We start from the raw sequence: 56,247 nt of genomic DNA, 5'->3' as shown, positions 1-56,247 counted from the left end.
TCCAGGACGACCTGGCCCGCCGTCACCCGGCGGCCCGGGTGGCCCGCGACGTGCTGTACGTGGTCGACGACCGGGTGGTCACCTCGGCCGGCATCGCCAGTGGCATCGACGTGGCGCTGCACCTGGTGGCCACCCGGCACGGGCCCGGGGCCGCCGCGAAGATCGCCCGTACGCTCGTCGTCTACGCCCGCCGCCACGGGCACGAGCAGCAGGCCAGCGCGATGATGCGGCACCGCTCCCACCTGTCCGATGCGGTGCACCGGGTGCAGGACCTGATCGACAGCCGGTACGCCGAGACACTGCCACTGGCCGACCTGGCCGCCGCCGGGGGTCTGGCGGAACGGACGCTGACCCGGTTGTTCCGGGCGGCCACCGGCCTCACCCCGCTCGGCTACCAGCAACTGCTCCGGGTCGAGCGCGCCGAGCACCTGATCGGGCACGGCGCGACGGTGGAGGCCGCCGCGCGGACCGTCGGCTTCAGCGATGCCCGGATGCTGCGCCGCCTGCGAGCCCGCTCCACGAGGTCGGCTCCGGCCCCGAGCGGTAGTAGTCGTCGCGGGAGTGGAACTCCACCGGCAGCGAACCGGGCAGCGTGACCCGGGTTTCCCCGGCGAGGAGGGCGGGGCCGGCCCGCAGCAGGAGCACGTCGCGTTCCTGCGCCGAGAGGTCGACCAGTTGGGGATGGGTGAGCCGGAACATGGCCACCGCCCGGCGGATCTGCTGAGCCAGCGCCGCGACCTCGGCGGCCGGCCCGCCGAGGGCCAACGCCGGCTGTTGGATGGTGCGCAACGCGTCGCAGACGATCAGCAGCTGCGACGGTGCGTCCTGCTCGGCTGCCGGCAACTCCAACCGGGACGGCCACTGCCAGCGGATCTGGCCGCTCATCAGGCCGTTGAGTCGGGCGGGCGGCCGGGCCCGGGTCGTGTCCGCGACGACGAGCGACAGGTGCGAGCCGCTGCCCACCCAGCAGATCCGCTGGTCGGTGATGGTCACCGCGACCGGCTCGGGTAGCTGCCACCGGCGCCGAGCCTCGCTCGGCCCGAGCAGGTAACCCGACACCAGCAGGCGGTGGCGGCCGAGGACCCGCTCGCCGGGGACCGGGCGCAGGCTGTGGCGGCGATCCAGGACCGGCCCCACATCGTCGTCGGGCGCGTCGAACCGGTGGGGGCCGATGAAGAAGGGGGACGCGTCGGCATGCATCGTCACGACCTCCCGGTCAGCTGGCTGTGATGAGAAGCCTGGCGGACCGCAGGGCCGCTGTCATGACGCCTGTTAGGGGGTCGGCCGGTCGTGTGCCGCCTGTGACCGGTAGATGCCGATCTCCTCCGGGCGGACGAGGCCGTCCTCGATCGCGCGGGCGAGCAGTGCCGCCTTTGTGGCGGCCGGACGCCCCGCCCGGGTGTACTTGATCCGCGCACGGTCGACGTACTGCTTCACCGTGTGCTCGCTGATCTGCATCCGGCGGGCCACCGACGCCTTGGACATCGACTGGAACCAGAGCAGCAGCGCCTCGCGTTCCTTGTCGGACAGCATCGGCCGGTCCGGCCGTGGGTCGCCGACCATCGCCCCGGCCAGCGCCGGTGGCACGTACGGGCGGTCGCTCGCGGCGGCCAGCACGGTCGCCACGCAGTGCTCCCGCCCCTCGTGTTTGGCCAGGAACGCCGCCGCGCCGGCGTCCAGCGCGGCGAGCATGGTCTGCGGGTCGGTGTGTTCCGAGTAGACCACCACCCGCCGGCCGGCGGCGCTCAACTCGGCCAACTTGTCCAGTGCCATCCGCCCGTGCAGTCGCAGGTCGAGCAGGACGACGTCGGCGTCCGGCGCGGCCCGCAGCACCTCGTCCGGGTCGTCGCCGGTGGCCAGCACGGTCAGCCGGGGCTCGGTGGCGAGCCAGGCGCGGACACCCTCGACCACCACCGGGTGGTCGTCGACGATCGCCACCCCGATCGGCCGCTCGCCGGTCATCGCCGCCACCGGGTCTGCGCCCATCTGATGTCCCCGTCCCGTTCGTAGAGGTGCTCCACCTGCCCGTCGTCGTGTCGGGCGAGTGGCGGGCCGGTCGCCTCCGGTCCCTCCCGGTCCGGGGTGACCAGGCTGACCACCACCTCGTTCGGGCCGGACACCACCGTCAACCGGGCCCAGCCGCGGGCGTCGGCGAGCGTGGCGGTGAGCGGATCGGCCAGCCGACGTCGGATCTCCACCGGCAGTGGCGGCGGGTTCCCGATGGTGACCAGGTCGATCGGTAGGCCGTTGCGTTCGGCCAGGTCGGCGGCGGCTCGCAGCTCGTGCAGCAGCGGATCGGGCACGTCGTCGGACTCGGCGATCAGGCGACGCAGCCGGGCGGCGGCGAGCACGCTGCGGCGCTGCACCTCCGGGTCGGCCGGGTCGGCCTGACCGGAGGCCAGCTCCCCGAGGACCCGCCCGGCGGCCGAACTGACCAGCGCGAGCCGGTCCCGGCGGTCCCGGCGGCCCCGTTCCGCGGCGTCGCGCTCGGCGGCCAGCGCATGGCCGGCAGCCGACATGGCGGCCCGTTCCCGGGCCAGGGCGACGATCGCGGTGCTGCCCACGAACACCGCCACCGGAAGGGAGAACGTGCCGTAGACGTACATCACGTAGCGGGCCACATCGACCGGGTCGGCCCCGTGCCCGAGCACGGCGACCAGCGCGATCACCGCGTGCGTGCTCAGCAACGCGATCAGGCCGACGACCCGCTGCCCCCACACGGCCAGCACGAAGAACCAGCCGAGCGTGCCCCACACCCAGTTGGCGGCGGTGAACAACTGCCCCTCGCCGGCGGCGGCGAAGACCGCCGCGTCGACGACGAGGAAGAGCCCGGCCAACGGCCACGGCGGCAGCGGCGAGCCGCGCAGGAGGCGTACCCCGGCCACCGCGCCGACCACCGCGACCAGCGCCCAGGCGCCGAGCACCACGACCGGCGCGGCGAACTCCGCGCGGGCGCCCAACACCGCCGGCAGCCCGATCGCGACGTGCCAGACCAGCGCGATGGCGACGGCGGCGATCCGGGCACCCCGGTCGGACGCGTGCGCGACGGCCGCCGGCGCGGCGAGCCCTTCGGCGACGACCGGCTCCCGAGGTGCCGGCACACTTGTCCGGTCCGGCGCCTCCGCATCGCCGGTGGTCTGCGTCGGCGCGCCGAGGTCAGCCGACACCGGGCCACTCCAGTCGGATCCGGGTGCCCGCGCCGGGTGCCGAATGCACGTCGGCCCGCCCGCCGACCGCCGCCATCCGGCCGCGGATCGACTCGCGTAGCCCGTACCGGTGCGAGGGGACGGCGGCCGGGTCGAAGCCGGGGCCGTCGTCGGCGACCTCGACCACGACGCCCACCGCGTCCCGGCTCATCCGCAGCGTGACCTGCGCGCCCGGCGCGTGGCGGACCACATTGGACAGCGCGGCGTAGGTGCTCTCGCTGATCGCGTCGGCAACCCCCGCCGGGACCGCGTACGACTCCAGGGCCAGGTGCACCGGCAGCTCGGGCAGGCGACCGACCACCGCCCGCAACCGCCCGTCCAGCGGCACCGGGCCGTCGCCGGCCACCGGGCCGACGTCGGTGAGTGCGACGAGGGTACGCAGGTCGGCGGCACACCGTTCACGGAAGGCGGCCGAGGGCCCGGGCACCGCGCCGAGCCCCACCATGGTCAACGTGCCGAGCACCGTGTCGTGCAGGTCGCGGTTCTGTTGGCGTTCGGCGTCGCGGGCGGCCCGGGCGACAACCGACTCCCGGGTCAACAGCTGGTGCTCGACGAAGGCGCGGTCCGCTCGGCCGATCCGTCGGCGCATCACCCCCGCCATCATGGCGGTGCAGAGGGTCTGCGCCAGCAGGGTGGCCGCGTGCGCCCGGGCTTCGGTCGGATTGCCGGCCGCCTGCGCACCCGTCACGTAGGTGGCGATCACGAGCAGCCCGGCCGGGATGGACCAGCGCGCCGGGGCGGTGGCCTGCGTGTTGATCACTGTGGTGCTGGCCAGCACGGCGATCCAACTGCCCTCGCCGGGTAGCACACCGGGCGCCACCAGGACGGGGATGAGGAGGCAGGCCAGCGCGGTGACGGCGACGTCGCCGGCGACCAGGCTCGGGCCGATGCCGTGGCGTAGCGCGCGGTGCGCGTACCAGATCGACCAGCCGGTCAGCGCTGCCACACCGGGCAGCAACACGGCCGGCTCGACCGGTGGGGTCCGCACCGACAGGGCCACGGCCGCGCCGACCAGACCGCAGGTCAGTCGCAGGATGGCCGGCAACGTGGTGAAGATGAGGCCGAGCGCCCCGCCGGCCGGATTGTCCAGCGTGGGCGGCGGCACGACAGGAGTGGCCGTGGCCGGCATCGGGAGGTGTCCTTCCGACAACGACCCATCCGGGTCCGCGCGGGCGGAGATCGACATCGGACAATAGCATGCTTTACTGCGAGCGCCGACCACTTGAGTGCATAGTGTCGCTAATGTGTCACTCTGTGCTGCGAGGTTGGAGCAGGTCCCACCGGTTGCCGTAGAGATCGACGAAGACCGCTACCGACCCGTACGCCTCGTGGCGCGGCTCCTCCAGGAAGCGCACCCCGGCGGCCACCATCCGGGCGTGGTCCCGGGCGAAGTCCTCGGTGTACAGGAACAGCCCGACCTGGCCGCCGGTCTGGTCGCCGATCCGGGCCTGCTGCTCGGCGGTGCTCGCCCGGGCCAACAGCAACGCCGTCTCCCGGGCGCCGGTCGGCCGGACCACCACCCACCGCGAACCGTCCGGCCGGGGGGTGTCCTCCACCAACTCGAAACCGAGGCCGCCGACGTAGAAGTCGATCGCCTCGTCGTACTCGGTGACCAGCAGCGCGACAAGTCCCAGATGTGCCATTCGGCCATCATGACGGCGGGCGTCGCGGGCCCGATCGGTGGCCTGCCCGCCGGTCGCCCGCGTCACGCCGCCCGGGTTCGCGTCGGTCAGGCGAACCCGATCGGGGTGGACCGGATGAACCAGTTGACGTACCGCTGACGCTCGTCCACGGCGTTGCCGTAGTCGATGGCCGCGTACCGACGCCCGGTCTCCGGCATCGTGAAGCTCTCCTGCTTCTCGACCCCGGTGCCCGCGACGATGCGCACCTCGTGCTGACCCGGGGGAACCCGCACCGGGAACAGGACCCAGTTGTGCTGGTTCTCGACCGCGAAGAGCCGATCGACCACCTCGGTGCCGTCGATGCTGACCGTGAGGGCGACCAGGTCGTCCTTGAACGACTGGTTGCTCACCCAGAGGTGCAGGTCCGCCTGGTCCTCCTCGACAAGACGCACGGCCGGGGCGTCCGGGCTCAGCGACACGGCCGGGCTCGGCGGCGGCGGGGAAACGTCGTCCTTGGTGCACCCCGCCGTGGTGAGGAGCGCCGTCACGGTGAGGATCGCGGCACGCAGTCGGTCCATTCCGCTGAGACGCCCGACGGTTGCCGTCGGTTCCGTTGGTCGTCGGCGGAACCGAGCGTGCCCGTCAGCCGTCCCATCATCGGGTGGAGAGGTGGTGAGCCGGATGCGCTCGTCCCGGACGGCACTGGCGGTCGCGCTGCTCGGCGTGGCGCTGGCGGGCTGCGTTGACACGACAAAGGGACCGGGGGTGGACGTGGAGCTCGGCCCGGCCGAGATCGTCGACGGCTGGACCTCCTGCGCCGAGGCGGCACCCCGTGCCGGTGAGGTGATCAGCGTGCCGACCACGCAGACGCCGGCGCCGACCGGGCCCGAGCCGAAGATCGGGCGCATCGACCCGGCTTTCACCCCGGTCGCCGTCGTGCTCTGCGGGCGGGAGATCCGACCGCGTACCAACGGGGGGCAGGAGCAGGCCGCCACCGAGCGGCGCGCCGAGGACATCGCCGCGCTGCTCGCCGCGCTCCGGCTGCCCGACCAGCGGGCCGACGGGGAGATCGCCTGCACCCTCGACATGGTCATCCCGCCCTGGTTGGCGCTGGTCGACGAGCAGGGCCGCTGGATGCGGCCGTACCTGCCGACCGACTCCTGCCGTAAACCCCGCGCCGAGGTGAGCGCCGCACTGGCCGGGCTGCAGTGGAAGACGGTGGACACCCGTACCGTCGGGCAGGTCGAATCCGCGGCGGCCGAGGCCGCCGGATGCGCGCAGCGATGGTCGGACATGGTGTGGGTGGAGACCCGGCACGGCCGCCCGGGGCCGCCCGTCCCGGCCGTGCCGCCGGCCGCCGGGCCGCTGCGCCTCTGCGTCTACCAGGTCCCCCCGTCCCAACAGGGCGGCGACAAACCGGCGGGAGATTTCGTGTACGGCGGGCCGCTGCCGACCGAGCGTCAGGCGGGCGTGCTCCGGGGGCTGTCCAACCGTCGAGCGGTGATCGACTGCGCCACCCCGGCGTCCCGCTTCGCGGTGCTGCGTCCGCTGGACGGAACCGCCGGAGCCGAGCGGTACGTGGAACTCGACGGGTGCCTTCGGTTCCTGGTCACGTCACCGACCGGTGCGGCGCAGCTCGGCCAGGGCGACGACGCGCTGGCGAAGCTGCTGGGGCCGGTCTGAGAGTCGGGGGGTCGCGCTAGCGTCCCGTTCATGGCAGCTCGAATCTCCCTGACCCTCGACTCGACCGACGCCCGGGTGCTCGCCGCGTTCTGGAAGACCGCCCTGGGTTACATCGACGAGCCACCACCACCGCCCTTCGCCACCCGCGAGGAGTGGCTGGCGCAGTACGACCTACCGGAGGACGACAGCCCCGAGGACGGCGCGTGGCTGTGCGACCCGGACGGTGTCGGCCCCTACCTCTCCATCCTCAACGTCCCCGAGCCCAAGACCGCGAAGAACCGACTCCACATCGACATCCGGGTGCCGGGCCACGGCAGCCCCGACGATCGGTGGGCGCGGATCAGGGCCGAGGCCGATCGTCTCGTGCAGGCCGGCGGGACGGTCCTGGTCGAGGTCGACCACCAGCACGTCGTGATGGCCGACCCGGAGGGCAACGAGTTCTGCGTGGCGGCAACCTCGGCCTGATGGCGGTGTCACCAGGTGGCCGGGCGGTCGAGGTCGCCGCCCGGCCGGTAACCGCCGAGGATCGCCAGGCCCTCCGCCTCGGTGTAGCCGCTGCCCCGACCCTTGCGGAACGCCTCCACGAAACAGGGCTTGACCACCATCTCCAGTACGTCGCTGCCCTGCCGCCGGGCCCGGTAGGGGCCCGCGACCAGGTCCCCGCGCCCGGCCTCGTAGCCGTCCGGCGCGTGCTGCGCCCGCACTGTCAACCAGCGACCGGCGTCGTCACCGACCACGAGTGAGCCGTCCACGAAACGGCTGTCCCCCGAGCGGCCGAGCGTGACCGAGCATTCGAGCAGCCGTCCACCGGGCGGCAACGACTCCAGGCGGAACGGCACGACACAGCGGTGTGCGCCGTCGAACCGGACCCGGGCGGCGGTGGCGGTCGCCTCGTCCTGGGTGGTCGCGTACATGTCCACCTGGGCCCAGAGCCCGTCGGCGGGCTGCCACCGTACGAACCACAGCTGCCGGTCACCGGACGGGTCGTACCAGGCGACCCCCGGTCGGTCGCCGACCCGCGCCTCGCTGCGTGGCTGCGGTCGTCCGGCCGACGACAACGTCTGTTGCAGCCCGTCCAGCGCCGCCACACTGCGCGCCAACGCGAAACGGGCCTGCCCTCTCGGGCCCCGGAACTCGACGCTCTCGACGCCCCGACCGGCGTGCCACGTGGCGTACTCAGCACCGTCGAGCAGGGCGTCGGGCGAGAAGTGCACGGTTGCGGGGTCGGCACCGACCTCCTCGGGGCGGGCGATGGCACCGCTCTGCGCCGACGCCTCCGGCAGCATGAGCGCCGCCGCCGGCATGATCGGATCGTCGGCGCTCCGGCCGATCGGGACCGCCAGGACGACCGAGGTGACAGCCACACAGACCGCCGCCACGCCCCCGGCGATCAACCCACGACGGCGCAGCCTGAGCCGGCGACCACGTTGACGGGCCTGCGCGACGATCGGAGTGGGGTCGACGTCACCGCCCGCGCGGTGCCGGAGAGTCGCGGTGAGCCGCTGATCGAGATCGCTGAACATCAGAACTCTCCTGCCCGTGCGGGGGTCGGTGCTTCCTGCCGCTTGCGCAGCGTCGCCAGGGCACGCTTCGCGTGGGTGCGTACGGTGCCGGTCGAACAGGCGAGGATCTCCGCGATCGACGTGTCGTCGAGATCCTCGTAGTAGCGCAGCACGATCACGGTGCGCTGGCTCCTCGGCAGCTCACGGACGAGCCGCCACAACGCGTCGCGCTCGGCCACCGTGGCCGCCTCGTCCGCGGCACCCGCCCGGTCGGTCACCGCCGCGACCGACACCTCCTGACTGCTCCGCCGCCGCCACCACGAGTGGTGGGCGTTGACGAGCATCCGCCGGACGTACGCGTCCGGCCGGTCCGTGCGGGAGATGCGCCCCCAGCGGGCGTACGCCCGCGCGAGGACCTCCTGGACCAGGTCCTCGGCTCGATGCTCGTCATCGGTCAGCAGTCGGGCGAGCCGCACCAGCGCCGAAGTGCGAGCGAACGCGTACTCCTCGAACGTCACGCCCTATTAACGCCGTAGGTCGGGCGACCCGTAGACACCGGCCGGGCGGTTCTTGCCTCGGTTAGGGCTGTCACCACTCCACCTCGCACCTGTAGAGCTGCCCCCTTTGTGGGCGGCACTTCGTGCGAGATGTGCTCAATTCCCCGCTACGTTCGGCGCTCGTCGCTGCGAGCGGTCATGGCCATGCCGAACAGATTGCCCAGGCGGTACCGCAACACCCGTGCCTGTCCCATGGAGAGCAGGAGGCCGGCTGCGGCGTCAACACCCACGCTCGTCAGGCTCACCATCGGATCGGTGGCCGGCTGAAGTGCTCGCACCAGTGCCACACCGACGATGGACGCCTCCGGTCGATTGGTGTCCAGGTGCAGCGTCGGAGAGCGGTGCCTGCCCCGACGGTCGCAGCCGCCCCGATCGCACCAGCGGGGGTGGCTCAGGTCAGCGGATTCGGTGGCAAGGGTGCCGGTCGGGAACACGTGTACGTAGCCGCAGGGCCGCTCAATGTCGGGCGCCAGGCCGACCGGGTAGGCGTTCATCCCGGCCTTGGTCGCCACGGCCGTCACGTGGATGGTGTGGGCAGGACAGGTGTACGCGCAGGCGTCGAGAGAGTCTGCCGTGTACAGCTCGATGCGTACCGTCGCAGGCTCTCCGCAGGCGGGCGGGGTAGGCAAGGTTCGCACGGGTCGCCTCCTAGCTAGGCGATCACGGCCCTCGGTCAGCGGCGCAATCGCTGATCGGGGGCCGTTTGTTCTGACCACGCCAAACGTACAGGCTCTGTACGTCTAGTGACTAGACGTACAGATGCTGTACAACCCTGAACACGTACAGATCATGTGCGTGTCTACGCTCCGGCCATGACGAGCCCGCTGTCCAATGTGCCGATCTACCGGCAGTTGGCGGACCTGCTCGCGAAGCAGATCGAGGAAGGCAAGCTGCGCCCGGGGCAGCCGTTGCCGAGCGAACTCCACCTACAGCAGACCTACGGCGTAGCGCGGGGCACGGTACGGATGGCCATGCGCGAACTACGTGAGCGAGGCCTGGTCGTCACCGTGCACGCACGGGGCACCTTCGTCGCCGAACAGGGCTGACGACGGCTGACGCGGCGTGTTCCCCGCTCAGCGCCTGGCGGCGTCAGAGCTGCTGGACGATTTGGATCGGGTTGCCATCCGGGTCGGCCACCCAGGCGATCAGCAGGCGATCGAGCCACCGGTGCGGTGCGGTGCGGTGCGGCCAGGGCCGGGACGCCATTCGCCGTGAGGTCGGCGTACGCGGCGGCGGTGTCGTCGGTCCAGAGGATCACCGCGGCCCGCTGGCCCTGCGGTACGGGGTCGAGCCCGTGGTCGTCGCGGGTGGAGGACACCGAGGCTATGCCGATCTTGTAGCCGTCGAGCGCGAGATCGACGTGAATGGGCTCGCCCTCGGTCGGCACCCGAAAGGTCTCGGTGAAGCCGAGGCCCGTGTAGAACTCGGCGGTGTGCGAGACGTCCTTGCTGAAGAGGATCACTTGAGGAGTGCGAAACGTCGACACGGCCCGACGCTAACAGCGGAGCGGCTGCCTGCCTGCTCGCGCTGGCAGCGAGAAGGGAGGACAACGGGTGGCGCTCGGTGCTGCCCTCGGCGGTCGCCAGCGCCATACGACAAGCGCTTGACTGTGGCTGGCAGCCGGATCATCCGGGATCGCCGTTCATGCTGGGTTTCGGTGATGAGGACCAGAGCCCGTGGCCGGATTCGCATCAACCTGCGGCCCGGCGAGAGTCGGTCAAGGACGGCGGCGCTGGCTAGAGGCAGATCCAGCAGTAGATGCGTTCCCCGCTCGTGCGTGCTCTCCGGGCCAGTCCCACGAACTCCCGTAGGCGCGACAGCATGACCTCAGGCTCGGCGTCGCTGTAGTGGGATAACTCCTCAATGTGAGACCACTGTTCGGCCAGATCCGGCAAACGGTCATCGGGCATGTCGGCGAGCGCATCGCGAGCGGGTTCGCTCAATACGACGACCCAGGGCCCTTCGTACTCAAGGTCCTCACGAGCACCCTCCGGCCAGATGAGTCGATCCCCGATTACGTCGGCACTCCATGGCACGCCGAGGGCGAACGAGACCACCTTGCCGAGGACGACGGTCGGATCGATCCCCTTGCCGTCCACGGCGTCCTCGACGGGAGAATCCTCTGCTCTTACTACCGGGCCGCCATCAGTGGCGGCCATCAGCTTTGCGACAGCCTCGTCGTCAACGGCGCGGAAGTAGTCGTACAGAACACCCACAGGAGCCTCCCGATCGGCTGGTGGTGCGCCCGGCAGGATTCGAACCTGCGGCCTTGGGATTAGAAGTCCCCTGCTCTATCCGCTGAGCTACGGGCGCGTGTGGCGTGGGTGTCGCGCCCAGAGGGTACCGCCGTCCGGCTGCCCAGCGGCGTAAAGGGTGCCCGCGTCCACGTTGCCGAGCAGGGTCTCACGTCGGCCGTGCGGCGGGCATCCGGGTTACCCGGAAGCGGGGTGACCGTGGACCGTACCGTTGCCTGGTGTTGCTGGATTCCGACGCCGAGAGCGCCGTCGCCTACGAGCTGTGCCAGGTCGTCGGTCGCGCCATCCTCCCGTACCGGTCGGGCGACGCCTTCGGCACCGCCTTCTTCTTCCGTGACGGCGACGACCCGGTGGGGGAGTCGCTGCTGACGGCGGCCGACCTGGTGGGCGCGTCGGGCGGGGAGCTGGGGTTGCGGGCGAGCGTCACCGAACCGGCCGGGGTCGCCCCGGCGGTCGTCGCCGAGGCCGAGATCGTGCCCGGTTGGGCCCGTTTCCCCGGCGACGGGGTCGCGGTGCTGCCGACCGCCGGCCTGCACCGCTACGCGGGCGACGGCGGCTGGCGCTGGCGCGTCCAGCCGGTACCGGCGGGGATCGCCGCCGGGCCCGAGGTGGTCGCCCGCCTCGGCGCCGACGCCGCTTCCGCTTTCGTGCTGGCCCTTGGGGTACGCGAAGACGGCTCCCGGCCGCTGGAGGTCGCGATCGAGCGCGTCGTCCGCGACGCCGACGCCGTGCGGATCACTACCGAACTGCCACCTGGGTACGTCGGCGCGCCGGTCTTCATCGTGCAGCCCGACGCGACGGGGGAGGTCTCGCCGTACTGCCTCGGGCTGGTACTACCCGGCGTCGACGGTCACCCGGTGGCGACCTTCGACCGGATCCGCGCTGTTCTCCCGGTGACGCCCGGCGACGTCTGAGCCGTGTCGCCTCCCCGGCAGGGTCAGCCGCCGGGCGTTGCCGCGCCCGCCGTGTCGGCGTCGGACCGTCGGCTCTCGGGCGGTCCGGCCGTGCCGGTGGTCGAGTCGACGTCGGTCCGGCTCTGCGCGGTCAGCCCCGGGCTGGTCGTGCCCGGGTTCGTCGTGCCCGGGTCCGTCGTGCCCGGGTCAATCGTGGCCGGGTCGGTCGAGCCTGTGTCGGTCGAGCCCGGGTCGGCGCTGGCCGGGGCGGCGCTGGCCGGGGCGGCGCTGGCCGGGGCGGTGGGGCCGGCGGCGAGGAACGCCTCGGCCCAGCGGCCCACCTCGTCGAAGACCTTCTTCCGTACGGCCGGACCGGAGAGGGTCAGGTCGTGCAGCCCGCCGTCGAAGCGGGCGAGGGTGACGTGGCGGCCGAGGCGGGGCGCGTACCGGACCATGTGTTCGACGTCCAGCACGGCGTCGGCCAGTGTCGCGTTGTCGTGCCAGCGGGTGCCCCGGAAGGAGCGGGTCGAGCAGGCCAGCAGCACCGGCACCTGGATGTCCAGCCCGGCGCGCAGCCGGCGTTGACCGGTGCGGATCGCGTTCAGCCAGCCGGCCCGGACCGGGAACCCGGCGAGGGGCTTCCACGCCAGGTCGTAGGTCCACTCGCCGCGGTGGTCGGAGTGGATGCTCTCGCCGTACACCGTGCCGAGCCCGAACGGCAGGATGCGGTGCGGCGCCCTGCGGCCCAACCGGGAGACGGCGGCCGCGAGGGGTCGGCGGACCGCCCAGGGTGCGTTCAGGTCGAAGAACGGGCTGTTCAGCACCAGGCCGTCGACAGTGCCGGAGTCGCGGCGGGCGTCCGCCCAGAGCGAGAGGATCAGGCCGCCGGTGGAGTGGCCCATCGCCAACAGGGTGTCGTGGCCGTCGTCCTTGCGGATGACCTCGGCGGCGGCGTCCAGCTCGGGGAAGTAGTCGCTGATGTCGTGGCAGAAGTTCGGAGTCTGGCCGGGGAGCAGACTGCGACCGTATTTGCGCAGGTCGAGCGCGTAGAAATCCCAGCCACGCTCGGCGAAGAAGTCCGCCAGGTGGGTCTGGAAGAAGTAGTCGACGAACCCGTGCACGTAGAGCACGGCCCGCCCGGTGGGGCGCTCGGCGCGCCGTCGGACCAGTGTCGCGACGACGGGGCCCTCGTCGTCGATGCCCAGGTCGATCGTCTGCCGCTCGTACGGCGGCCCCAACACGTCCGGTTCCACGACCGCGACGCTACGCCGCCAACCTACCCAGCGGTAGCCCACGGGTGGGCCCGCCCCGCTGCCCCCGCTCCCGCCCGGCCCGTCCCCGGCGCTGCCTTCCCCGTCCCTGCCGGGCCTGTCCCCGGCCCCGCCTTCCCCGGTCGATCATGGAGTTGTGGTGGTCTACAGAAAGGGTGTTTCTCGATGTAGTGCCCACCACAACTCCATGATCGACTCGGAGGGGTGGGGACTCAGGTCAGTTCCGCGTCGGCCCGGCTCGGGTCGGCGGCGGGAATGTGCTCCTGGTCGTCGGCCGGGTCCGGCTCGCCCTGCGGCTGCGGGATGTCGCGCAGGTGCTTGTTGTGCCGGGGCTCCTGGCGGGTCTTCGCGTCGTTGAGCCGGCGGCGCAGGTCGTCGCGGACGTCGTTGAGCGCGGCGTGCAGGTCCTCCTCGGCCGAGGTGGTGACGATCTTCTGTCGGCCGGCGATCCAGCACTCCAGGGTGACCTTCTGGCCGCGGGCCTCCCGGTCCTTGACCGAAACCTCCAGTTCGGTGGCGTCGGCGTGGAAGCCGGCCAGCCGCGCGTCGAGGGTGGCGAACTGCTCCGCGATCCAGTTGCGGTCGCCCTGCGAGAACCCGGCACCGACCCGCAGGCACTCGGCCACGGTGGCGGGGTTGGCCACGGCGCTCATCGCCGCGCCTCGGAAGCGTTCGCGGAGCCGATGGTAGTGATCATCATGGCTGACCTCTCGTCGACGTGGAGCTGTCGGTGGTGCGTTGATCAAATCCATACCCAGTTCGGGCGGCACCGGAAACCGCCGACCGGCAGAACGGACGGTCGGCCGTACCACATCCGGACATGATCAGGGCTTTGTCCACAGGTGGGTTCGTCGTCCACAGGGCGCGGGCGGGCGCTGGCGACGGTCGCCCGCGGCGCACAGGCTCGGTGTCGAGTCGACTCGCGCTGGCAGGCCCCGATCCCCTGGAGGGATGATGTTTGACACTTATGTAACTATTGTCGGTAATGTTCTGACGGTGCCCGAGTGGCGGCGCACGACCCAGAGCAACACCCTGGTGGCCAACTTCAAGGTCGCCTCAACCGCCCGGCGGCTCGACCGCGACAGCGGCCGGTGGGTCGACGGCAACTCGCTGCGCGTCCGCGTCAACTGCTGGCGCAAGCTCGCCGAAGGGGTGGCTGCCTCGGTCATGGTCGGTGATCCGGTCGTGGTCTGCGGCCGTCTCTACACCCGCGACTGGACCGACGACGCCGGCAACCACCGGACCCTCTACGAGCTGGAGGCCGTGGCCGTCGGCCATGACCTGTCCCGGGGTCGCGCCCGGTTCCTGCGCAACCGGCCCAGCGTCACGACCAGCACCGTGGAGGACGCGGAGGCCGAAAGCCGGGTCCACGGCGAGCAGACCGAGCCCGTGCCGGCTGAGCAGGCACCTGTGCTGCCCGACGACCGCGCGCTGGACGACGAGTTCGAGCTGCCCGACTACGTGGCGGTGCGCACCAGCCCGTTCCTCGACGCCGATGTCGCCGCCACCGGTGGCCGGATCGGGCAGGCCAGCGTACCGCCGGACCTCGAAGACGAGTTCGCCCCGCCACCCGGCGAGGACGACCACACCGACGACGACCCGGACGACGAGTTGGGCTCGGCACCCGACGAGGGCCAGCCGGATCCGGCGCCGACCGGTCGGGGGCGGCGTGGCCGTGGTCGGGTGCCGCAGCCGGCGTGACCGGCTGGTCGGTTCGGGCTCCCGACCGAGCAGTGTGAGGTCGCGGGTGCTCCGGTGACGCGCCGCGGCAGGGCGCTGCACTGCTGGGCGCTGCACAGCAGGGCAGGGCGTTGCATTGCCGGGCGCTGCCGCGGCAGGGCAGGGCGTGACAGGGCAGGGCACGGCAAGGCAGGGCGCGGCAGGGCAGGGCGCGGTTCGGTGGTGCGCTGGGCATCAACGGGGGCGGGGTGGCGGCGCGAGCGGCGTCGTCACCCCGCGTGGCGGCAGCCACGGGGCGGCTCCCGCCCGGGTACGCGCTGTCCGCTCGCGGGGATGGTGAGGCACCGTGGGCCGGGCCGGTTCACGGGGTGCTCGTCTAGGCTGGCCGGCCGGAGGTGGTGCGGGTGCGACGGACAGCGCCGGTGGCGAACGCGGTGGGGCTGCTGGCCGGGTACGCGCTGGACCGGCTGCTCGGTGACCCGCGCCGGTGGCACCCGGTGGCCGGCTTCGGTCAGGCCGCCGGGGCGCTGGAGCGCCGCCTCTACCGGCCGGACCGGACGGCCGGTACGGCGTTCACCGCGCTGGCCGTGGGTGCTCCCGTGCTGCTCGGGGTCGCCGTCGCCGCCGCTACCCGCAACCGGCCGGTGACCCGTGCGGTGCTCGTGGCCGCGGGCACGTGGAGTGTGCTGGGTGGGCGCACGCTGCGGCACGAAGCCACAGTCATGGGCCGGACGCTGCGGGCCGGTGACCTGCCCGCTGCGCGTCGACGTCTCGGTCACCTCTGCGGGCGCGACCCGTCGGCGCTGGACGAGTCGGAGCTGGCCCGCGCCACCGTCGAGTCGGTCGCCGAGAACACCTCCGACGCGGTCGTCGCCCCGCTGGTCTGGGGTGCGGTCGCCGGCCTACCCGGGCTGCTGGGTTACCGCGCGGCGAACACCCTCGACGCGATGGTCGGGCACCGGTCGGCGCGCTACGTGCGGTTCGGCACCCCGGCCGCGCGGTTGGACGACGCGCTCAACCTGGTGCCGTCCCGGCTGACCGGGCTGCTCACCATCGCCGTCGCGCCTGTCGCGCACGGGGACCGGCAGCAGGCCTGGCGGGTGTGGCGGCGTGACCGCAACGACCACCCGAGCCCCAACGCCGGTCAGTGCGAGGCGGCGATGGCCGGTGCGTTGGGCGTCCGCCTCGGTGGTCGCAACGTCTACTTCGGGCGCTCCGAGGTGCGGCCGTTCCTCGGCGACGGCCCTCGCCCGGAGGCGCGTCACCTGAAGCGCGCCGCCCGGATCTCCGGTGCGGTCGGGCTGGCGGCGCTCGGGCTGGCCGCCGCGTACCCGGTGACCCTCGGCCGTCTGGCCGCGGCGCTGGGCCGGCGCGGGCTCCGGTCCGTGGCCCGGCAGGGGTCCGGTGTCAGGGGCCGGCGCGCGCTGGCCGCGACGGCCGATCGGAGTGGGCTCGGGGTCGGGGCCGGAGGGCGTGGGGCGACTGCCGGTGGGGTCGGGGCCGGAGGGCGTGGGCTGACCGCCGTGGGCTCTCGCGGTGGGCTCGGGGCCGGAAGGCGTGGGCCAATTGGTGACGGCGGGCACGAGCGGCACGCTGGCTGGCTGGCGTGGGGGAGTGGGCGGTGAGCGGCGGCCTACTGGTCGCCGGCACGACGTCCGACGCCGGCAAGAGCGTGCTCACCGCCGGGATCTGCCGGTGGCTGCATCGGCAGGGCGTCAAGGTCGCCCCGTACAAGGCGCAGAACATGTCGAACAACTCGGCCGTGGTCGTCGGGCCGGACGGGCGCGGCGGCGAGATCGGGCGAGCCCAGGCGATGCAGGCCGCCGCCTGCGGGCTCGCACCCGACCTGCGGTTCAACCCGGTGCTGCTCAAGCCCGGCAGTGACCTCGCCAGTCAGGTGGTGCTCCTCGGCGAGGCCGTCGACACCATCACCGCCGGTACGTTCCGGCACCTGCGTCCCCGCCTCGCCGAGACCGCGTACGCGGCGCTGGCCGAGCTGCGGGACACGTACGACGTGGTGATCTGCGAGGGCGCCGGCAGCCCTGCCGAGATCAATCTACGGGCCGGTGACTACGTCAACATGGGGCTGGCACGGCACGCCGACCTGCCCACCATCGTGGTCGGCGACATCGACCGGGGCGGCGTCTTCGCCTCGATGTTCGGCACCCTGGCGCTGCTCGACCCCGCCGACCAGGCGCTGATCGCCGGCTTCGTGATCAACAAGTTCCGTGGTGACCTCGGGCTCCTCCAGCCCGGGCTGGACATGCTGCGGCACGTCACCGGCCGTCCCACGTACGGGGTGGTGCCCTGGGCGCTGGACCTGTGGCTCGACGCGGAGGACTCCCTCGCGTACGGCCGGGTGCTCGGCCGCCCCGCCGCCCCACACGGCACCGAATGGCTGGACGTGGCAGTCGTTCGACTGCCCCGGATCAGCAACGCCACCGACGTGGAGGCGTTGGCCACCGAGCCGGGGGTCCGCGTACGCCTGACGATCGAACCGGCCGAACTGGCCGCCGCCGACCTGGTCGTCCTGCCCGGCTCCAAGTCCACCGTCGCCGACCTCGCCTGGCTCCGCGAGACCGGCCTCGCCGACGCGGTGGCCGCGCATGTGGCAGTCGGCAAGCCGGTGCTCGGCCTCTGCGGCGGCTTCCAGATGCTCGGGCGGGCCATCCACGACCCGGTGGAAAGCCGACGGGGCAGCGTGCCGGGGCTGGGGCTGCTGCCCATCGAGATCACCTTCCATCCCCGCAAGACCGTCCGGCAGTCGGTGGGCACCGCGCACGGCGGCCTCCCGGTGCGCGGCTACGAGATCCACCACGGGTACGTCTCGCAGGCCGACCCCACCCTGACCCCACTGCTGACCGGTGACGACGGTGTGGGCGAAGGTGCCGTGCTCGGCGCGGTACACGGCACGCACTGGCACGGGGCGTTCGAGTCGGACGAATTCCGACGGTGGTTCCTCACCGAGGCGGCCCGACTGGCCGGCCGCACCGGGTTCCGGGTCGCACCGGCCACCAGCTTCGCCGCCGTCCGGGAGCGCTCGCTCGACCTGCTCGGCGACCTGGTCGAGGAACACCTGGACACCGACGCACTGTGGCAACTGATCGAAGTCGGCGCGCCCGCAGGTCTCCCGTTCATCCCACCCGGCCCGCCACCATCCTGATGGCCCTCCATGGCACCCGGCCGCTCACTGTCCCGGCGGCCCGCTGTCGCATCCGGCCTTCCGTCCTCCCGGTGGCCCTTCGTCCACTCAACCCGTCACCTTCCGGCGGGCCCCCGTCTCATGCGGAGTGTGAGGCGGGCAGCGAGGCATGATCGTGCTCGATCCTTGATGTAGTGGCCTCGTCGACGGCGGGAGAGGCCTCATTCCTGGATCGAGCACGATCTTGACCCGGTCACCCGGCGGATGAGCCCTGAGTAGGCGGGTGACGGCGTTCGAATCCCACGGCAGCCGGACAGCGTGGACGCGGCCTGCCCGACCTGTCTGGTTCGTCCCCCGGCGCAACGTCACCCCGTGCCGCGTTCGCCGGGTGCGGCCGAGCGAAGGGGCATGATCCGCACACTTTCCGGGATGTTGCTGCCTCCTCCGGTCGTGAGGCAGCAACATCGGGGAAAGTGCGTGACGGCCCGTGCGCGGCGGCGGCGCGGTGCGCGGTGCGGTGCGGTGGTGCGCGGCGCGGTGCGGTGGTGCGCGGTGCGGTGCGGCGGCGGTGCGGTGCGGCGGCGGTGCGGTGCGGTGCGGCATCGGGGTCTCGCCCACGTGCGCCGATCCACGCCACCCTCGGCGTTGCCGACGCCGCCATGATCCGGCCGGCTGGGCGGGGTGGGTGATCAGGGACGTACGTCGGCGGGGCGGTCGCTTGTCGGTAGCCCGGCGGCCAGCCAGGCGTCGACGCCGCCGATCATGTCGGTGGCCCGGCGCAGCCCGAGGGTCTGCAGACTGGCGGCGGCCAGGCTGGAGCTGTAACCCTGCCGGCACACCAGCACGATCTCCCGGTCGTAGCCGGTGGCTTCCGGGATCCGCCAGGCGCTGGCCGGGTCGAGTCGCCATTCCAGTACGGTCCGGTCGATGACCACCGCTCCTGGCAGCTCGCCCTGTTCACGGCGTTGCAGTTCGGTGCGGGTGTCGACCAGCAGCGCGCCGCCGCGGACCGCCTCGACGGTCTGCTGCGGAGTCAGTCGGTGCAGCCCGGCTCGGGCCTGTTCGAGCAGGGCGTCGATACCGGGGCTCATCACGTCTCGGAGCACCACCCGATGATGCCGATTCGGTAGCAGCCACGGCGGCGAACGGGCCGCCCGTCACCCGTCGCCGCCCCAATTCCCCCGGACGTGACGGTGACCGGCCACGGGTGGTCAGCCGGACGTGTCAGTGCGACCGTGGGGCCTCGAACACCGCATGATCGACTCGGTTTCACGGAAGTCGTGGTGTCCCGGCGACGGGGATACCGCGACGTCGATGATCCCGAGTCGATCACCGCGCGCGACGGCCGTGGCGGCATACTGCGGTGATGCACCACGCGAGGCCGCACTGAACCCGGAGACCGGTCGATCGACCGTGGCAGTCGTCGAGCCGTACGCCGAATTGGCTCGTCGGGTGCTCGCGGGCCCGGCGCGGTTGGGGCGGACCCGGCTGGTCGCTGTCGACGGGCCGAGCGGCGCGGGTAAGAGCCGGTTCGCCGCGCGCCTCGCGGACGCCCTGGCGGCGCTGCCCGGCGGACGACCGCCGGTCGTGCACACCGATGATCTGCTCGACGGGTGGGACGACCAGGTCACCTTCTGGCCACGACTCGACGAGTGGGTGCTGGCTCCGCTGCGGGAGGGGAGGCCGGGGGCGTACCGGCGGTACAGCTGGGTGCGGCAAGGGTTTCTGCCCCGGCCGGTTCCGGTTCCGGTGACGTCGGTGCTGGTGTTGGAGGGGGTCAGCGCCGCGCGGTCGGTGATCGGGCCGGAGCTGACCCTGGCCGTCTTCGTCACCGCGCCCGCGCCGTTGCGGTTGACTCGCGCGGTCGCCCGGGACGGGCCGGAGATCCTGCCCGAGCTGCGTCGCTGGCACGTCGGGGAGCAGGCGCACTTCGCGACCGACGACACGGCGGCTCGGGCGGACCTGCTGGTGGACGGCGCACCCGTGCTGTCGCACGACGCGGACCGGTACTACGTGCGCCTCCGCTGAGCGGGGCATGGACGTCCGGCATCGGCTACGGCACGATGCGAGATGGCCGCCATCGGCCGCGGCACGACGGAAAGGCCCGGCGCGAGAAATCGAAACGTCCGGCAGGAGGGCCAAGGGCACCGCGGAGAAGCCAAGGGCGCGGCGCGAGGACCAAGGGCGCGGCGGGAGGGCCGTAGGCACGGCGGGAAGGCCGGAGGCCCACGGCGCGAAGACCGAGGGCGCGGCGTGAGAAGACCAAGGGAACGGCGATCGGGGGACTCAACATGTCGGCAACGGACACGCCCGCGCGGCGCCGGATCACTCTGACCGGCATCAGCTCGCGAGCCTGGGAACATCCGGCCGACCGGGGCGCCCTGGTCGCGTTACGGGAGCTGCGCGGCTTCGACGACGTGCTGCGGGCGTTCTTCGGCATGTGGAACGAGCGGGGTTTCCGCCTGTCCGTGCTGGCCTCGGGCATCCGGGTCGACCACCGGCAGTACCCGGTGGTGTGGCAGCGCTACACCGAGGCGGCGGCGGCGTTGGACGTGGCCGAACTGCCCGAGCTGTACGTGACCCAGTCGCCCTGGTTGGGTGCCGAGGCGGTCGGCCTGGAGCGGCCGTTCATCGTGCTGAACTCCGCCTGCGTGCAGCAACTCGACGAGGACGAGCTGCGCTGTCTGCTCGGCCACGAGTTGGGGCACGTGGGCAGCGGGCACGCGGTCTACAAGACCATGCTCATGATCCTCACCCGTTGGGCGGCCAACCTGAGCTGGTTGCCGGTCGGCGCGATCGCGTTGCGGGCGATCATCGCGGCGATGCTGGAGTGGTGGCGCAAGGCCGAACTCTCCGCCGACCGGGCCGGTCTGCTCGCCGGGCAGGATCCGGCCGCCGCGCTGCGGCTGCTGATGAAGCTCGCCGGTGGCGGTGACCTGTCCCAGGTCGACACGACCGCGTTCCTGGAGCAGGCGGCCGAGTACGCCGGTGGCGGCGACCTGCGCGACAGCCTGCACAAGATCCGGATGACGGCGTGGAGCACCCACCCGGTGCCGGTGGCCCGGGCGGCGCAGCTTCGGCAGTGGATCGACTCCGGGGCGTACGGGCAGGTGCTGGCCGGGGACTATCCGCGTCGCGACGACGACGGCTCGACCAGGCTCTCCGAGGAGATCAAGGCGGCTGCCGAGTCGTACCGGGAGGAGTTCAGCCGGTCCACCGACCCGCTGGTCGGGTTGCTGCGACGGCTCGGCGACGGTGCCAGCGACGTCGGCGAGTGGGTGGGCGGCACCGCCGGGCGGGCCCGCTCGTGGATGGACGCCGCCACCGAGGCCGCCGGCCGCGCACACCGCGCCGGCCGGGCCGCCCCCGGCACGCGGGCCGGCAGCGGGACGCCGGGCGGCGGTGACGGTACGGGCTCCGGCGGCACACACCGGTAAGGTCGGCATACGATGCCGGTCATGACCTCTCCGATCATGTCCGAGTCCGAGGTGCGGGCCGCCGTCGAGCGGGAGATGCCCGGGGTACGCGCCGACCTGGAACGCCTCGTCCGCATTCCCGGCATCGCCTTCGAGGGTTTCGACCACTCGCACGTGGAACGTTCCGCCGAGGCGGTCGCCGAGTTGCTGCGCGGCTGCGGCCTGGACGTCGAGATCGTGCGTTCCGGCGGCCAGCCCGCCGTGATCGGCCGTCGGGCAGCCCCACCCGGTGCGCCGACCGTCCTGCTCTACGCGCACCACGACGTGCAGCCGGTCGGCGACCGGTCGCTGTGGGAGTCCGACCCGTTCGAGCCGGTGGAGCGCGACGGCCGCCTCTACGCCCGGGGCGCGGCCGATGACAAGGCCGGCATCATGGCGCACGTCGCGGCGCTGCGGGCGTACGGGGACGCACTGCCGGTCGGTGTGGTGCTCTTCATCGAGGGCGAGGAGGAGTACGGCTCCGACTCGCTGGAGCAACTGCTGATCGATCACCGCGACGAGATCGAGTCGGACGTCATCGTGATCGCCGACTCCGGCAACTGGGACATCGGCGTACCGGCGTTGACCACCTCGCTGCGTGGCATCGTCAACTGCTTCGTCGAGGTGCGCACGCTGGACCACGCCGTGCACAGCGGCATGTTCGGCGGTGCCGTGCCGGACGCGCTCACCGCGCTGGTCCGGCTCCTGGCGACCCTGCACGACGACGCCGGTGACGTGGCCGTGGAGGGGCTGGTCGCCCGGGAGGGTGCGACGGTCGACTACCCCGAGGACCGGGTGCGGGCCGAGGCCGGGCTGGCCGACGGCGTGCAGTTCATCGGCACCGGCCGGATCACCGACCGGATCTGGACCAAGCCCGCGCTGGCGGTGCTCGGCATCGACGCGCCGTCCACCGGCGAGGCGCCGAACGCCCTGGTGCCGGCCGCGAAGGCGAAGCTCAGCATCCGGCTGGCCCCGGGTGACGACCCCAAGCGGGCGTACGCGGCGGTGCGCGCGCACCTGGAGAAGCACGCGCCGTGGGGTGCGCAGGTGACGGTCAGCTTCGAGCACGACGGCAACCCGTGTGTGATCGACGCGTCCGGGCCGATGTTCGACGCCGCCCGTTCGGCCTTCCGGACCGCCTGGGACGGCACCGACCCGGTGGACATCGGCATCGGCGGTTCGATCCCCTTCATCGCCACCTTCCAGGAGATGTTCCCGAAGGCGGCCATCCTGGTGACCGGTGTGGAGGACCCGCACGCCCGCGCGCACGGCCCGAACGAGAGTCTGCACCTGGGGGAGTTCGCCCGGGTCTGCCTCGCCGAGGCGCTCCTGCTGGGCAAGGTCGCCGCCGCCGCAGGCGCAGGCAGCTAGCGCTGCATCCCCACCCCACCCCGCCCAAGATCCGCGCAACTTCCGCCCAAGATCCGCGCAACTTGGGCCCCGGGTCCCGCTGACCCATACCGGGCCCAAGATCCGCGCAACTTGCGCCCAAGATCCGCGCAACTTCCCGGATGTTGTTGCCTCCGAGTCGCGGGAGGCACCAACAACAGTGATGTTGCGCGGATCTTGGCGTCGGGGGAGGCGGGGGAAGGCGGGGCGGGGCATGCAGGGCAGGGCAGGGGCAGTTGGGTGCCGACACGGCGACTTTGCGTCTGATCTGGCGCTTTACGGCGTGTCGCAGGGTCGACTGTTATAGCCTTTCGAACATGAGTACGAACGAGGTGATGGCCCGGTTGGGGGCCGCTGTCAGCGCACTGGGGGACGTCGACGTCTCCGCGTGGTCCGAGGACACGCTCAACGAGCAGCTCGGTGAGCTCTCCGCCGCCCTGGTCGCCCTCGACTCGGTGCTCTCCCGCGTCGCCGGCGAGGTCCGCGCCCGGGGGTTGCGCATCGAGGAGCCCGTCTCCGCGTAGAACCTGTTCGTAAGGCCCGGCCGGCCTGCGGCGGGATCGGACGACGACCGGCGGCGTTGCGTCCAGTCCGGATACGACACCGGTATCCGGTCGGGACCGCGCCAGGGCCCGGCCGTCCGGACTCCGCCTCTACTCGACCGCCCTGATGAAACGGGCCCTGATCGTCGTCCGCGTGGCGGGCGGCACCCTGCCGACACCGCCCGGGCACGGCAATGCCCGGGCGGTGTCGGAGGTGACTGGCAGGATGAGTTGCGTGCGGTTCCTCGATCTGGCTGCCACCTCAGCCGCCGTCGCCGCCACCAGCGGCCGGCGGGCCAAGGTGGAGCTGCTCGCTGATGCGCTGCGCCGGCTCGACCCGGGCGAGGTCGAGCCCGGTGCCGGCTATCTCGCCGGTGAGCTGCGCCAACGGCAGACCGGGGTGGGCTACGCGAGCCTGCGTGACCTGCCGACGCCGGCCGCCGAGCCGACATTGACAGTGGCCGGCGTGGACGCGGCCATCGAGCAGATCTCCGCCGTGCGGGGCGCCGGTTCACAGGCCCGACGGCGGGCGCTGCTGGGAGCCCTCTACGCGGCGGCGACAGCCGACGAGCAGCGACTGCTCACCGGCCTGTTCAGCGGTGAGCTGCGCCAGGGCGCCCAGGCTGGGTTGCTCGCCGACGCGGTGGCGCGGGCCGCCGAGGTGCCGGTGGCGACCGTCCGTCGGGCCCTGCTGCTCGCCGGAGACCTGCGGGCCGTGGCGGTGGCCGCGCTGACCGGTGGAGCCGCCGAGTTGGCCGGGTTCGGCCTTCAGGTCGGCCGACCGCTGGCACCGATGCTCGCGCAGAGCGCCTCCTCGGTCGACGAGGCGCTCGCCGCGACCGGCACGCCGGCGGTGGTCGACGTGAAGCTCGACGGCATCCGCATCCAGGTGCACCGCTCCGGCGCCGACATCGCCGTGTTCACCCGCAGCCTCGACGAGATCACCGCCCGGGTGCCGGAGGTGGTCGCCGCGGTCCGTGCCCTGCCGGGCCGGGAGTTGGTGCTCGACGGCGAGGCGATCGGTCTGGACGAGACGGGCCGACCACTGCCGTTCCAGCAGACCTCCAGCCGGGCCGCCCGACGCACCACCCCCAGCACCACCGGGCGCACACCCGTCGCCCCGGCGGTGCTCGCGGCGGCTGCCAGCACCGGCGCGACGGTGCTCACCCCGTACTTCTTCGACCTGCTGCACCTCGACGGCCAGGATCTGATCGACCTGCCCGGTCGGGAGCGGTGGGCTTTCCTCGCGGGCGCGGTGGACTCGTCACTGCTGGTCGGTCGGATGGAGGTCGACGGTCCTGAGCAGGCCGCCGCCGCGTTCGCCGCCGCACTCGACGCCGGGCAGGAGGGCGTGGTGGTCAAAGCACCGGACGCCCCGTACGACGCCGGGCGGCGTGGTGCCGCCTGGGTCAAGGTCAAACCCCGGCACACCCTCGACCTGGTGGTGCTCGCCGTCGAGTGGGGCAGCGGCCGGCGTAAGGGTTGGCTGTCCAACCTGCACCTGGGCGCACGCGACCCGCACAGCGGCGGCTTCGTCATGCTCGGCAAGACGTTCAAGGGCCTCACCGACGAGGTGCTGCGCTGGCAGACCGAGCGCTTCCTCGGCCTCGCTGTGGAGCGCGGCGACTGGGTCGTCCGGGTCCGACCCGAACAGGTCGTGGAGATCGCCTTCGACGGGGTGCAGACGAGCAGCCGCTACCCCGGTGGCATGGCCCTGCGCTTCGCCCGGGTGGTGCGTTACCGCGACGACAAGTCCGCCGCCGAGGCGGACACCATCGACGCGGTACGGGCCATCCACACCGGCCGTCCCACCGCTTGACCAGCGTTCCCGGCCCTGCTCATCCGACCGAGAGCGACCTCGCGTAGTTCACCTGGTTGTTCAGGTGCTGCACCTGGATCTGGTCGCTGACCGGGATGCGCGCCACGTACTGCTGCGCGCCGTTGGTGACCGTCACCTGCACCGTGCCGTGGTGCCGGGTCTCCTTCACCAACAGGAAGAGGAGGCTGAAGAAGGCCAGGCAGAAGAAGCCGACGATGGCGCAGACCAGTGCCCAGGTCGCCACCTTCTCCCCGCGCTGCCAGTAGTCGGCGACGTGCCAGGTGGCGCCGGCCAGCGGCAGCACCCCGGCCGGGGTACGGATGATCGGTGGACTCACCGCGATCTCGGCGATCTGCACCGCCACCACCTCCGGCCCGCCTGGGTAGCCGGCGACTGCCGGGTTCACGGCCGGCGGGGTCGGTGGGTACGGCCCGGTCGCCGACCACGCCCCGGCCGGGTGCGCGGGTGGCCCGGAGAGGGGCGCGGGTGGCCCGGAGAAGGGTGCGGGTGGCCCGGAGAGGGGCGCGGGTGGCCCGGAGAAGGGTGCGGGTGGCCCGGACAGGGGCGCGGGCGGCCCGGAGAACGGCGCGGGTGGCCCGGAGAGGGGCGCGGGTGGTCCGGAGAACTGCGCGGGCGGCGGTGCGGCGGGGAACGGCTTGGTGGGCGGTGGGGTGGCGAACGGTGCCGTCGGCGGCTCGGCGGCCCACGGGTCGGTCGGCGGCTGCGTCTGGTGACCTGGAACCGGTTCGGGCAGCGGTGCCGTGGGATCCACGCTCATCGGGACCTCCAACGTGAGGTGAGCACCCGGCGGAGACTACCGGCTGCCGTGGTGTCCCGGGTGCCCCGGAGTGTCCGGTCGGGACGTCGGCGCGGACCCGCTCAGACGGACGCGCTGGGCGCGGGTTCGGCAGCCCGGTCCAGCGGGGCCTCGGGAGCGCCCAGGCCGGCGGCTCGGCGGGCCTCGCGACGGGCCACCCAGCCGTAGCCGAACAGGGCCATCACCGCGAACAGCCACCACTGCACGACGTAACCGAAGTTCTGCCAGTTGTTAGCGTGCCCGACCGGCACCGCCTTGAACACCGGGTCGGCCGCCGGGGTCTGCTCGTCCAACAGCAGGTACGCGCCGTAGACCGGGTAGGGCAGCTCGTCGGCCAGCCGGGACACCCCGATCCGGCGGATCTCCAGCCGCCCGTCACGCCGTTCGGCGGCGCGGGCACCGCTCTCCGTCTCGTGCAACCGGCCGACCACCGTCACGTCGCCGGTCGGCACGGCCGGAACCTGCGGTTGGGCGGTCGCCGCCCCACCCGGTGCCGGGGGGATCCAGCCCTGGTCCACCAGCAGCGCCGTGCCGTCGGCGAGCACCAGCGGGGTGAGCACCTCGAAGCCGACCCGGCTGTCCACCGTCCGGCCACGGACCAGCACCGTGTTCGTCGGGTCGTACCGGCCGGTGACGGTGACCCGGGTCCAGACCTTCTCCTTGGCGGGGGCCGGGCCGACCGTCCCCGCGCCGCCGCTGGGGGCGGTCAGCGCGTCGGCCAGCGGCACCGGTGCCATCCGCCGGCCCGCGTCGATCCGCTCGTTGACCTCGGTACGCCCCCGGTAGCGGTCCAGCTGCCAGTTGCCGAGGAACACCATGACGGCGGCCGCGACCAGGGTCAGCGCGAGAGCGCCCAGCCAGCGTGGGCTCAGCAGGAACCGGTACACGGCACCGAGGCTACCCGTATGACCGGCGCCACTGACCTGGACCGGGTCGGCCTGACGCCGAGGTCGGGCCGGGGGCCCGGTTGGCGGTGCTCGCGTCTGCGGGCGGGCGGGTATCGTCACGCCGACGGATCGGCCCCGGTCGTCCCGTCGCGTACCCGCCGCCGCTCGCGAGGAGTCGATGATGACCGTCGTGCCGCGCCTGGTGCTCAGCGCGCCGTCCTCCGGGCACGGTAAGAACGCGCTGGCGATCGGGCTGCTCGCCGCCCTGGCCGAGCGGGGGGTCGGCGTCGCCGGGTTCAAGCTCGGGCCGGACCACGTCGACGCCGCGTACCTCGGCCTCGCCGCCGGTCGCCCGGGTCGCGTGATCGATCCCCGGCTGGTCGGGATGGACCGGCTCGCCCCGCTGGTGGGGCACGGTGCCGCCGGTGCCGGGCTCGCCGTGGTGCAGGGCAGCATGGGCCTGTACGACGCGGTCGGCGGTCGCCCCGAGCAGGAGTCCACGGCCGCTGCCGCCGCCGCGCTGCGCAGCCCGGTGGTGCTCGTCGTCGACGTGGCCGCGATGGGTCAGTCGGTGGCGGCCCTGGTGCACGGTTTCCGCTCGTACGACGAGCAGTTGTGGCTCGGTGGGGTGATCCTGAACCGGGTGGCGTCGTCGCGGCACGAGGCGATGCTGCGCGAGGCGCTGGACGACGTGGGTGTGCCGGTCTACGGGGCGTTGCGCCGCCAGGACCTGCCGGCGGTGTTGCCGTCGCGTCGGCACGGTGTGGCACCGGTGGTCGACGGGTCCGCCGACGCCGTCCGGGCGGTGCGCCGGCTGGGTGAGGCCGTCGCCGCCACGGTCGACCTGGAACGACTGCTCGCGCTGGCCCGCTCCGCCCCGCCACTGCCCGCTCCGGCCTGGTCTCCCGAGGAGGCCCTCGGCGTGTTCACCGCCCCGACGGACCGCCCGCTGGTGGCACTGGCCGGTGGACCGGGCGGCAGCTTCGGCCACCCGGAGACCGCCGAGCTGCTGCGGGCCGCCGGTGCCGAGATCGTCACCGTCGATCCGCTGCGCGACGAGGCGCTGCCGGTCGGCACCCGCGCGCTCGTCGTCGGCGGCGCGCTTCCCGAGGCGTACGCCGAGCAGTTGTCGGCCAACCGGCGGCTCTGCATCGCGGTGGCCGAGCTGGCGCGGACCGGGCGTCCGGTGATCGCCGAGGGCGCCGGGCTGCTCTGGCTGGCCCGGGAGCTGGACGGGTTGCCGATGTGCGGTGTCCTGGACGCGGTGGGCGTCAGCCGGGACGGCCTGGTGGCCGGCTACCGGGAGGCCACCGCGCAGACCGACAGTGTGGTCGCCGCCCAGGGCACGGTGCTGGTCGGTCACAAGTCGCACCGGGCGGTCCTCACCCCCCGCGCTGGTCAGCGTCCGGCGTGGAGTTGGGACGGCGGCACGCCGGAGGGGTTCGTCTGGCGCAACGTGCACGCCTCACAGCTCACCCTGCACTGGGCCGGTCACCCGGCGACGGCGGCCCGGTTGGTGGCCGCCGCGGCGGCCGAGCCGACGGCCGAGGCGGTGCCCGCGCAGCCCGGTGGGGTGCCGGTGTGATCGGTCAGGTGGCGGTACGCCGCTTCCCGGCGTTGACCGTCTCCACCCCGCGCACCGAGGTGCGTGGGCTCACCGCGGCGGACGCGGAGGCGGCCGGGGAGATCTTCGCCGACAAGCTGACCCGGCGTTGGCTGCCACTGCCCGACGACTCGGGCCCCATCGACGGGCACGCCTGGTGCACGGAGTTGGCCCGGCAGCGGCGGGACAGCGGCGAGGGCGACCACTACGCGGTGCTGCGCCGCGAGGACGACCAGGTGGTGGGCTCGCTCTGGACGCGGCGTACCGACTGGGGTGCCCGTCTCACCGAGATCTCCTACGCGATGGCACCGCACGCGCGAGGGTTCGGTCTCGCCGCTGAGGCCGTCGACGCGGTGGCCATCGCGCTGATCCTGGAGCACGGATTCCAGCGGGTCGAGCTGCGGGTGGCGCCCGGCAACCTGGCCTCACGTCGGGTCGCCGAGAAGGCCGGGTTCAGCTACGAGGGCCTGTTGCGTAACGCCGGGCTGGTCAGCGGCAGCCGCGTGGACCTCGAACTCTGGTCGTTCGTCGCCGCCGACCTGCGCTGACCCGCCGCCCGACCTGCGCTGACCCGACCCCGACCTGCGCTGACCTGCCCGGACCCTCGCGGGCTCAGCCGACTATCGCGTCCGATGGTGGGGTGAACTGGCGGGTCGGTGTGCCCTTCAAACCGTCGCGCAGGGTCTCGGCGACCGCCGCGATGGGGATCTGGGACTGCCCGTCACCGACCGCGTTGAACGGATTGTCCGGGTCGGAGATGAAGCTCGCCGCCGCCAACTCCGGGGTGTACCCGACGAACCAGGCGGACCGGGTGCTGTCGGTGGTACCGGTCTTGCCGGCGACCGGGCGTCCGACGGTGCCCCGCACGCTGTCGGCGGTGGACCAGCCGCCGCAGCTTCCGCGCGCCGGGGTGTCCCCGGTGGGGCAGCGGGCCGCGTCGGTGGCCGCCCGGGCGGCGTCCGCGCTGACCACCTGCCGGCACCGTGGCTTGGCCACCTCACGGTGGATGCCGCCCGGGGTGGCGTACGTGGCCGGTGTGCCGTCCCGGTTCATGATCGCCTGCACCGGGATGGCCTCGCAGTAGCGGCCGTCGGCGGCGATGGCGGCGTAGGCGTTCGCCATCTCCAGCGGTGTGGCGTCGGAGACGCCCAGGGTGAACGCACCCCACTTCTTCGCCTTGTCCGGGGACGCGTGGTCCCGGTCGACGTCGGTACGCCAGCGCAGCCCGAGCTGCTCGGCCAACCGGACCGCCCGGTCCGCGCCGACCTTCTCCTCCAGCCACACGAAGTACGTGTTGACCGACTTGCCGAAGCCGGACCACATGGTCTGCTGGCCGCTCATCGCGCCGCTGGCGTTCGAGGGCGACCACCCGTCGTAGACCTCGGAGCGGTAGCGGTGCGGGGCGTTGAACGTGGTCGACAGCGGCATCCCCGCGTCGAGCGCGGCGAGCATCGGGAACATCTTGAACGTCGAGCCTGCCTGGTAGCCCGCCAGGTCACCGCCGCCGAGCAGCGGGGCCACCGTGTTCGGGTAGTTGGCCTTCACCTTCGGCCCGGCCTCGGGGTTGGAGCTGGGTGGGTTCTCGGCCAGGTCCAGCGAGTACGTCCGGTTCACCGCCATCGCCTTGACCCGTCCGGTGCCCGGTTCGGAGACCACGATCCCGTTGGCGAACGGGCTGCCGGTGGCCTCCTTGGCGCCGACGTTCTTCTCCGCCGCCGCCTGGATCTTCGGGTCGAGGCTGAGCACGATCCGGTAGCCGCCCCGACGCAGCTTGTCCATCCGTTCCAGCCGGTTCGCCCCGAACGCGGGCTGCGCGCTCCACCAGTTCTTCAGGTAGTCGCAGGCGAAGCCCCAGCTGTTGTACTTCTCCGACACGGCGGCGCAGTCGTGCGGCGGGGTCGTCAGCTTCAGCCGGATCGGCTCGGACTTGGCGGCGGCGGCCGAGTCGGGGGAGAGGTACCCGAGTTGGCTCATCCGGTCCAGCACGTAGTTGCGTCGCCCGGTGGCCTCCTTCTGGTCGGAGTCGGCCGGGTCGTACTCGGACGGGGACTTGACCAGGCCGGCGAGGGTGGCGGCCTCGACCGGGGTGAGGTTCTTGGGGGTCTTGGAGAAGAAGATCTCGCTGGCCGCGTAGATGCCGTAGGCCCGGTGCCCGAAGTACGCCGAGTTCAGGTAGCGCTCCAGGATCTCGTCCTTGCTCATCTCCTTCTCCAGGTCCAGCGCCATCCGCATCTCCTTGACCTTGCGCAGGCTGGTCTGCTGGGTGGCCTCCTGGACCTCCTTGGGGGTGGTCGCGCTGTCGCGCAGGGCCATCCGGACGTACTGCATGGTCAGGGTGGACGCGCCCTGGGAGACCCCGCTGGACCGGGCGTTCGCCACGAAGGCCCGGGCCACCCCCTTCGGGTCGACGCCGTGGTGCTGGTAGAAGCGGTTGTCCTCGGCGGCGACGATCGCCTGGAGGATGTTCGGCGACATGTCCGACAGCTTGGTGTACTGCCGGTACTCCTCGTAGAACATGGTCAGCACCGTCTTGCCGTCCGGGGCGTAGACGTACGAGGTCTCGGCGGGCAGGGCGGTGGTGAGGATCTTGGTCTTCTGCTCCACGGCGTGCGCGGTGGCCTTCGCGCCGAGCCCGGTGAGGGCGACCAGTGGGTACGCGACGGCGGCGATCACGATTCCGGCGATCAGCCCGGCGCGCAGGAGAGGGACGAGTCGACCAGCGGCGGTAAGGGGTCGGTTACTCACATGGCCAAGTTATGACATTTCCGATTCGTACCTGAGAAGAACTCATAAACCGACGAGTGGTGACGTGGCTTACGCCGAGATCGTCTGTCCCACCGGCCGCCTTCCCGGCAGGATCGCGGACATGCCCGAGCCGATCGCCGCACCCGAGCCCGACCTGACGCACCACGGTGACGTCGAGGTCGGCGACGGCCTGATCGACCTCGCCGTGAACGTCCGCCAGGCGGATCCGCCCTCCTGGTTGGCCGACCCGATCGCCGCCACCCTGGCCGACCTGGCCCACTACCCGGACCCGGCACCGGCCCGCGCGGCGGTCGCCGCCCGACACCGCCGTCACCCGAACGAGGTGCTGCTCACCGCCGGTGCCGCCGAGGGCTTCGTGCTGATCGCGCAGGCGCTCCGCGGCGTACGCCGCCCGGTGGTGGTGCACCCCCAGTTCACCGAGCCGGAGGCGGCACTACGGGCCGCCGGGCACGCGGTCGAGCGCGTCCTGCTGGACCCCACCGACGACTTCCGGCTCGACCCGTCCCGGGTGCCCGCCGACGCCGACCTCGTGATGATCGGCAACCCGACGAACCCGACCTCGGTGCTGCACCCCGCACGAACCCTCGCCGCGCTGGCCCGCCCCGGCCGGGTGCTGGTGGTCGACGAGGCGTTCGCCGACACCACGACCGCCCCCGGACACCCCGGCGAACCGGAGTCGTTGGCCGAGCGGCGCGACCTGCCGGGGCTGCTGGTCCTGCGCAGCCTCACCAAGACGTGGGGCCTGGCCGGTCTCCGGATCGGCTACCTGCTCGGCGCTCCGGAGCTGCTGACCCGACTGGCCGCCGTACAGCCGCTCTGGGCCGTCTCCACACCGGCGTTGGCCGCCGCGTCGGCCTGCGCCACCACCGTCGCGGTCCAGGCCGAACGCGCGATCGCCGCCGACCTCGCCGCCGACCGCGACCACCTGGTCGCCCGCCTGCAAGACCTGCCCGGTGTACGCGTCGTCGGCCGCCCCGCCAGCGCGTTCGTCCTGCTGCACCTGCCCGGCGCGAGCGCGGTCCGCGCCGCCCTGCGCGAGCGCGGCTGGGCGGTCCGCCGAGGCGACACGTTCCCCGGCCTCGGGCCGGACTGGCTGCGGGTGGCGGTACGCGACCGAGAGACCACCGACGCTTTCATCGAGGTGCTGCGCGAGACCATGGAGGCATGATGTTGGAGACCACGATCGCGGCGATCCGCCCGGCCGACGAGGCGGCCATGGCCGCAGCCCGTGAACTGCACGGTCGACTGACCAAACCGGCGGGCTCGCTGGGCGCGTTGGAGGACCTCTCGGTACGCCTCGCCGGCCTGGCCGGGGCCTGCCCACCGCCGCTGCCCGAGCCGGCCGCGGTGGCGATCTTCGCCGGTGACCACGGCGTGCACGCCCAGGGGGTCAGCCCGTGGCCGCAGGAGGTCACCGCGCAGATGATCGGCAACTTCCTGGCGGGCGGGGCGGTCGTCAACGCGTTCGCCCGGCAGGCCGGCGCGTCGGTCACCGTCGTCGACGTCGGGGTGGCCACCCCGCTGCCCACCGGACCGGTGCCCGATCCGGCCGTGCTGGACGCCGCTGGGCCGGCGCCGGCCGTGCTGGACCCGGCGGTGCCCCGGCTGGTCGTCGCGTCCGTCCGCCGGGGCACCCGCGACCTCGCGGTGACCGCCGCGCTGACCCGGGACGAGGCGCTGGCGGCGGTGCAGACCGGCATCCGGATCGCGGACGAGTTGATCGACGCCGGGGCCCGCATCCTGCTCACCGGGGACATGGGCATCGGCAACACCACCCCGGCCGCCGCCCTGATCGCCGCGTTCACCGGTGCCGACGCACTCGACGCCACCGGTCGCGGCACCGGGGTCGACGACCCGACGTACGCCCACAAGGTGGCGGTGGTGCGCGCGGCGCTGGCCCGACACGCACCCGACCCGGGCGATCCGCTCGGTGTCCTGGCCGCCGTCGGTGGTCTGGAGCACGCCGCCCTGGCCGGGTTGATCCTGGGCGCGGCGGCCCGCCGTACGCCGGTGCTGCTGGACGGCGTGATCGCGGTGTCCGCGGCGCTGGCCGCCGCCGCGTTCGCCCCGGACGCGGTCGGTGCCATGGTCGCCGGTCACCGGTCGGCCGAGCCGGGCGCGACGGTCGCACTGCGGCACCTGGGCCTCGACCCGCTCGTCGACCTGGGGCTGCGCCTCGGCGAGGGCACCGGTGCGCTGCTGGCGTTGCCGGTGGTCACCGGCGCCGTCCGGGTGCTGCACGAGGTCGCCACCTTCGACTCCGCCGGGGTGGCCGAGAAGTGACCACGCGCAGCGAGCACGCCCTCCGGCTCGGTGGTGCGGCGTGACGTCCAACCCGTACCCCCTCGGTTTGCGGCTGCACGGGCGGCGGGTGGTCGTGGTGGGTGGTGGCGCGGTCGCCACCCGGCGCGTACCCGCGCTGCTGGACGCCGGTGCGGACGTCCTGCTGGTGGCCCCGGAGCTGACCCCGGCGCTGCGCGCCCGCGCCGACGCGGGTCGGCTGCACTGGGTGCCGCGCCGGTTCGCGCCGGAGGACCTGGATGGCGCCTGGTTGGTCCAGGTCGCCATCGACGACCCGATCGCGGCGGCCTCGGTGAGCGCCCTCGCCGCCGAGCGACGGATCTTCTGCGTCCGGGCCGACGACCGGTCGGCCGCCACCGCCTGGACCCCGGCGGTGACCCGCCACGGCCCGGTCACGGTGGCGGTGCTCGGCGGGGGCGACCCCCGACGGGCGATGACCGTCCGGGACGCGATCCGCGAACTGCTGGCGGTCCGCCTGTCGCCCGCCGCTGCTACCCCGACGCCCGACCGGTCCGCCACCTCGACGCCTGACGGGCCCGGCGCCGTCCTGACGCCTGACTGGCCCGGTGCCGCCGCCCTGAACCCCGACGGGGTCGGCGCCGCGGCGACCGGCGGTGGGCGGATCGGGCGGGTGGCGCTGGTCGGGTCGGGGCCGGGTGATCCGGAGTTGATCACCGTGCGGGGCTGGCGGCTGCTCACCGAGGCCGACGTGGTGGTCGCCGACCGCCTGGTGCCCGGGTTGCTGCTGGACGAGCTGCGCCCCGACGTCGAGCTGGTGGACGCCTCGAAGATCCCCTATGGGCCGTCCCGGGCCCAGGAGGAGATCAACCAGATCCTGGTCGACCGCGCCCTGGCGGGCGCCTTCGTGGTGCGGCTCAAGGGCGGGGACCCGTACGTCTTCGGTCGCGGCGGTGAGGAGTTGCTGGCCTGCGCGGCGGCCGGTGTGCCGGTGACCGTGGTCCCCGGTGTGACCAGCTCGATCGCCGCACCCGCCGCGGCCGGGATCCCGGTCACGCATCGGGGGGTGGCGCACGAGTTCACTGTGGTCTCCGGGCACCTGGCACCCGACGCGCCCGCCTCGTTGGTGCGCTGGGACGCTCTCGCCGGCCTGAGGGGCACGTTGGTGATCCTGATGGGGTTGAAGAACCTCGCCGCCATCAGCCGGACCCTGATCGCCCACGGCCGGCCGCCGCAGACGCCGGCCGCCGTGGTCCAGGAGGCCACGACGGGTGCCCAGCGGGTGCTGCGGTCCACCCTCGACGCGGTGGCCGCCGATGTGCTCGCCGCCGACCTGCGCCCGCCCGCTGTCGTCGTGGTGGGCGACGTGGTGCACGCCCTCGACGGCTGATCTGCCCGCCGCGCGGCATGATCCACTCCAGGTCGGCGATAGTGGGGTGTCCGACCGGCGGGATAGCCCCGAATCGCCGATCTGGTGTGGATCACGCGGACATGACGGAGGGGCCGGAGCGCTCGCGCTCCAGCCCCTCCGTCACGTCGACTACTGCTTGAGCATGTTGTCCAGCAGCAGGGCGCAGCGGATCAGCCCGAGGTGGCTGTACGCCTGCGGGTGGTTGCCCAGGCCGCGCTCGGCGAGCGGGTCGTACTGCTCGGGGAGCAGGCCGGTCGGACCGGCGGTGAGCACCATCTGCGCGAACAGCTCCTCGGCGTCGGTGCGGCGACCGGTGCGCAGGTACGCCTCGATCAGCCACGCCGTGCAGATGTGGAAGCCGCCCTCCCGGCCGGGCAGGCCGTCGTCCCAGTGGTAGCGGTAGACGACCGGGCCGCTGCGCAGGTCGGCCTCGATCCGCAGGACCGTGGACAGGAAGCGCGGGTCGTCACCCGGGAGCAGGCCGGAGAGCCCGATCCAGAGCGACGAGGCGTCCATGTCCTCGTCCCCGTACGCGACGCTGTACGCCTCGACGTCGGAGTGCCAGCCGTGCTCCAGCACGTTGGCGCCGATGCGGTCGCGCAGGTCCTTCCACTCGGGTCGGTCCTCGCCGCCGTGCTCGCGCATCACGTGCAGCGCGCGGTCGACCGTCATCCAGCACATCACCTTGGAGAAGACGTGGTGCCGGGGTGGCAGCCGGGCCTCCCAGATGCCGTGGTCGGGCTCGTGCCAGCGGCGGCGGACCGCCTCGACCATGTTCTCCAGGACCCGCCACTCGTCGTCGCGGACCGAGCCGCGGGCGTCGGCGACGGCCGCGATGAGGTCGGCGATCGGGCCGAAGACGTCCAGTTGGAGCTGGTGGTTGGCGAGGTTGCCGACCCGGACCGGCCGGGACCCGGCGTACCCGGGCAGCGTGTCGATGACCGCCTCGGCGCCCAGCTCGTACCCGTCGATGGTGTAGAGCGGGTGCAGCCGTTCCGGGTGGCCGCCGGTGCGCTCGATGCAGCCGTCCACCCAGCGCAGGAACGCCTCGGCCTCCTCGATGGAGCCCAGGTCGACGAGCGAACGGGCGGTCAGCGCGGCGTCGCGCAGCCAGCAGTAGCGGTAGTCCCAGTTGCGGACGCCACCCAGCTCCTCCGGGAGCGAGGTGGTCGCCGCGGCCAGGATCGAGCCGGTGGCCTCGTGGCAGAGCCCGCGCAGGGTGAGGGCGCTGCGCGCGACCAGGTCGCGGGAGGTGGACGGCAGCCGCAGCGAGGCCACCCAGTCCTTCCACGGTTGCTCGGCGGCGGCCTGCCGCTCGTGGATCGGCACCCGGTGGTGTTCCAGGCTGTGCGTGCCGAAGCGCAGCTCCAGCACCACCTGCCCACCGGCTGCGGAGAGGTCGACGACCGCCTTGGCGGATTCGTACCCACCGTCGTTGCGGACCTCCCACTCCAGGCCCGGAGCGTAGAGCGCGACCGGCTCGTTGGAGCCGAGCACCAGCAGACCGTCGCCGATCGGCTGCAACTGCACGGCGACCTGACCGAATTCGGGCCGGGGCGCGAACTCGACACGTGCCTTGCCGCTGCCGGTGAGCACCCGGACCAGGGTCGAGTCGCCGGTGATGACCGCCGGGCTGTCGTCCGGAGTGGTCTCCCGGGCCGGCTTGTCCAACCAGTCGGTGACGGTGAGCCCGGACCACCGGGTCTCCACCGTCATCGTGCCGGAGCGGTAGCGCTGGCCCAGCGGGATGCCGCCGCGTTCCGGGGTGATGCTGAAGTGACCGGCCGGGCTGCCACCGACCAGGTCGGCGAAGATCGCCGCCGAGTCCGGCTTGGGGTGGCAGAGCCAGCTGACCTTCGCCTCGGGGGTGAGCAGCGCGACGGTACGACCGTTGGACAGCATGGAGTGCCGTTCGATCGGCACCGCCCGCTCCCCGAACAGCCAGTGCCGTCGGGTCTCCAGCAGCAACGCCAACGCGCGCGCGGCCTCCAGCGGATCGGCGACCCGGTAGCCGGCCTGGGTGTCCCCGGGGCCGATCTTGATGCCGAGGTCGGGGCCGTGCAGGTGGCCGAACGCGTTCTCGTCGGTGATGTCGTCGCCGATGAAGAGCACCGCGCTGGCGGCGAGCTGGGTGCGTAGCTGGTCGACGGCGGTGCCCTTGTGGGTGGCCACGACGGAGAGTTCGATGACCTCCTTGCCCTGGGTCACCGTGACACCGTCGAAGGTGGCCGGGCCGTTGCGGACGGCCTCGATGGCGGCGGCGGCCACCTCCGGGTCGACCCCGCGGGTGTGCATCGCGACGCTCGCCGGCTTGCGTTCCAGCCGGATGCCCGGGTGCTCGGCGGCGATGTCGCGCAGCGCGTTGCGCACCTGGGTGCGCACCGCGACCAGCTCGGGGGAGAGCCGTTCGACGAAGCCGATGTCGAACTCGGAGCCGTGGCTGCCGACGAGGTGCACCTCGCTGGGCAGCCGGGAGAGCGCGGCCAGGTCGCGTAGCGCCCGGCCGGAGACCACCGCCACGGTGGTCTGCGGTAGCGCGGCGAGCGCGCGGACGGCGGCCACCGCCTCGGGCAGCGGGACGGCCGTGCTCGGGTCCTCCACGATCGGCGCGAGTGTGCCGTCGTAGTCGCAGGCGACCAGGAGTTGGGGGACCCGGGCGATCCGGCCGATGGCGGCGCGCAGCTCGGGGTCCATCACCCCGGTGGCGGTGGCCGCCCCATCGTTGACGGACGTGTTCACTCGGCCTCCGCCTCCGGAACTCCGAGTTCGGAGAGGAAGGACTTGGCCCAGTGGCCCACGTCGTGGGTACGCAGGTGACGTTGCATTGTCCGCATCCGGCGGCGTGCCTCGGTTTTCTCCACGTGCACTGCCCGGAGCAGGGCGTCTTTGACCGCGTCCGGGTCGTGCGGGTTGCACAAAAATGCCTGGCGAAGCTCGGTGGCGGCACCGGCGAACTCACTGAGCACGAGTGCGCCACCCTGGTCGGCACGTGATGCTACGTATTCCTTCGCCACGAGGTTCATCCCGTCTCGCAGCGGGGTCACCATCATGACGTCGGCGGCAACGTACATCGCGGCCAGTTCACTGCGACTGTACGACTGATGCAGATAATGCACCGCTGGCACGCCGACCCTGCCGAATTCGCCATTAATCCGACCGACCTCGCGCTCCACCTTGACGCGAAGTGCCTGGTAGTGCTCCACGCGCTCCCGGCTGGGGGTGGCCACCTGCACCATGACCGCGTCGGGGACTGTCAACTTTCCGTCAGCCAACAGCTCACGGAAGGCCTTGAGCCGCAACTCGATGCCCTTGGTGTAATCCAGCCGGTCCACGCCGAGGATGATCGTCTTCGGGTCGCCCAGCTCGGCGCGGATCTGCTTGGCCCGCGCCTGGATGGCCGGGTCGGCGGCCATCCGCTCCATCTCCTGGGTGTCGATCGAGATGGGGAAGGCGCCCGCCTTCACCTGCCGACCGTCGACCTGGATCATCTGCCCCTCGTAGCGCAGACCGAGCAGATGCCGAGCCAGCCGGACGAAGTTCTGCGCGGCCAACCGCTGCTGGAAGCCGACCAGGTCGGCGCCGAGCAGACCGCGCAGGATCTCGGTGCGGAACGGCATCTGCATGAACAGCTCGATCGGCGGGAACGGGATGTGCAGGAAGAACCCGATCCGCAGGTCCGGACGCAGCTCACGCAGCATCGCCGGGACCAGTTGCAGCTGGTAGTCCTGCACCCAGACCGTGGCGCCCTCGGCCGCGACGTCCGCCGCGGCCTCCGCGAACCGGGCGTTGACCAGGCGGTACGCCTCCCGCCAGCGCCGCTTGTAGGCCGGTGTCTCCACCGCGTCGTGGTAGAGCGGCCAGATCGTCGCGTTGGACTGGCCCTCGTAGTAGCGCTCCAGCTCCTCCGCACTGAGCGGGACCGGGTGCAGCCGGATCCCCTCCAGGTCGAACGGCTCGGGGGCGGGGCCGGTGCCGCCGGCCCAGCCGACCCAGGTGCCCTGGTGCTCGGCGAGTACGGGATGCAGGGCGGTGACCAGCCCACCAGGGCTACGCCGCCACTGCCGTCCCTCGGGTGTGCTCACCTCGTCGACAGGCAGACGGTTCGCCACTACGACAAAGGAGCTACGGACGGTCACGATCGGCCACCTCCAGGTACTGACGGGTCCACCGCGATGAGCGTACTGAGCGTAGCTGCGGCGTCTGGTGCCTAGTGCCGGAGTCTCCTACCCGCCTCGGTCCGACCGAACCCAGAAGGTGATCTTCTCGACAGCCGTGCTGGTCAGAGGTCGATGATCGGCCATTCCTTGGGCAGTACCTCGCCCAGCAGCTCCCGCCGATCCGTCATGATCGGTACGAGGGGGTGGGCTGCGGCGTCCATGGCGAGCTGGGCCAGGTCCATCCGACCCTCCATGCGGCGTGACCAGCCCCCAAGGTAGCCGCACATGTTCGCCTCGACGGAGGTGACCTGCACGTTCGGCAGTGCGACGAGCAGTTCGAGCATCTCCCACTGAGCGGGTGCGACGTGCTCGTGTGCGTGCGCGAGACACAAGGCGGGCACGAGCACCTCTTGGCTGTAGTCGGCGGTCTCGGCGATTCTCTTGCCGACATTCCTGGTGCCGGAGGCGAAGGACAGCAGGGCGGCAGTGTCCAGCGCCAGACCGAAGGGGATCACCCGAGCACCCTGGCGCGGGTGACGCGCCCTCCTGCGCGTGCCGCCAGCACCTCGGCCTGGAGTCGGGCGGCCTGCTCACGCAGCTCCGGGGTGATCCGGGCCCTGAGTTGCTCCATCTCCGCGTGGGCCTCAGCGATGTCCTCATCGGTGATCACGAAGCCCGCGCTGGCAAGCATCTCCCGTGTCTTCTCGCCCGCCATCTGGCGCCGCACCGCCCGCGCCACGAATGCGGAGACGTTCGGCTCCAGCGACAGGCGGTCGGCGACGTCGTCCGGCAGGCTGACAGCGATTTTCTTGGTCATACGAAAACGCTATCGAGTTATACCGCCTCCGGCAACGCGGCTCGCCGGCGTACTCCTGGGGCGGGGTGATGTGGGCGAAGCGCGCCGTACCTGTCAGGATTGACGATGGCGTGCGCGCGGCCGGCCCTCCGGCCGGCGGCGGCGGGCGGTCCTCGCAGCCCGCGCCGCGCCGCCGGTCAGGCGACAGTAATCCGACGGAGGTAGCCCGCACCGTGGCCCAGTTCATCTACGTCCTGGAAAAGGCGCGCAAGGCGCACGGCGACAAGGTCGTGCTCGACAACGTGACGCTGAACTTCCTGCCGGGGGCCAAGATCGGTGTGGTCGGCCCGAACGGCGCCGGTAAGTCCAGCCTGCTCAAGATCATGGCAGGGCTGGACAAGCCGAGCAACGGCGAGGCCCGGCTCATGCCCGGCTACACCGTCGGCATGCTCGCCCAGGAGCCCCCGCTCAACGAGGCCAAGACCGTGCTCGGCAACGTCGAGGAGGCGGTCGCCGAGACCAAGGCCAAGCTGGAGCGGTTCAACAAGATCGCCGAGCAGATGGCGACCGACTACTCCGACGAGCTGATGGAGGAGATGGGCAAGCTCCAGGAGGAGCTGGACCACCTCGACGCCTGGGACGTCGACTCCAAGCTCGAGTTGGCCATGGACGCGCTGCGCTGCCCGCCGCCGGACGCCGACGTGACCCAGCTCTCCGGTGGTGAGCGTCGCCGGGTCGCGCTCTGCAAGCTGCTGCTGGAGGCGCCCGACCTGCTGCTGCTCGACGAGCCCACCAACCACCTGGACGCGGAGAGCGTCTCCTGGCTGGAGCAGCACCTGGCGAAGTACGCCGGCACGGTCATGGCGATCACCCACGACCGGTACTTCCTCGACAACGTCGCCAACTGGATCCTCGAGCTGGACCGTGGCCGGACCTACCCGTACGAGGGCAACTACTCCACCTACCTGGAGAAGAAGGCCGCCCGCCTGGCCGTCGAGGGTCGCCGCGACGCCAAGATGAAGAAGCGCCTCACCGAGGAGTTGGAGTGGGTCCGCTCCAACGCCAAGGCCCGGCAGACCAAGTCGAAGGCCCGCCTCGACCGGTACGACGAGATGGCGACCGAGGCGGAGAAGACCCGCAAGCTCGACTTCGAGGAGATCCAGATCCCGCCGGGCCCCCGCCTGGGCAGCACGGTGATCGAGGCGAACAACCTCAGCAAGGGCTTCGGCGACCGGCTGCTGATCGACGACCTGTCGTTCTCGCTGCCGCGCAACGGCATCGTCGGCATCATCGGCCCCAACGGTGTCGGTAAGACCACCCTGTTCAAGACCATCGTCGGGCTGGAGGAGCCGACCAGCGGCGAGGTCCGGGTCGGCCCCACCGTCTCGCTGTCGTACGTCGACCAGAACCGCGAGGGCCTCAACGGCGACAAGACCGTCTGGGAGGTCGTCTCCGACGGCCTGGACTACCTGATGGTGGGCAAGGTCGAGATGCCGTCGCGGGCGTACATCGCCGCGTTCGGCTTCAAGGGACCGGACCAACAGAAGCCGACCAAGGTGCTCTCCGGTGGTGAGCGCAACCGGCTCAACCTGGCGCTGACCCTGAAGATCGGCGGCAACGTGATCCTGCTCGACGAGCCGACGAACGACCTGGACGTGGAGACGCTGTCCAGCCTGGAGAACGCCCTGCTGGAGTTCCCCGGCTGCGCCGTGGTCATCTCCCACGACCGGATGTTCCTGGACCGGGTCGCCACGCACATCCTGGCCTGGGAGGGCGACGACCAGAACCCGTCCAAGTGGTTCTGGTTCGAGGGCAACTTCGAGGCGTACGAGAAGAACAAGATCGACCGCCTCGGCGCGGAGGCCGCCCGGCCGCACCGGGTGACCTACCGCAAGCTGACCCGCGACTGACCGGCGGAGACGGTGTCCGACCGGTTCGTCTACCACTGCACGCTGCGCTGGTCCGACCTGGACGCGTACGGCCACGTCAACAACTCGCGCTTCCTCACCCTCTACGAGGAGGCGCGGGTGGCGTTGATGTTCGCCGGCGGCCGGGCCTGGGGGGTCGGCTCGTTCGCCGACGGGGTGGTGATCCGCCGGCACGAGGTCGACTACCTGCGCCCGGTCGACTACGCCCTGGGGCGGGCCACCGCTGAGGCGGCGCCCACCGTCCGGATCGAGCTGTGGGTGGAGGAGATCCGGGCCTCCCGGTTCACCGTCGCCTACGAGCTGTACGACGGTGAGGTGCTGGCCAGCCGCGCCCGCTCGGTGCTGGTGCCGTTCGACCTGACCCGTCAGGTGCCCCGGAGGATCACCTCCGAGGAGCGGGACTTCCTGCTCACGTACGCCCCGCAGGGCGGTGTGGTGTGACCGGGCCGTCGGGCCGGGCGGCGGCGACCCCGACGCACGGCCTCGGCGGGGTGGCGGACGCGGGAGCCTTCCTGGCCCGGCTGGTCCGGTTGGATCCGCTCGCTCCGGTCCGGCTGCGGCCGACCGGTGGCCCCGGCCGGGTCGCCCTGTGGGCCCGGCTGCCGTGGCAGGTTCTGGTGGTCCGCACGGTGGCCGGTGAGTCGGCCGAGGACGTCACGGTGGCCGCCGCCGACCTGCTGGGCGAGTTGGAGCGTGGCGGCGTGGCCCTGCCGACGCGTCGGGACGCGGCGTGGCGGTGGCCACTGCCGCCGGCGCGGAGCACGCAGGTCGAGGCGCTGCCCGTCGTCGAGCTGCGACGGATCGCGCAGGCGGCGGCGGGCACCCTGCGGACGGCGAGCGAGCAGGGGGTGGCCGGTCGTGCGGTCGGCCAACGTGCCCTCCGCGACGCGTTGCTCGACCACGTGGCGGTGCTGGTCACCCCGGAGGAGACGCCCGCCGCGCCGGTGGAGGTGTCGCAGCGGCTGGTGCAGGGGGTGGTCCGGATGGGTTTCCTCGGTGCCGCTGACGGTCCGGCCGCCGGCCCCGACGTTCAGGTGCGGGTGGCGGGTCGTTGGGTCGGTCTGGTGGGACCATACGGAGCGGCCTGGTCGCAGAAGGCCACGGATCTTGCCGTGACACCCCTCGCGGGTCGTCCGAACGGATGAGCCCGGCTCATTCTTCTGGTCAGGGGCGGTCGTTGGGGGGGTGCTTCAACTCGGCTGTCCGGGTACCGTCCATGCTCGGATCCAACGCACCGTAGGCGGCTGGATCCGCTGGGGAGTGAGGTGCGCGAGCGATGCCGTGGTGGTCATGGCGCCCCGGTCCCGCCGACGGCGGCGATCCGGAAACCCGAAGCGGGATCACGATGGAGAGCGCGGTGCGAGTCGGGCCGCCAAGCCCTCGCCAGCCGGGGGACGACTGCCCGGGCAGTGAGCGGCCCGTGCTGACCGAGATGTCCGCCACCGTCGAGCCGGTGAGTCTGCGCCGGGTCTGCGACGCACTCGACCTGCTCGACGTGCGCTACCTGGCCGACGGCGACGGCAACCTGCTGGCCATGTGGGAGCGGCACGCGGTGCTGGTCACCCTCGAAGGGCCGGAGGACGAGATCCTGGTCATGCGGGCCCGCCCGCACGCCACGGTCCCGCCGGACTGGGCCGACCGGGCGTACCGGGTGGTGAACGAGTGGAACCACACCCGCCGGTTCTGCAAGGCGTACATCGGCGACCCGACCGAACGCGGGCAACTGCCGATCTACGCCGAGCTTCAGGTGCCGCTCGGCGCCGGCACCCACGACGCGCTGTTGGTCGAGATGCTCGACTGCGGCGCGGCGGTGGCCACCAGCTTCGTGGACTGGCTGCACGACGAGGGCGCGTTGCTCTGACGCGGCGCGCGCCGGGTGGATCAGGCGCCGGTGGCCGGGTCGTCCTCGACGTTGACCATGAAGTACGCGGCCCGCTCCAGGTAGTCCCAGAGCGTGGCGGCGATAGTCGGCTCCAGGTCGAGCCGGTCCACCGCGCGACGCATGTTGCGCAGCCAGGCGTCCCGCTCGGCAGCGCCGATCCGGAAGGGCGCGTGCCGCATCCGCAGCCGGGGGTGGCCGCGCTGCGCGGAATACGTGTTGGGGCCGCCCCAGTACTGCATCAGGAACAGGGTCATCCGATCGGCGGCCGGCCCGAGGTCTTCCTCCGGGTACATGGGCCGCAGCAGGGGATCGGTGGCGATGCCTGCGTAGAACTCGTCGACCAACCTGCGGAAGGTGGGCTCGCCGCCGACCGCTTCGAAGAGGGTCATCGACGCACCAGGACGGTCGGATTCGCCTGCGGGGTTCACCGTTCCATCCTGCCAGGTGCGCTCCGGCCCGACCTGACCCCCGTGGCGTGCGTCGGATCACGCCGGGTCGGCGGACCCGGATGCCGTGGGGTTGCCCGCCCGGCCCGCCCGCGTCGGTGAGTCGATCAGGTGACCGCGTGGCGGCGATGGCCGTCGCCGGTGCGCGGCTCGGGAGCGCCGGCCGTGCCACCGTCTCCGGGGTGGCCGGTGCTGCGGGGCGTCTCGGCGTTGGCCGCCGAGGCGGCCCTGATCGCGTCGTCCATCGTCTGCCGGTCCGGCCAGCTCAGTGCGGCCACGGCCATGAGCACGACGCCGGCCGCACTCCAGAGCCCGACCACCGCCGGGATGGGGAACCGCTCGGCGAGCAGCCCGGTGACCAGCACCGCGAGGCCCTGGATGACCTGGACACCGGTGGCCATCACGCCGAAGGCGCGGGCGCGGAAACCGTCGGGCAGGGCCTGGACGAACAGCCCGTTGGCCATCGGCAGCATGCCGGCGACCGCGAACCCGCACAGGGCGGCCAGCAACGCCACCACCAGTGGCGGCGGGTCGAGCAACGACGGCACCAGCACCAGCGGGGCGAACACCGCAAGCGGCCGCATCAGCTTCATCCGGCGGGTCGGCCCGACCAGCCGGCTCACCAGTAACCCGCCGAGAATGAAGCCGATCGGGTTGGCCACCATGATCACGGCTTGGGCCGCACCGGTGCTCAAACCGCTCTTGGCGCCCTGATTGGCCCAGGCGGCGGCGAGACCTTCGGGCACGATCGAGAAGAGCATGGCGCTGAACACCAGCACCGCGATCGACCGCAACACCGGAGTGCCGAACACGATGGCGAACCCCTGGCGGGTCTCCCGCAGCAGGTGGCTGCGGTGTGCGAGGGCCAGCGACGCCGGCCGATCCCGTACGCCGAGGCGGACCAGCAGCGCCGAGAGGGCGAAGGTGGCCGCGTTGAACAGCAACGCGACCTCCGGGTCGATCGAGGCGACGGCCGCGCCGAACACGTACCCGACGACCTGGGCCGCCTGCCCGACGCTGCTGTTCAGCGACAACCCGAGCACCAACCGGTCCCCGGTGAGCATCTGTGGCATCAGTGCGGACTTCGCCGCCTGGCTCGGTGGGTTGGCCAGCGTGGCGGCGAAGATCAGTGCCAACACCGCCTGGTACGGCAGGTTGGGGACGGCGATGAGCAGCATCAAGGCCATCCGGATGAGGTCACACGTCACCATCACCCGTCGGTACGGGTGGCGCTCCGCCAGTGCGGCGAGCACGGGACCACCGAGCAGCCACGGCAGAAAGCTGACCGCGAAGGCGGCCGCGGAGAGCGCGACAGACCGGGTCTGCTGGTAGACCAGAAGGGTGACCGCGGCCTTCGCGACGTAGTCGCCGACCCAGGAGAGCGCACCAGCCACGAAGACAGCCCGGAACTCGCGCTGGGCGAACACTTCGCGAAATGTGGCGGGGCCTTCCGCGGAAGGTCGCTCGTCGGGCACCGTCGCCTCCATCGGCCCCGGTTTGGCCGCTCGTGGCAGCCCGGCCGGAAGCACTCGTCAGATCTGCGGATCAGCGAGGATGTGATCACGCTCCGGCGGGAACGCGTGCCCCGGATTCTGCCCGATCGTCTGACAACTGGCTAGGGCGAACGGATCGATCGTCGCTTCCCCGACTGAACGAACGGACGATACCTGAGGGGCCGGGTGGCTGGCGACCCCTGCATCGGCGGACAGTGTTGCCTGGGTCAGGTGGCGCCGCCCTGACCAGTCTCGTTGTCCGACAACGGTCGGGTCGGAACCCCGGGGAAGATGCGGGCGGCGGCGATCTGCGCGGTGATCCCGGAGTTCTCCAGCGCCTCCGCGAGCCGCCGACGCAGCTCGCGGCCCACCGCGAACTGCCCGTCCGCGGTCGTCTTCACCACCGTCCGGATGACCGCGCCGTCGACGGTCACCTGCTCGACACCCAGCACCTCGGGCGCTTCGACGATCTCCGGGGACAGCTCCGGGTCCACAGCGACCGAGGCGGCGGCGGTCCGCAGGACGGCGGTGGCCTCCTCGGTGCTGTTGAACCCGATCGGCAGGTCCACCACCACCAGGGCCCAGCCCTGGCTCTTGTTGCCCACCCGGATGATCTCGCCGTTGCGGATGTACCAGAGCACCCCGCGACCGTCGCGCACCGTGGTGACGCGCAGGCCGACCGCCTCGACCACGCCCATCGCCTCACCCAGGTCGACGTTGTCGCCCACGCCGTACTGGTCCTCGATCAGCATGAAGAGGCCGGCGATCAGGTCCTTGACCAGGCTCTGCGCACCGAAGCCCAGCGCCACGCCGGCGATCCCCGCACTGGCCAGCAGTGGGGCCAGGTCGAAGCTGAACTCGCGCAGGATCATCAGCAGCGCGATGCCGAAGACGAACGCGGTGGTCAGACTGCGCAGCACCGAACCGATCGCCTCGGCCCGCTGCCGTCGCCGCTCGGGCACGAACTCGGCCGGGTCGACCGCCGCGCTGGGCACCCGCTCCCGCAGCGGTCGCAGCATCGTCGGCACCGCGCCGTCGGTGGTCGTGCGGACCAACCGGTTGATCGTCCGGTGCACGGCCCAGCGGGCCACCATCGCCAGCGCCAGGATCAGCAGCACCCGTAGCGGTTTGAGCAGGATCCAGTAACTGCCCTCGGCGAACCAGGCCGACCTGGTGATGCTGTAGATCCACTCACAGGAGGTGCTGCCCTGGCAGCTCACCGAAACGGCGTCGGGCAGGGCAAGGGGCGTCACGCTGGCGGCACTCACCCTGTCTTCGTACCGCAAGGGGTCAGCGGGCCCGTCGCCGGCCCACCGACCGGGTGAGCCGCCGACACGTGTCCGGCAACGCCGGACTTCTCCCAGCTCGGTACGGCGATCGGACCGGACGCGGATGATCCTCATACCCCATGCGGGATTAGTACGTGCAATCCGGGGTCCGATCAGGGACTATTGGCGCAACGGACGTCGGTGATCGGCCCGGCGTCGCCCGGTTGGGCCGTCGTGCCCTGCCCCGGTCGGCGGCGGTTCGCAGCTGCCGCTGAACCGGGAGGGTGAGCGCGATGCCTGACATACGACCCACGGTGGGCTCCGGCGCGTTGGTCCTCAACGCCACCTACGAGCCGCTGTGTGTCGTGTCGGTGCGCCGCGCCGCGATCCTCGTCCTCTCCGCCAAGGCGGTCTGCGTCGCCGACGGCGACGGCATTCTGCACAGCGCGCGCGACGCGCTCCCGGTGCCGTCCGTGGTCCGGTTGACGCGCTTCGTCCGGGTGCCGTATCGGACGCACGTCGGGTTGTCCCGGCGTGCGATCTTCGCCAGGGACGGTTGGCGGTGCGCCTACTGCCGGGGTGCCGCCGAGACCATCGACCATGTCTTCCCGCGCAGCCGGGGCGGCCGGCACGCCTGGGAGAACGTGGTGGCCGCGTGCGCCCGCTGCAACCACACCAAGGGCGACAAGACCCCGGCCGAGATGGGGTGGCGGTTACACGCGCTGCCCGCCGCGCCGAAGGGCACCGCCTGGCGTGTCCTCGGGCACCGCGCTCCCGACCCCCGCTGGGCCGACTGGCTCGACCTGCGCGAGCCCGAAGCCGCCGCCTGATCCCTCGTCGCGGCCGGATCGACGCGAATACCGGCCGGCTCACTCCCGCTGGTCGGTCGTCCGGCGTGCCGCGCGCTCGTGCCGCTCCGTCGCGCGGGCGTGCGCGATGGCCAGCAGCCGGTCGATCTCGGGCAGCATCTGCGGGCCGGGCATGACGATGCTGCCGAAGGCGTACCGGGCGTAGGACGGGTGCGGCAGGAGGGTGTCCAGCCGGGCGAAGTCGAAGTCGCCCCGGTGCTCCTCGAATGCCTTGGGCGGGAAGCCGAACACCCGCTCGAACTCAGCTCGACCCAGGTCCAGGTTGAGGCGGAAGACCCCCGGTCGGCCCAGCTCGGATGCCTCGTCGAAGCCGGGCACGTCGTGCTCGACGATGGTGGCGAACGGCTGGCGTCGGTCCGGGCCGACGTAGAAGAAGCGGTCGCCCCAGGCGGCCTCGGGCGACCCGTTCTCCTTGCTCGCGAGCACCTGCTCGACGCCGGGCAGCGCCAGGATGCGAGCGGCGAGCACCGCCGCGTCGACGCCGGTCGGGATGTGCAGCACGGCGTCCGCGTGGTCGACGGTGGCCTGATCCAGGGGGAAGTAGCGGTAGTCGTGCTCCCGCCGTTGCGCGGGGCCGATGTCGGATGCCCGGACATAACCGGGAAGGCCGAGCTTCTGCTGGAGTACGCCCTCGTAGGTGGACGCGGCGGGTGCCCCGATGCCGAGCGTGGGGCTCGCGCCGAGGCTGCCGACGATCACCGCGTACCGGTCACCCGACAGCGATGCGACGATCGCGCCGGCTCCGACCCACGACACCTCGGTCGTGCCCACCGTCATCGTGCTCCCGTGACGCTGAAGGTGCGCGTTGTGCGCGAACACCAGCGTCGGCCCACGGTCTGCCTCGACCGCCCGGATGGCGAGCAGGTTCTCGGCCATCAGCGCGTCCCGGACCCCGGCCAGGTGGGCGAGGCGTTCCTCGGGGGCCAGTGGCGCGGCGGCCGCGGCGTGATACCGCAGCAGCGCGACAGCGGACGTGGCGTGGACCAACGCCGCCCGCCAGCCCTCGGGCCGCCGGGCCGCCTGTAGGTACAACTCGGTCAGCAGGTCGTCGGCGATCACCCGCAGGCGCTGGGCGTCGGTCGAACGCCCCACCGATCTGCCGGGCTCCCAGATCGCGGCGGTGTCGCTCCACCGCGCTTCGTCCCCGATCAGGTCGTCGATCTCCGCAACCCGGTCGAGGTCGAGGAACCGACACACCCGGGTGAGGTGGCGCCGTGGACTCGGGGCGGTGTCGATCTCCAGCGGGGCGTCGAAGCCGTGGAACCTCAGGTGTTGGTCGTCCGGCCGTCCGGCGTTCCACTCGCGCATCCGCAGGAGCAGGTCGCGGTTGGCGGGGGCGGTGCCGAACCCGTGGCTGAAACCCTCGGCGAGGGCACGGTCGAGCGGCACGGCCGCGCCCCGCACGAACTCGTCCGCGATCAGTCCCGCGGACCGGTCGCTCTCCAGCGCGATCGACCGGTAGCCGTGCTCGGCCAGCGTCAGGAAAGCCTCGTTGCGGACCTGGAGGAAGGCGGATTCGCCATGTGTCGGCTCGCCGAGCGCGAGCAGTGACGGCGATCCGGAGAGCAGGTCGAGAAGGGATGTCATTGCATCAACGGTATCGTTGAACCACCCGTTTAAGCTTTGTCGCGAAAGGCCGCCGGTGGTGCCTGTGAAACCCTCAAACCAAGGGGTGTACCGGCCGGTCGATCTGGCCCGCCGGCACGGGCTCTCCGCGCAGGCCGTCCGCAACTACGAGCGGGAGGGCGTCCTGCCGCCCGCCGAGCGCACGCCGAGCGGCTACCGCCGGTTCACCGAGGTGCATGTCAGGGCGTTGAACGCCTTCCTGGCGCTGGTCGCCGGCCACGGCCATGCGGCCGGCGGCGACATCATGCGTGCCGTGAACCGGGGCGAGATCGACACGGCGCTGCGCCGGATCGACCAGAGTCACGCACTGCTGCAACGGGACCGGGCGACGCTGGACACGGTCGAGGCGGCGGTCGCGACCCTCGTCGGGGCAGAGCCCCCAGCGCGCAGTAGCAGCGCCGTGCCGATCAGCGTGGTGGCGCACCGGCTCGGTCTGCGCCCCGCGACCCTGCGCAAGTGGGAGGCGGCCGACGTTCTGCGACCGCAGCGCGACCCCGTGACCCGGCACCGCGTCTACGCACCCGACGACGTCCGGGACGCGGAACTGGCCCACCTGCTCCGCAGGGGCGGCTACCGGCTCGACCACATCGCGACAGTGCTGCGCCGGGTACGCGACGCCGGCGGTGCCGAACCACTCGCCGGGTCACTCGGGCAGTGGCGCGAACGGCTCACCGAGCGCGGTCGGGCCATGCTCACCGGGGCCGGACGGCTCGCCGACTACCTCGACGTTCGGCCTCAACCCTGACGCGCCTCGACCAGCGACGCGAAGACCACCACGTTGTCCGAGTAGCCGGTCTCACCGCCGACCCACTGACCGCCGCAGGTGATCAGGCGCAGGCTCGGGCGGCTGAAGTCGCCGTACACCTCGTCCACCGGCAGTCGCCCCTTGTCGAATCGTTCCACCGAGTCCACCTCGAAGACCGCCACGCTCCGGTCGGTGCGGGTCACCTCGATCTGGTCACCGGCGCGCAGTTCGCGGAGTTGGTGGAAGACCGCCGGCCCGCTGGTGGTGTCGACGTGCCCGACGATCACCGCCGGGCCGTACTGGCCGGGGGTCGGCCCCTGGTCGTACCAGCCGGCCTCCTGCGCGCGGCCCACGTCCGGCACGGCGATGGTGCCGTCCGGGGCGATGCCCACGTCGTGCACCGGGGCCCGTAGGTCGATCTTCTCGATGGCGAGGCTGGTCGGGCGGCTCGACGACAGCACCGGGAACTTCTTCGGCGGCGGTCGGAAACCGGCGCTCAGTCGATCCGGCAACAGGCTCATGCCGGTCACCTGCTCGACGCCGAGCATCGCCACGATCAGCACCATCAGGGTGGCGACGGCCAGCACCGGCAGCCCCGGGCCCGTACCGAAGCGGCGTCGAGTCGACGGCGACGCCCCTGCGGCCGGACGCCTGGGTGGCAGCGGTCGGGTGGCCGGATCGGTGGTGGTGACGCTGGCCAACCCGGCCTGCCCGGCGACCCGGCGCAGCCGGCCGGACGCGCGGGCCACCAGCCGGCCGGACGCGCGCAGCGCCGGCCCGGCCCGGAGGCGGGCGCGGCGGTCCGGCCGCGCACGCGCGGATCTGCGGCTCATCTGTCGTCCGGCTCAGGAGCCGGCTCCGGTCCGACGCCGCCCGCCCGCCATGCCGAGCGCGATGGCGGTACCCACCAGCGCCACGCCGCCGAGCACCAGCAGTGACCCGGTGCCGCGACCACCGGCCGTCCCGCCGCCACCGGTCGCCGGTCCCTTGCTGGGTGAGGCCATGTTCAGCACGGTCAGCGTGGTGGAGGCCGTCTGCCCGTTCTCGCAACGCAGGTCGACCGGGTAGTCACCGGCCTGCTTGTCCCGCGGGATGGAGGCCTGCGCGGTCAGGAACCCCCGGTCCGGCCTGAGCGTGACAGACCCGAACGCGTCGGAGTGCACGCTGGCCTGCCGGCTGTTGTTGTCGTTGTCGCAGTTCGCCCGGATGGTGACCCGGCTACCGGCCTGGGCGCTGTTCGGTGTCACCTCGACGAAGGTGTTCTCGCCGGCTCGCGCCGGGGCGGCCGACATCAGGACGAACGCCCCGATCAGCCCCACCAGTGCCAGTACGGACGAGATCGCACGGTTGACAGTGCGGATTCCCTGCATGATTACCCCCCAACCGGCGACGACCGCCGGAACCCTCCCCTGGGCACGCGCGCTGCTTTCCCGTTGGCGCGGAGGCAAACCCGCAGGCGGGCAGGGGCGGGGCGGGTGGCTCAGCGTTGCCGGGGGGTGGCCCGGGCGGAGGGGAGCGGGGTGATCGGCTGCCAGCCCAGCGGGGAGGAGAGGACCATCGTGCTCGACGGCTGGCCGTACGGGGCGAGCCGGTCGATGACCCCCTCGAACGCGCCGATCGAGCCGGCGGCCACCTTCAACACGCTGCACGCGTCACCGGTGATCCGATGGATCTCCAGGATCTCCGGCCAGCCGGCGACCGACGCGTCGTGCAGGATGCAGCGCGCGCCGTAGCAGGACATCCGGATCAGCGCGACGACTGTGCGACCGGCCCGGCTCAGGTCGACGTGGGCGTGGTAGCCGGTGATGACCCCGGCCTCCTCCAGTCGGCGTACCCGCTCGGCCACCGCCGGTGGCGACAGGTGCACCCGTCGGGACAACTCGCTGAAGGAGAGCCGCGCGTCGGCCTGCAACTCGCGCAGCAGCGCCCAGTCCATGTCGTCCACGCTCAGACCTTACTTTCGTGAACCGGCTTCGCCTAGTTGGCTTTCGTTCGTCAGGAGAACGAGGCGAGCGCCGTTGATTCGGCATTCCATCGGCCGATCCAGCCGCGGGATCATGACGTCGGCCAGTCCGGGGGAGGGAGACGAGATGGTGGAGCAGACGGAGCGGCGGGCCCCGACCCGCCCCGCCGCGGTGCGACCGGTGACCCCGGGGCAGCGGGCCGCCCAGGCGGCGCGCACCGGTGGCGAGCCGACGTTGGAGTTCGCCGACATGGTGCCGTACGACGCGTACGTGCAGGCCAGCGCCCTGCACAAGATGCAGCACCCGCTGAGCAGCGACCCGGGCGAGATGTCCTTCCTGATGGTCAGTCAGATCATGGAGCTGTACTTCGGGTTGACCTGCCACGAGCTGCGGGAGACCCAGCGGCTGATCCGCGCCGACCAGGTCTGGGAGGCGCTGGCCCCGTTGCGCCGGGCCAAGCTGCACCTGGAGGGGCTCAACGCCGCCTGGCAGGGTCTGCGCTGGATGAGCCCGGCGGACTTCAACAGGTTCCGCAACCTGCTCGGCGAGGCGTCCGGCTTCCAGTCGGCCATGTACCGGCAGTTGGAGTTCCTGCTCGGGCTGCGCGACCCGGCGCTGATCCGACCGTTCCGTCGGCAGACCGAGGTGTACGCCGAGTTGACCAGCGCACTGGCCGCCCCGAGCCTCTGGGACGACGTGCTGGCGCTGCTCGCCCGGCGCGGCTTCGACCTCCCCGCCGACCTGCTGAACCGGGACGTGTCCGTCGAGCACGATCCGCACCCGCTGGTCGAGGCGGCCTGGGTGCGCGTCTACGACGACGCCGCCCCGGACAACCACCTGCGCATGCTCGGCGAGGCGTTGAGCGCGGTCGCCGAGGAGTTCGGGGACTGGCGCTGGAACCACGTGAAAGCGGTGCAGCGGACGATGGGCGCGAAGGTCGGCAGCGGCGGTTCCGCCGGCCTGGCATGGTTGCAGCGCAGCATGGCGCGGGTGGTCTTCCCCGAGCTGTGGTCGGCCCGTACCGCGATGTGACCGGAGAGCGAGACATGCACACCCCTGAACACGAGGCACACCGGCTGGACGAGGCCGACCCGGGCCACCGACACCTGTTCCACGTGCCGCCGGCCGACGGTGGCGACCACCCCGAGGCGGCGTACCTCGCCGGCAACTCGCTCGGCCTGCAACCCCGGGCCACCCGCGACGAACTCCTCGCCGACCTGGACGCCTGGGGGCGGCTCGGCGTCGAGGGTCACCTCGAGGCGGAGCGCGCCTGGCTGCCGTACCACGAGCTGTTGACCGCACCGGCCGCCCGACTGGTCGGCGGCAGGCCCGCGGAGACCGTGGTGATGAACTCCCTCACCGTCAACCTGCACCTGCTGATGGTGAGTTTCTACCGCCCGGCCGGCGCCCGCACCCGCATCGTCATCGAGGACGCCGCGTTCCCCTCGGACAGCTACGCGGTGCGCAGCCAGGCCCGGTTCCACGGTCTGGACCCGGACGACACGGTGGTCCGGCTGCGCCCCCGCGACGGCGAGACCTCGCTGCGCACCGAGGACGTGACCGACTACCTGGCCGCCGAGGGCGACCGGGTGGCCCTGGTGCTGCTCGGCGGGGTCAACTACCTCACCGGCGAGCTGCTGGACATCCCGGCGATCACCGCTGCCGGTCGGGCCGCGGGCGCGGTGGTCGGTTGGGACCTGGCCCACGCGGTGGGCAACGTGCCGCTGGCCCTGCACGACTGGGACGTCGACTTCGCCGCCTGGTGCTCCTACAAGTACCTGAACTCCGGACCGGGTGCCCTCGCTGGCGTCTTCGTGCACGAGCGGCACCTCGGCGATCCGGACCTGCCCCGCTTCGAGGGGTGGTGGAGCACCGCGGCGGCCACCCGGTTCGAGATGACCCCGGTGTCCCGGCCACCGGCCACTGTGGAGGCGTGGCAGATCTCCAACCCGCCGATCTTCGCGATGGGCCCGGTGCGTACCTCACTGGAGCTGTTCGACTCGGTCGGCATGCCCGCGTTGCGGGCCCGCAGCCTGCGGCTCACCGGCTGGTTGGAGTCGCTGCTCGACCAGGTCGTCGTCGACCGGCCGCTGCGCGTGGTCACCCCGCGCGACCCGGCCCGGCGTGGCTGCCAGCTCTCGGTGCGCATCGGGGCCGGCAGCGCCGCCGAGCTGACCAAACGCCTGCGGTACGAGCACGGCGTCATCGCCGACGCCCGGGAGCCGGACATCGTCCGGTTCGCCCCGGTGCCGCTCTACTCCACCTACCTCGACTGCTGGCGTGCGGCTGCCGCGCTCGCGGCGACGGTCGGGCAGGTGAACCCGTGACCGCGCGGCGCGACGAGATCGCGATCATCGGCGCCGGGCTGGCCGGCTGTCTGGCCGCCTGCTTCCTGGCCCGGCGGGGCTACCCGGTGGCCCTCTACGAGCGTCGGTCCGACCCGCGCGACGGCACGGCCGAGCGGGGCCGTTCGATCAACCTGGCGCTCTCCGAGCGGGGCCTGGACGCCCTGCGCCGGATCGGGCTCGCCGAGCAGGTGATGACCGACGCGTTGCCGATGCGGGGCCGGATGATCCACCCGGTCGAGGGGGAGCAGCAGTTCCAGTCGTACAGCGCGGCCGGTGACCGGGCGATCAACTCGATCAGTCGGGGCGCGCTGAACAACGCCCTGCTGGACGAGGCCGCCGCCCTGCCCGGCGTGCGGGTCGTCTTCGACCACCGCCTCGTCGGGCTGGACCCGACCGACGGCTCGCTCAGCTTCGACACCCCGCAGGGCACCGTCGCGGCCAAGGCGTCGGTCGTGCTGGGCGCCGACGGCGCCGGGTCCGCGGTGCGGGGGCAGTTGCTCGCGTACGGGCTGCTGGACGAGAGCGTGGACTTCCTCGACTACGGCTACAAGGAGTTGACGATCCCGCCGCTGGGCGGGGACTTCGCCCTGGACCCGGACGCCCTGCACATCTGGCCGCGCGGCACCTCCATGATGATCGCCCTGCCGAATCCGGACCGGTCCTTCACCTGCACGCTGTTCTGGCCCAACGACGGCGCCGGAAGCTTCGCCTCGCTGACCGGCCCGGCGGAGATCGAACGGCACTTCGCCGACCACTACCCGGACGTCATCCCGCTGGCCCCGAACCTGGTCGACGACTACCAGCACAACCCGGTGGGCGTGCTCGGCACGGTCCGCTGCACCCCCTGGCAGGTCAACGGGATCGTCGGCCTGCTCGGTGACTCGGCGCACGCGATCGTGCCCTTCTACGGTCAGGGCGCCAACTGCGCGTTCGAGGACGTGGTCGAGTTGGACCGCTGCCTGGACGAGTGCGCCGACGACTGGGCGGCGGCGCTGCCGCTGTTCCAGCGACGCCGGCAGGAGAACGCCGAGGCCATCGCGACGATGGCGTTGACCAACTTCGTGGAGATGCGGGACAAGGTCGCCTCGCCCGTCTTCCAGGCCCGACGGCGGGTGGAGCACGCGTTGGAACGCGCCCTGCCCGGCCGGTACGTTTCGCAGTACGAGTTGGTGTCGTTCTCCACCACCCCGTACGCCCAGGTGCGCCGCCGGGTGCGCCGACAGCACCGGGTGCTCGGCGCGGTCGTCGGCGGAGCCGCGGTGCTGCTGGTCGGTGCGATCGGCGCGGCGCTGAGTCGAGGGAGGCGCGGATGACCGGCAACTGGGATCCACGACTGATGACCGGCCACGGGCACGGCGACCCGCAGCGGTTGCGTAACTTCGTCGCCGGTGAGTTCGTCGACGGTGGGTCGACGTTCACGAAGGTCAGCCCGGTGACCGGCGAGCCGGTCTTCGCGGTGGACGAGGCGTCGAAGTCCACGGTGGACGATGCGGTGGCCGCCGCGCGGGCGGCGGTGCGCGGGCCGTGGGGCCGGATGGGGGAGCGGGAACGCGCCGAGGTGCTGCGCCGGGTCGCCGACGAGCTGGAGCGCCGCTTCGACGACCTGGTCACCGCCGAGGTCGCCGACACCGGCAAGTCCATCTCCCAGGCCCGCACACTGGACATCCCCCGTGGCGCGGCGAACTTCCGGGCGTTCGCGGAGATCGTGGCGACCGCGCCCACCGAGTCGTTCACGACCGTCACCCCGACCGGCGGTCGGGCGCTCAACTACGCGCTGCGGAAGCCGGTCGGCGTGGTCGCGGTCATCGTGCCGTGGAACCTGCCGCTGCTGCTGCTCACCTGGAAGGTCGCGCCCGCGTTGGCCTGCGGCAACGCGGTGGTGGTCAAACCCAGCGAGGAGACGCCCGCCTCGGCGACGCTGCTCGCCGAGGTGATGGCCGCGGCAGGCGTGCCGGAGGGCGTGTTC

At 72.4% G+C, this 56,247-nt stretch carries 53 protein-coding genes, 1 tRNA gene and 2 pseudogenes (2 of these 56 cut by a window edge); 28 read left to right on the top strand and 28 right to left on the bottom strand.

From position 1 onward, the window contains the following. Positions 1–596 carry the 3' portion of an AraC family transcriptional regulator gene (locus O7616_RS30235; protein WP_282305021.1) on the top strand. 385 nt of this gene lie to the left of the window's left edge, so only the last 596 of its 981 coding nucleotides appear in the window; the start codon falls outside the window, past its left edge; it ends in the stop codon at positions 594–596. Here O7616_RS30235 and O7616_RS30230 read toward each other — a convergent pair. The 6 genes from O7616_RS30230 to O7616_RS30205 form a co-directional block, all read right to left on the bottom strand. Then, complete coding sequence (locus tag O7616_RS30230) at positions 478–1,200, bottom strand: hypothetical protein (protein WP_282305020.1); 723 nt, start codon at positions 1,198–1,200, stop codon at positions 478–480. The genes O7616_RS30235 and O7616_RS30230 overlap by 119 nt on opposite strands. A gap of 72 nt (positions 1,201–1,272) precedes the next feature. Next, a complete protein-coding gene (locus O7616_RS30225) occupies positions 1,273–1,986 on the bottom strand; it encodes a response regulator transcription factor (RefSeq protein WP_282257010.1) in 714 nt (237 codons plus the stop codon). Continuing rightward, positions 1,959–3,101, bottom strand: coding sequence for a hypothetical protein (locus O7616_RS30220; RefSeq protein ID WP_282307782.1), 1,143 nt, complete (start codon positions 3,099–3,101; stop codon positions 1,959–1,961). The genes O7616_RS30225 and O7616_RS30220 overlap by 28 nt, the downstream gene beginning before the upstream one ends. A 55-nt stretch (positions 3,102–3,156) precedes the next feature. Next, positions 3,157–4,335, bottom strand: coding sequence for an ATP-binding protein (locus O7616_RS30215; protein ID WP_282305019.1), 1,179 nt, complete (start codon positions 4,333–4,335; stop codon positions 3,157–3,159). Positions 4,336–4,453: 118 nt separating this feature from the next. Then, the gene (locus O7616_RS30210; protein WP_282305018.1) at positions 4,454–4,849 is read right to left on the bottom strand and encodes a VOC family protein; all 396 of its coding nucleotides are present in this window, start codon (positions 4,847–4,849) and stop codon (positions 4,454–4,456) included. An 86-nt stretch (positions 4,850–4,935) separates the two neighbouring features. After that, entirely contained in the window at positions 4,936–5,406 is a 471-nt protein-coding gene (locus tag O7616_RS30205; protein WP_282305017.1) for a hypothetical protein, read from the bottom strand. A 94-nt stretch (positions 5,407–5,500) separates the two neighbouring features. On the opposite strand from O7616_RS30205, the gene O7616_RS30200 reads away from it, so the two are divergent. Next, a complete protein-coding gene (locus tag O7616_RS30200) occupies positions 5,501–6,511 on the top strand; it encodes a hypothetical protein (protein ID WP_282305016.1) in 1,011 nt (336 codons plus the stop codon). Between the two features lie 30 nt (positions 6,512–6,541). Beyond that, positions 6,542–6,976 (top strand): VOC family protein, encoded by a 435-nt coding sequence (locus O7616_RS30195; RefSeq protein ID WP_282305015.1) that lies wholly within the window; start codon positions 6,542–6,544, stop codon positions 6,974–6,976. An 8-nt stretch (positions 6,977–6,984) separates the two neighbouring features. Here O7616_RS30195 and O7616_RS30190 read toward each other — a convergent pair whose 3' ends face one another. The 3 genes from O7616_RS30190 to O7616_RS30180 form a co-directional block, all read right to left on the bottom strand. Continuing rightward, positions 6,985–8,034, bottom strand: a complete 1,050-nt coding sequence (locus O7616_RS30190) for a hypothetical protein (protein WP_282305014.1) — start codon at positions 8,032–8,034, stop codon at positions 6,985–6,987. Continuing rightward, positions 8,034–8,531 carry a SigE family RNA polymerase sigma factor gene (locus O7616_RS30185; RefSeq protein ID WP_282305013.1) on the bottom strand — a complete coding sequence of 166 codons (498 nt, stop codon included), beginning with the start codon at positions 8,529–8,531 and terminating at the stop codon, positions 8,034–8,036. Before O7616_RS30185 ends, O7616_RS30190 begins: the two co-directional genes overlap by 1 nt. Positions 8,532–8,677: 146 nt before the next feature. Next, positions 8,678–9,082 (bottom strand): hypothetical protein, encoded by a 405-nt coding sequence (locus O7616_RS30180; protein ID WP_282305011.1) that lies wholly within the window; start codon positions 9,080–9,082, stop codon positions 8,678–8,680. Between the two features lie 300 nt (positions 9,083–9,382). On the opposite strand from O7616_RS30180, the gene O7616_RS30175 reads away from it, so the two are divergent. Then, on the top strand, positions 9,383–9,616 hold the full coding sequence (locus tag O7616_RS30175) for a GntR family transcriptional regulator (RefSeq protein ID WP_282305010.1): 234 nt from the start codon (positions 9,383–9,385) through the stop codon (positions 9,614–9,616). 690 nt (positions 9,617–10,306) lie between these two features. Here the strand turns inward: O7616_RS30175 and O7616_RS30170 are convergent. Both O7616_RS30170 and O7616_RS30165 read right to left on the bottom strand, forming a co-directional pair. Further along, the gene (locus tag O7616_RS30170) at positions 10,307–10,786 is read right to left on the bottom strand and encodes a hypothetical protein (protein WP_282305009.1); all 480 of its coding nucleotides are present in this window, start codon (positions 10,784–10,786) and stop codon (positions 10,307–10,309) included. A gap of 21 nt (positions 10,787–10,807) precedes the next feature. Then, positions 10,808–10,883 (bottom strand) — tRNA-Arg (locus O7616_RS30165). A gap of 160 nt (positions 10,884–11,043) precedes the next feature. On the opposite strand from O7616_RS30165, the gene O7616_RS30160 reads away from it, so the two are divergent. Then, the gene (locus O7616_RS30160; protein WP_282305008.1) at positions 11,044–11,739 is read left to right on the top strand and encodes a hypothetical protein; all 696 of its coding nucleotides are present in this window, start codon (positions 11,044–11,046) and stop codon (positions 11,737–11,739) included. Between the two features lie 293 nt (positions 11,740–12,032). Here O7616_RS30160 and O7616_RS30155 read toward each other — a convergent pair. Both O7616_RS30155 and O7616_RS30150 read right to left on the bottom strand, forming a co-directional pair. Next, positions 12,033–12,971, bottom strand: a pseudogene (locus O7616_RS30155) (alpha/beta hydrolase); the annotation flags it as partial. Between the two features lie 230 nt (positions 12,972–13,201). Beyond that, positions 13,202–13,642, bottom strand: a complete 441-nt coding sequence (locus O7616_RS30150; protein WP_282305007.1) for an HPF/RaiA family ribosome-associated protein — start codon at positions 13,640–13,642, stop codon at positions 13,202–13,204. 301 nt (positions 13,643–13,943) lie between these two features. Here O7616_RS30150 and O7616_RS30145 point away from each other — a divergent pair, with 301 nt between their 5' ends. The 3 genes and pseudogenes from O7616_RS30145 to O7616_RS30135 all read left to right on the top strand — a co-directional run bounded on the left by O7616_RS30145 (position 13,944) and on the right by O7616_RS30135 (position 17,832). Further along, a complete protein-coding gene (locus tag O7616_RS30145) occupies positions 13,944–14,690 on the top strand; it encodes a single-stranded DNA-binding protein (protein ID WP_282307781.1) in 747 nt (248 codons plus the stop codon). Between the two features lie 383 nt (positions 14,691–15,073). Beyond that, positions 15,074–16,048: pseudogene (locus O7616_RS30140) on the top strand (cobalamin biosynthesis protein); the annotation flags it as partial. 242 nt (positions 16,049–16,290) lie between these two features. Then, the gene (locus O7616_RS30135; protein WP_282305006.1) at positions 16,291–17,832 is read left to right on the top strand and encodes a cobyric acid synthase; all 1,542 of its coding nucleotides are present in this window, start codon (positions 16,291–16,293) and stop codon (positions 17,830–17,832) included. Positions 17,833–18,500: 668 nt separating this feature from the next. Here the strand turns inward: O7616_RS30135 and O7616_RS30130 are convergent. After that, positions 18,501–18,902, bottom strand: a complete 402-nt coding sequence (locus O7616_RS30130; protein ID WP_282264783.1) for a rhodanese-like domain-containing protein — start codon at positions 18,900–18,902, stop codon at positions 18,501–18,503. A 295-nt stretch (positions 18,903–19,197) separates the two neighbouring features. Between O7616_RS30130 and O7616_RS30125 the strand changes: the two genes are divergently transcribed. The 5 genes from O7616_RS30125 to O7616_RS30105 all read left to right on the top strand — a co-directional run bounded on the left by O7616_RS30125 (position 19,198) and on the right by O7616_RS30105 (position 25,016). Next, entirely contained in the window at positions 19,198–19,839 is a 642-nt protein-coding gene (locus O7616_RS30125; protein WP_282307780.1) for a hypothetical protein, read from the top strand. A gap of 263 nt (positions 19,840–20,102) precedes the next feature. After that, positions 20,103–21,248, top strand: a complete 1,146-nt coding sequence (locus O7616_RS30120; RefSeq protein ID WP_282305005.1) for a M48 family metallopeptidase — start codon at positions 20,103–20,105, stop codon at positions 21,246–21,248. A 36-nt stretch (positions 21,249–21,284) separates the two neighbouring features. Next, positions 21,285–22,637 carry a dipeptidase gene (locus O7616_RS30115; RefSeq protein ID WP_282307779.1) on the top strand — a complete coding sequence of 451 codons (1,353 nt, stop codon included), beginning with the start codon at positions 21,285–21,287 and terminating at the stop codon, positions 22,635–22,637. 335 nt (positions 22,638–22,972) lie between these two features. Continuing rightward, the gene (locus O7616_RS30110; protein WP_030333429.1) at positions 22,973–23,179 is read left to right on the top strand and encodes a hypothetical protein; all 207 of its coding nucleotides are present in this window, start codon (positions 22,973–22,975) and stop codon (positions 23,177–23,179) included. Between the two features lie 244 nt (positions 23,180–23,423). Then, complete coding sequence (locus O7616_RS30105) at positions 23,424–25,016, top strand: ATP-dependent DNA ligase (RefSeq protein WP_282307778.1); 1,593 nt, start codon at positions 23,424–23,426, stop codon at positions 25,014–25,016. Between the two features lie 19 nt (positions 25,017–25,035). Here the strand turns inward: O7616_RS30105 and O7616_RS30100 are convergent, their stop codons facing one another. Further along, positions 25,036–25,794 carry a hypothetical protein gene (locus tag O7616_RS30100; protein ID WP_282305004.1) on the bottom strand — a complete coding sequence of 253 codons (759 nt, stop codon included), beginning with the start codon at positions 25,792–25,794 and terminating at the stop codon, positions 25,036–25,038. A 101-nt stretch (positions 25,795–25,895) separates the two neighbouring features. Beyond that, entirely contained in the window at positions 25,896–26,720 is an 825-nt protein-coding gene (locus tag O7616_RS30095) for an SURF1 family protein (protein ID WP_282305003.1), read from the bottom strand. 181 nt (positions 26,721–26,901) lie between these two features. Here O7616_RS30095 and O7616_RS30090 point away from each other — a divergent pair, with 181 nt between their 5' ends. Together O7616_RS30090 and O7616_RS30085 are read left to right on the top strand one after the other, a co-directional pair. Continuing rightward, positions 26,902–28,305, top strand: a complete 1,404-nt coding sequence (locus tag O7616_RS30090; protein WP_282305002.1) for a cobyrinate a,c-diamide synthase — start codon at positions 26,902–26,904, stop codon at positions 28,303–28,305. Beyond that, positions 28,302–28,871, top strand: coding sequence for a GNAT family protein (locus O7616_RS30085; protein WP_282305001.1), 570 nt, complete (start codon positions 28,302–28,304; stop codon positions 28,869–28,871). Before O7616_RS30090 ends, O7616_RS30085 begins: the two co-directional genes overlap by 4 nt. Positions 28,872–28,935: 64 nt before the next feature. On the opposite strand, the gene O7616_RS30080 is transcribed toward O7616_RS30085, so the two are convergent. Then, positions 28,936–31,068 (bottom strand): transglycosylase domain-containing protein, encoded by a 2,133-nt coding sequence (locus O7616_RS30080; RefSeq protein WP_282305000.1) that lies wholly within the window; start codon positions 31,066–31,068, stop codon positions 28,936–28,938. A gap of 121 nt (positions 31,069–31,189) precedes the next feature. On the opposite strand from O7616_RS30080, the gene cobC reads away from it, so the two are divergent. The 3 genes from cobC to cobA are packed head-to-tail and all read left to right on the top strand — an operon-like array spanning position 31,190 to position 34,738. Next, on the top strand, positions 31,190–32,257 hold the full coding sequence (gene cobC, locus O7616_RS30075) for an Rv2231c family pyridoxal phosphate-dependent protein CobC (RefSeq protein WP_282304999.1): 1,068 nt from the start codon (positions 31,190–31,192) through the stop codon (positions 32,255–32,257). Beyond that, the gene (gene cobT, locus O7616_RS30070; protein ID WP_282307777.1) at positions 32,257–33,372 is read left to right on the top strand and encodes a nicotinate-nucleotide--dimethylbenzimidazole phosphoribosyltransferase; all 1,116 of its coding nucleotides are present in this window, start codon (positions 32,257–32,259) and stop codon (positions 33,370–33,372) included. Before cobC ends, cobT begins: the two co-directional genes overlap by 1 nt. A 40-nt stretch (positions 33,373–33,412) precedes the next feature. Further along, positions 33,413–34,738: a uroporphyrinogen-III C-methyltransferase gene (gene cobA, locus O7616_RS30065; protein WP_282304998.1), complete on the top strand. Its 1,326-nt coding sequence runs from the start codon at positions 33,413–33,415 to the stop codon at positions 34,736–34,738. A gap of 150 nt (positions 34,739–34,888) precedes the next feature. Here the strand turns inward: cobA and otsB are convergent, their stop codons facing one another. From otsB to O7616_RS30045, 4 genes are all read right to left on the bottom strand, one after another. After that, positions 34,889–37,453 carry a trehalose-phosphatase gene (otsB, locus tag O7616_RS30060; RefSeq protein ID WP_282307776.1) on the bottom strand — a complete coding sequence of 855 codons (2,565 nt, stop codon included), beginning with the start codon at positions 37,451–37,453 and terminating at the stop codon, positions 34,889–34,891. Positions 37,454–37,494: 41 nt separating this feature from the next. Continuing rightward, positions 37,495–38,895: a trehalose-6-phosphate synthase gene (locus tag O7616_RS30055; RefSeq protein ID WP_278141292.1), complete on the bottom strand. Its 1,401-nt coding sequence runs from the start codon at positions 38,893–38,895 to the stop codon at positions 37,495–37,497. Positions 38,896–39,038: 143 nt separating this feature from the next. Then, positions 39,039–39,431 carry a hypothetical protein gene (locus O7616_RS30050; RefSeq protein ID WP_282304996.1) on the bottom strand — a complete coding sequence of 131 codons (393 nt, stop codon included), beginning with the start codon at positions 39,429–39,431 and terminating at the stop codon, positions 39,039–39,041. Continuing rightward, a complete protein-coding gene (locus tag O7616_RS30045; protein ID WP_282257038.1) occupies positions 39,428–39,733 on the bottom strand; it encodes a hypothetical protein in 306 nt (101 codons plus the stop codon). The genes O7616_RS30050 and O7616_RS30045 overlap by 4 nt, the downstream gene beginning before the upstream one ends. A gap of 212 nt (positions 39,734–39,945) precedes the next feature. Between O7616_RS30045 and ettA the strand changes: the two genes are divergently transcribed. From ettA to O7616_RS30025, 4 genes are all read left to right on the top strand, one after another. Beyond that, positions 39,946–41,622, top strand: a complete 1,677-nt coding sequence (gene ettA / locus O7616_RS30040) for an energy-dependent translational throttle protein EttA (protein ID WP_282257039.1) — start codon at positions 39,946–39,948, stop codon at positions 41,620–41,622. Positions 41,623–41,634: 12 nt separating this feature from the next. Then, on the top strand, positions 41,635–42,081 hold the full coding sequence (locus O7616_RS30035) for a thioesterase family protein (protein ID WP_282304995.1): 447 nt from the start codon (positions 41,635–41,637) through the stop codon (positions 42,079–42,081). Continuing rightward, the gene (locus O7616_RS30030) at positions 42,078–42,785 is read left to right on the top strand and encodes a hypothetical protein (RefSeq protein ID WP_282304994.1); all 708 of its coding nucleotides are present in this window, start codon (positions 42,078–42,080) and stop codon (positions 42,783–42,785) included. The genes O7616_RS30035 and O7616_RS30030 overlap by 4 nt, the downstream gene beginning before the upstream one ends. A gap of 131 nt (positions 42,786–42,916) precedes the next feature. After that, the gene (locus tag O7616_RS30025) at positions 42,917–43,501 is read left to right on the top strand and encodes a YbjN domain-containing protein (protein WP_282257042.1); all 585 of its coding nucleotides are present in this window, start codon (positions 42,917–42,919) and stop codon (positions 43,499–43,501) included. A gap of 20 nt (positions 43,502–43,521) precedes the next feature. Here O7616_RS30025 and O7616_RS30020 read toward each other — a convergent pair whose 3' ends face one another. From O7616_RS30020 to O7616_RS30010, 3 genes are all read right to left on the bottom strand, one after another. Then, positions 43,522–43,950 carry a globin gene (locus O7616_RS30020; protein WP_282304993.1) on the bottom strand — a complete coding sequence of 143 codons (429 nt, stop codon included), beginning with the start codon at positions 43,948–43,950 and terminating at the stop codon, positions 43,522–43,524. 125 nt (positions 43,951–44,075) lie between these two features. Then, positions 44,076–45,455 (bottom strand): MFS transporter, encoded by a 1,380-nt coding sequence (locus tag O7616_RS30015; RefSeq protein ID WP_282304992.1) that lies wholly within the window; start codon positions 45,453–45,455, stop codon positions 44,076–44,078. Positions 45,456–45,688: 233 nt separating this feature from the next. Further along, entirely contained in the window at positions 45,689–46,699 is a 1,011-nt protein-coding gene (locus O7616_RS30010) for a mechanosensitive ion channel family protein (protein ID WP_282264787.1), read from the bottom strand. A 323-nt stretch (positions 46,700–47,022) separates the two neighbouring features. On the opposite strand from O7616_RS30010, the gene O7616_RS30005 reads away from it, so the two are divergent. Continuing rightward, on the top strand, positions 47,023–47,559 hold the full coding sequence (locus tag O7616_RS30005) for an HNH endonuclease (RefSeq protein ID WP_282257045.1): 537 nt from the start codon (positions 47,023–47,025) through the stop codon (positions 47,557–47,559). A 39-nt stretch (positions 47,560–47,598) separates the two neighbouring features. Here O7616_RS30005 and O7616_RS30000 read toward each other — a convergent pair whose 3' ends face one another. Then, a complete protein-coding gene (locus tag O7616_RS30000) occupies positions 47,599–49,185 on the bottom strand; it encodes a DUF6194 family protein (RefSeq protein ID WP_282304991.1) in 1,587 nt (528 codons plus the stop codon). 85 nt (positions 49,186–49,270) lie between these two features. Between O7616_RS30000 and O7616_RS29995 the strand changes: the two genes are divergently transcribed. Then, positions 49,271–49,969 (top strand): TioE family transcriptional regulator, encoded by a 699-nt coding sequence (locus O7616_RS29995; RefSeq protein ID WP_282304990.1) that lies wholly within the window; start codon positions 49,271–49,273, stop codon positions 49,967–49,969. Here the strand turns inward: O7616_RS29995 and O7616_RS29990 are convergent. The 3 genes from O7616_RS29990 to O7616_RS29980 all read right to left on the bottom strand — a co-directional run bounded on the left by O7616_RS29990 (position 49,960) and on the right by O7616_RS29980 (position 51,914). After that, entirely contained in the window at positions 49,960–50,739 is a 780-nt protein-coding gene (locus O7616_RS29990; protein ID WP_282307775.1) for a class F sortase, read from the bottom strand. The genes O7616_RS29995 and O7616_RS29990 overlap by 10 nt on opposite strands. A gap of 75 nt (positions 50,740–50,814) precedes the next feature. Then, positions 50,815–51,339: a hypothetical protein gene (locus O7616_RS29985; RefSeq protein WP_282257047.1), complete on the bottom strand. Its 525-nt coding sequence runs from the start codon at positions 51,337–51,339 to the stop codon at positions 50,815–50,817. Positions 51,340–51,449: 110 nt separating this feature from the next. Next, the gene (locus tag O7616_RS29980; protein ID WP_282257048.1) at positions 51,450–51,914 is read right to left on the bottom strand and encodes an Lrp/AsnC family transcriptional regulator; all 465 of its coding nucleotides are present in this window, start codon (positions 51,912–51,914) and stop codon (positions 51,450–51,452) included. A gap of 148 nt (positions 51,915–52,062) precedes the next feature. On the opposite strand from O7616_RS29980, the gene O7616_RS29975 reads away from it, so the two are divergent. The 4 genes in view from O7616_RS29975 to O7616_RS29960 are tightly spaced (at most 14 nt apart) and all read left to right on the top strand, a layout consistent with a single transcriptional unit that may run on beyond the window. After that, positions 52,063–52,965: a tryptophan 2,3-dioxygenase family protein gene (locus O7616_RS29975; RefSeq protein ID WP_282307774.1), complete on the top strand. Its 903-nt coding sequence runs from the start codon at positions 52,063–52,065 to the stop codon at positions 52,963–52,965. A 14-nt stretch (positions 52,966–52,979) separates the two neighbouring features. Then, complete coding sequence (gene kynU, locus O7616_RS29970) at positions 52,980–54,260, top strand: kynureninase (protein WP_282304989.1); 1,281 nt, start codon at positions 52,980–52,982, stop codon at positions 54,258–54,260. After that, positions 54,257–55,594, top strand: coding sequence for an NAD(P)/FAD-dependent oxidoreductase (locus O7616_RS29965; RefSeq protein ID WP_282304988.1), 1,338 nt, complete (start codon positions 54,257–54,259; stop codon positions 55,592–55,594). Before kynU ends, O7616_RS29965 begins: the two co-directional genes overlap by 4 nt. After that, a protein-coding gene (locus tag O7616_RS29960; protein ID WP_282304987.1) for a 2-hydroxymuconic semialdehyde dehydrogenase crosses the window boundary here: on the top strand, positions 55,591–56,247 show its 5' end (the start). It continues 852 nt past the right edge of the window; 657 of the gene's 1,509 nt are visible here — the first part of the coding sequence; its start codon is at positions 55,591–55,593; its stop codon lies off the right edge, out of view. Before O7616_RS29965 ends, O7616_RS29960 begins: the two co-directional genes overlap by 4 nt.

The sequence above is a fragment of the Micromonospora sp. WMMD964 genome (assembly GCF_029581455.1).
Lineage (GTDB): Bacteria > Actinomycetota > Actinomycetes > Mycobacteriales > Micromonosporaceae > Micromonospora.
This window is presented reverse-complemented; position numbering and strand designations above follow the sequence as displayed.

Excerpts from the sequence above, each read along its gene's own strand:
- O7616_RS30230 (WP_282305020.1), bottom strand. The coding sequence starts at position 1,200 with ATGCATGCCGACGCGTCCCCCTTCTTCATCGGCCCCCACCGGTTCGAC.
- O7616_RS30225 (WP_282257010.1), bottom strand. The coding sequence starts at position 1,986 with ATGGGCGCAGACCCGGTGGCGGCGATGACCGGCGAGCGGCCGATCGGG.
- O7616_RS30215 (WP_282305019.1), bottom strand. The coding sequence starts at position 4,335 with ATGCCGGCCACGGCCACTCCTGTCGTGCCGCCGCCCACGCTGGACAAT.
- O7616_RS30210 (WP_282305018.1), bottom strand. The coding sequence starts at position 4,849 with ATGGCACATCTGGGACTTGTCGCGCTGCTGGTCACCGAGTACGACGAG.
- O7616_RS30205 (WP_282305017.1), bottom strand. The coding sequence starts at position 5,406 with ATGGACCGACTGCGTGCCGCGATCCTCACCGTGACGGCGCTCCTCACC.
- O7616_RS30195 (WP_282305015.1), top strand. The coding sequence starts at position 6,542 with ATGGCAGCTCGAATCTCCCTGACCCTCGACTCGACCGACGCCCGGGTG.
- O7616_RS30190 (WP_282305014.1), bottom strand. The coding sequence starts at position 8,034 with ATGTTCAGCGATCTCGATCAGCGGCTCACCGCGACTCTCCGGCACCGC.
- O7616_RS30175 (WP_282305010.1), top strand. The coding sequence starts at position 9,383 with ATGACGAGCCCGCTGTCCAATGTGCCGATCTACCGGCAGTTGGCGGAC.
- O7616_RS30150 (WP_282305007.1), bottom strand. The coding sequence starts at position 13,642 with ATGAGCGCCGTGGCCAACCCCGCCACCGTGGCCGAGTGCCTGCGGGTC.
- O7616_RS30145 (WP_282307781.1), top strand. The coding sequence starts at position 13,944 with ATGTTTGACACTTATGTAACTATTGTCGGTAATGTTCTGACGGTGCCC.
- O7616_RS30130 (WP_282264783.1), bottom strand. The coding sequence starts at position 18,902 with ATGAGCCCCGGTATCGACGCCCTGCTCGAACAGGCCCGAGCCGGGCTG.
- O7616_RS30120 (WP_282305005.1), top strand. The coding sequence starts at position 20,103 with ATGTCGGCAACGGACACGCCCGCGCGGCGCCGGATCACTCTGACCGGC.
- O7616_RS30115 (WP_282307779.1), top strand. The coding sequence starts at position 21,285 with ATGTCCGAGTCCGAGGTGCGGGCCGCCGTCGAGCGGGAGATGCCCGGG.
- O7616_RS30110 (WP_030333429.1), top strand. The coding sequence starts at position 22,973 with ATGAGTACGAACGAGGTGATGGCCCGGTTGGGGGCCGCTGTCAGCGCA.
- O7616_RS30105 (WP_282307778.1), top strand. The coding sequence starts at position 23,424 with ATGAGTTGCGTGCGGTTCCTCGATCTGGCTGCCACCTCAGCCGCCGTC.
- O7616_RS30100 (WP_282305004.1), bottom strand. The coding sequence starts at position 25,794 with ATGAGCGTGGATCCCACGGCACCGCTGCCCGAACCGGTTCCAGGTCAC.
- O7616_RS30090 (WP_282305002.1), top strand. The coding sequence starts at position 26,902 with ATGACCGTCGTGCCGCGCCTGGTGCTCAGCGCGCCGTCCTCCGGGCAC.
- cobC (WP_282304999.1), top strand. The coding sequence starts at position 31,190 with ATGCCCGAGCCGATCGCCGCACCCGAGCCCGACCTGACGCACCACGGT.
- cobT (WP_282307777.1), top strand. The coding sequence starts at position 32,257 with ATGTTGGAGACCACGATCGCGGCGATCCGCCCGGCCGACGAGGCGGCC.
- otsB (WP_282307776.1), bottom strand. The coding sequence starts at position 37,453 with ATGGACCCCGAGCTGCGCGCCGCCATCGGCCGGATCGCCCGGGTCCCC.
- O7616_RS30045 (WP_282257038.1), bottom strand. The coding sequence starts at position 39,733 with ATGACCAAGAAAATCGCTGTCAGCCTGCCGGACGACGTCGCCGACCGC.
- O7616_RS30025 (WP_282257042.1), top strand. The coding sequence starts at position 42,917 with ATGCCGTGGTGGTCATGGCGCCCCGGTCCCGCCGACGGCGGCGATCCG.
- O7616_RS30015 (WP_282304992.1), bottom strand. The coding sequence starts at position 45,455 with ATGGAGGCGACGGTGCCCGACGAGCGACCTTCCGCGGAAGGCCCCGCC.
- O7616_RS30005 (WP_282257045.1), top strand. The coding sequence starts at position 47,023 with ATGCCTGACATACGACCCACGGTGGGCTCCGGCGCGTTGGTCCTCAAC.
- O7616_RS30000 (WP_282304991.1), bottom strand. The coding sequence starts at position 49,185 with ATGACATCCCTTCTCGACCTGCTCTCCGGATCGCCGTCACTGCTCGCG.
- O7616_RS29985 (WP_282257047.1), bottom strand. The coding sequence starts at position 51,339 with ATGCAGGGAATCCGCACTGTCAACCGTGCGATCTCGTCCGTACTGGCA.
- kynU (WP_282304989.1), top strand. The coding sequence starts at position 52,980 with ATGCACACCCCTGAACACGAGGCACACCGGCTGGACGAGGCCGACCCG.